Raw genomic sequence first — 40,981 nt, 5'->3', positions numbered from 1 at the left:
CATACAGCGAAAAAGAACATTCACTTTTGAAAAATTTTAGAGAGCTCCAGCCGAAAAAACAAAAAGCAATCTTGTGGTTGATTTCTGATTAAGCAAAAGCACAACAATTACCATTATTCCATTCTATACCTCCTTAAGTAAAACTCAAACCAGCACTCCACACCCTTCCAAATCACGCCATTTTATGGGATATTGATTTTTCTTGCCAATTTCCTGAAATTACTTTATGAATTAGCCTGTGTTTTTTGGTCGTCTACGCAGCGGTCAATAAGGAGTTGGATTCCTTAAAACTTAACACATAAACAATTATGGCTATCCCGGAAATTCCGGGGGCTTTTGTTATGTCCAAGTGCTTTAAGCACTAAAAACAAGAGACTGTTTAAGTTCAGTGAATCCAACCTCCCGGAATACCAATGCGAGGGCGCTCGCAACCGGAGGGGGGCTTGAAGTGCAAACCAAAAATCCAAATTTTATCGACATTCTGATAGGCAAAAGAATTCGTCAAAGAAGAATTGCCATGGGGCTTTCCCAAAAAGAATTAGGAAGCTATTTAGGTGTCAGTTTCCAACAAATCCAAAAATATGAAAAAGGCTTCAATCGTGTAAGCGCAGGGTGTTTACTCAAAATCACCCAAAAACTGGATGTTCCCATAAGCTTTTTTTATGCAGACATTGTGACAAAAGAAGATGTCTCAGTAGAAGAAAATACCTCACACTATGATCAAGAAACATACAGCGAAAAAGAACATTCACTTTTGAAAAATTTTAGAGAGCTCCAGCCGAAAAAACAAAAAGCAATCTTGTGGCTGATTTCTGATTAAGCAAAAGCGCACACAAAGCATAAATCCTCCGCATCATTTTACGGATATACGTTTTTATTTTACGGATCAACGTTTTGATGCTTCTCCACATTTACAGAAAGCAGCCAAACGAAACTTTCAAATTCCCCTCGCACCACTTTGTAAACATAGGTTTGTCAACAATACAGCTTCTTACTCTAGCCAATTCCCCTGCTGATTTCAGATCACGACACCACAAAGGATAATGTTGCATCAAACGCGACAGATACGTCCTATTTTAAAATATTCTTGCCCCTTCACCACCCTAAAGTAAGATCACGCAAAGCACCGGTCAATCCCACTTCAAAAACAACTTTCCCCACACCCTCTCTCCTCTCTCGTCAACACACCCGCCTCTTCATCCAAGCTTCCCCCCCTTCATAAAACTCTTCATCCCCACACCCCAATCTTCTCTCCACATTCCATGCCATGATAAAATCATACACCACGCATAAAGTCCCAGCTTCCTTTTTTGCACATTTCCGTTTTTACGCTTTTACATATTTACAGAAAGCAGAAAATCTGTAAAAAATGCATTACACAATAACGTTTTCAACAACTGTCATTAAAATCTCACCTCCCTTTTCATCTAACTCCCCCTATTTTCACTTAAATCATAGATATAAACCGCCCTATTATCGTATTGAGCAGCATAAAATTTTTCGACAAATTCTAGCGATCAAAAGAGTGCATAAGAAGCATTTTACGACTTTTAAAAGAATTTTTATTTACACCCAGTGCTTTTTTGTAACGTAGAAGAGCACATTTAATTAATTGACTATAAGAAAGTTTGAAATGAGAGAAGCTTTTCGTTTTTCTCGTTCAACATCCACAACGATAACTCCTTCTTATAAATCAATTTTTTTCGTAATACAAAACGTGCCAAAAGGAATATACTTATGTTGCATATTCACGCGCTTGTTTTAAAGAAAGATCTCTCAACGCTCCATCACACCCATTTTGCAAAACGCTACCCGTAAAGGAATGGTAAGCTCCCATGAAGTGTATAAAATCCATTCAGCCCCCCCCTATCTTTACGCTTATGGAAAAACAAGTTTACGCTTATAGAAGAACAAGCCGGCATCATCACAAAAACTCTGCCAGCTCCCAATGTTGCAGACAGCCTTCGGTTCAAGAGACACTTCATTAAAGGCATGCCTTTCTTGTACAGTTTTGACCCACATGGCCCACTCACTTATGATGTATAAGCCAAGTAATTTTAATTGATTTAATATGAGAGAACTGGTGATGAGAAATTTTATTATATTCAGCAACGCGCTTCACGGTAAAAAAAATGGTTATTTATTATTATAAATCAATATATTAATAAAGAAGAGAGTCATCATCAAGACGCTTACCTTTTTCTAAAAAAAGGCTTCACACTGAAAGAAAACATCTAAAACTTAGATAAAAAAAAAGGTTTGCCTCTAATAAACAAACCTCTACAGAAAATTATTCACATAACTTTCAAAATTTTAAATTAATCCCTCTAGAAGCAATAAAAACGCTTTAGAAGCACCAAAATGAATACAAAGATCAATTTAACACAATGTTAAGAAAAATCAAGAACAAAAAATTTTTATCGTTAATACACCTTTAAAAAACGAGGCTTCTTAACCTACGCGGTTCAAAAGTCCGGGGCTTCTTCTACAAACGCCTCCAAGCCAATCAATCCCTTCATCTCTCTCAAAAGACAGCATAAAAGGTTCACAGTACAAGTCTTCGCTAAAAAAATATCAATCGCCAGCGCTCATAAAAGCCAGCGTTGGTATAAAAGATCAGATTATCGAACAATCTTGCTGAAATGTCTTCCCAATAAATAAAAAAGAAGCGGATTCTTAAATATTTCCGCCTCTTTAACAATAAAAATTATGATGAGGGATTATTAAAAAATTTCAAGACTGTGAAGGGAACCAATTTGATAACAATTCATACCTTACAGGATCATCGGCACATTGCCCACCACCACATTCCAGTATGGTAGAAATCAAATTTGCCGCAATCAAAAACACAAATAAGAAACTTGCCGTTTTACTCAAGGCTGGAAAAGGAGAAAATTCTTTGAACTTGTGTGCCAATTCGCCTAAAATCATGACAAATGAGACAGCAAAGATACAAAGGACAGAAATAATGAAAGCCCAAGTATAAAAATGCAATCCAAAGAACGTTGAACCATATCCTAAATCATCGGGTGTGATATGCAAAAACACTTGCCGTGCTGCCACAGCACTGGTTACCATACAACCAAGAATAACCATACCATAATGGGTATTTTTCACCTTATGGTGAATATTGAGTAAGAACCCACAACCTGCCAGCATCAATCCAACGCGCTGCAGCAAACAAAGGGGACAAGGTAACTCAAACTTTACCAATTGATAATAAAAAGCCACCACCAAGACAATAGATAACCCAAAGAGTCCTAGCGTATTCATAAAGATGACGAAGTGAGGATTTTTTTGTTCAACATGTTCCATGGCTATTCTCTCAAAAAGATAAATTTAAAGTAGAAGTTGCGTGATGATTGAAAGTGAGAAGAATGACAACGAATAAAATTGCCCACAAAGCATAACTTATATTTTTTTTACCACACATAGTCGTTACTGCAGTACCTAAAGCGATTAAAAATGGAAGAAACATAGCTTTTAAATCTCCTTTACATCCGTTGTTTAACTCTTATTTATTTCAGCGTTCACCATATTACAAAATTGGGCAAAAAAGAGACCATGGATTTATTATTCACAATTCGTCACTCGCGATTGATATTGCCATTATATTTAAGTGAAAAAACGATATAATCGCTCAGAAGCACATCTCAACAAAAGCGTTAAAAGCACAAAAGCGTTGATTATTCGCTTCCCCTTATATCTGCCATTGTTAAAGATATATCGACAATTATAAAGATTATATCCCCTATAAAGATTATATCCCCCACTCACAAAAGAATCACTTGAACAACAAAATAAATAGGCTTTGAAATCGAGAGATATACATCTCTTTTTTTCTCAAAAGAATATCCTCATTTTGCAACACATTTTTGACATAAAAATCTCTTTTTCTCATAAGCAATGTTTCAAATTGCAACAGATTTTATATCATATGGTGATCTTGTTTATTTTAGCAAATAAAAAATAAGACATTTTTTTAAAAAAAACTTATAATCAATGGCTTTTCCCCAATACATTTTTCCCTCTTATCTTAAATAAAAGACAATACCGCAAGCTCAACAGCCTCATGGGTCCCACGCCACCCCGTGACATTGCCCTCCCCCCTCACAAGAAGTGCTTCATGCCTTCAATACTTTAGTTTTTCATCTCTCGAGATCCCCTTTAAATTTTTAGCTTTCCGCCTTATTTGAAAAATAACTGTTTCTCTGTCATCAATTGGCTTTGCAAAAAGAATATAAAACTTTAAAAAAATAATGATAAAGAATCGCATTGAACCTTTGAAAAGGATAGAGAATGATGAAAAAATCATGTGATGTGGCGATTTTAATGGGGAGCCAATCGGATTGGCAAACGATGTGCCATAGTGCAGATATTTTGACGAATCTTGGTATTTCTCATAGTTCGCATATTGTCTCAGCACACCGAACTCCTGAACGCCTTTATCAATTTGCCAAAGAAGCAAAAAAAGCAGGGTTTAAAGTTTTAATTGCCGGTGCGGGGGGGGCAGCGCATCTTCCAGGTATGTTAGCAGCCCTTACTCCTCTTCCTGTTTTTGGCGTTCCAGTGCATTCTCACTCTCTTTCTGGTCAAGATTCTTTGCTTTCAATCGTACAAATGCCAGCAGGGATACCCGTCGGCACATTAGCAATTGGCAAAGCAGGCGCAATTAATGCAGCCCTTTTAGCCGCAGCCGTTATGGCCGTTTATGACCATGATCTCGCCCAACGATTAGAAGATTGGCGTCAACAACAAACAGCCAATGTCGCCCAAACGCCTGTAACGGAGGTTTAAAATGGCACCGTTTTCCACCCCCCCCTCATCCAACGCCACCCCCTCCAACACCACTCCCTCCAACACCACCTTAGCCAACACCACCTCGTCCAACACCACTCCCTTCACCATGTTACCTCCAGGCAGCGTCATTGGTTTAATCGGGGGGGGACAATTAGCGCGGATGCTCGCCATAGCGGCCGCAGAATTAGGATTTCGAACCGTTATTTTTTGCCCTGAAGCCGATTGCCCAGCCGCTCAAACAGCAAACAACCATATTGTTTCCTCCTATGACGATATATCAGCTTTAGATCATTTTATTTCTCAGTGTGATGTTGTCAGCTATGAATTTGAAAATCTTTCGCTTCAAACGGTTCAATATGTAGAAAAGAGTAAGCCTGTTTATCCTTCTTCCAAAGCATTAGAGATCACGCAAGATCGACTTTTTGAGAAGCAATTTTTGCGTGATCAAGGGATTGGCACCGCGTTATGGCACGCTGTTGACAATTCTTCTTCTCTTCTTTCCGCTCTTGATACCTTAGGCGGACGTGGTCTTTTAAAGACGCGTCGTTTTGGTTATGACGGAAAAAACCAGATCAAGCTTGATCACCCAGATGAACAAACCCTTGACGAAGCCTTAAGGACTTTTCAGGAACAGCCTTGTATTTTGGAAGAAATAGTTCCTTTTTTATCGGAAATTTCGGTTCTTTCGGCACGTACAAAACAAGGGGAACATATTTTTTATGATTGCCCTGAAAATCAACACAAAAATGGTATTCTTCATAAATCCTTTGTTCCATCACATATTCCACCTGAGGTGCAAAAAGCAGCTCAAGAAATCAGCTTAACAGTTATGGATGCCCTCAATTATGTTGGTGTTCTTTGCATTGAATTTTTTGTCTTAACGAATGGTCATCTTTTAGTGAATGAATTAGCACCGCGTGTCCATAATTCTGGTCATTGGACACAAAAGGCATGCATAACTTCACAATTTGAACAGCATATCCGTGCTATTTGCGGACTTCCCTTAGGCAGTCCCTATCGCCATAGCGATTGCCAAATGACCAATCTTATTGGTAACAATTTTAGCACGTTAAAATATTTCCTCACACAAGAGCGCACCTCGATCCATTTATATGGCAAAAGCACTGTTCACCCCAACCGAAAAATGGGGCATATCATCCAATTACTGGGACCAGCCAACAAATCTTAAGCCCACATATATACAAATACTTTTTCACACTTTTCCCCTAAATGAACTGAAAAAACAACCTCTCCCCCCACACCGATATCCATCGGCTTCAAAAGCGCCCCTAACCTTTTAATTCGCCCCTGAAAGGGCGTGAAGCCCTCCTACAAGCTCCTTCTCTCTTAAAAACATCACCTCTTCCCCCTCCAAACCGCTTCATCCTACACGAACATCTCATCCGCCCTCAAAAACAAAGCTTCACTCCACACCAATATCCAAGCAGCACAACAAGCGCTCCCAACCCTTCAACTCCACTCCCTAGCTCTTCTCCCCTTCCTTTTCTCAAAAATATCCCCCGGCTAAAAATAATCCACCAGCCCCCAACTTCACTACCCCTCCACCTCCCACAGCATAAATATTCCCCTATAACATACGCAGCCCCTTCATTTTTCTTTTAATGCCAACCTTTAAGAAATAGACTAATTTATTGCACCCCCATAGATACCAATCCCCATGATTGCGCTTTTATTGTCTCTAGCTTCTCTTCTTATGTTCATTTTTTCACAAAAGCATCGTTTTGTTTTCCATAAAATTGCTGCAAAGAGGTAAAACGTATTACTCTCCCAAAACAACTCTCGAGAATTCGGCCCAATATCGGCCAGACAATAGCCCTCTCCAGCATAGCAACTTTCTTCTTTTTCTCCTCTCTCTTTTTCCTTCAACGGATAGAAGATTTTCTTCTTTCATTAATTCCCCCAACACATTCCTCGAAAAGGTTTCCTGAACTTCTCCCCAAAGGCTTAAGTTTCTTCTTTTCAGATCAATTTTTCTTCTCTTACAAAACCCTCCCTTTTTTAGTGCATCAATTTTTCCACCTTTTAATCCTGTTAAGACAATGAATTATAAGGCACATAATCACCGTATAATGCGCATTGATTTTATTGCATCTCGCACAATTCTTTATGAACTCCCCTTATCGTAAACGCACTTTGTTTACGCATATTCTTAACCACCCATAAGAGATTGTCTGTAACTCTCTAATCCTGCTCAGCAATGACATTCGTCACCCCCAACAGACCAGCGCTTCATGAAGTTCCCACAATTTTTCTCAATCCAAGCTTCTTTCAAGAGCACCTAATAATTTATAAATATAAATGTTTATTTTATTATCCTGATAAAGCTAAACTATACTTTTTAATAGGATCATTTTAACACTATCATTGCCTTTAAAACGCTTATTGTGGCAAAAAACACTTCATTTCTAACAATAATAAAACTTTAAATGAGGTACAGTCTGTTCTTCCCCAAAAACGTAAAGGGGGTCCATTTAGACACATGTTGTTCCTTTTTCTTTTAACTTTTCGTAAACCCATTGTTTTCGTAACGAAAATCCTGTCGATAGGCTTTTTATTAATGACAGGAATTCTTTGTCTAATATACCTCACAGGAGGAAGAGAAACACTGCCCCTATTGATCGGGATACCAATGATCATTACGTCAGCTCTCTTTGGCATTTGTAACATGTATATAAATTGGTATTATGACATACTTTTATTACGTCTATCGCCAGACAATGTGAAGCTTTCACTCTTTCAATAAACATCATCATAGACCATCCTTGGGAAGGTCAAATTTTTTCTGCAACATGGATATTAAAAAGGATTCAAACTATCCACATTCAAGAGCCAAAGTGTATTCTCAGTATACTGGCTCCCTTATTGGATAACTTGAATTCCCCATCTGCTCGACAATATCCAGCACTCCACCCACGTAGAAATAATTGGGTTGCAAAGAATCATAAACTATTGCCTTAAAAGAGAAATTTATGCATAATCTTTCACTCTAACCACACAGATTTAATCCCTCATTAAAAGTACCGAGCGCTCCGCTCCGTCCCTGATCTCCACATCAAAGATATAATTACAGGATATGATTACAGCACTAAGCTTATCCATTCCCAAACCAAATATCCTCTCACCCCTCACGTAAAATAAAAAGCCTCAAACAGAAGACACTTGTGTTGCCAATTTACGCACTTGTTTTAACACGCGCTTATTTTAAAGAAACATTTTGCCAATGCACATTGCCCCACCACTTCACAACAGCAGCCCCCGTCATAGAGCATAAAGCTCTCGATAATAGCTTAAACATTTATAGTGCACCACCCTCTTTAAACTTATGAAGCGTAAACACCAACGCCATCACACCGCTTTGTCAGCCCCCAATGTTACAACACTCTCTTGTACTTGAAAGCATTCATAAAAGACCGTTTTATTCCTTATCTTCAAGTATCTTTACCATAGATCAATCCCGCTTATGATATGCAAGCAGCGAATGCTATGCTTAAAGATACACAGATTTGCAATGAGAAAACCTTAAGACTATGCAAAACTCTTATTTTACTACGTTTTCTCTGAACAATAGAAATTTATCCTTATCAATTCATCATCTTTGTCATCATCATGCGGTTTATTTTTTAGGTTTTAAGAATAAGCCTTAAGAATATCCTCACACACGAACAAAAAACACCTCATGTTATAAATTTTACATGAGCCTTACTTAACGATGATATTTTACGAAAAAACAGGATTATTTTCTCACAAATAGGAAGCTTTTACTTTTTTCCACTCTTTGTGCTTTTTTGTGTCCTTCTTTACGAGAAATTTTTTACCTTCAAGGCCAACCCTTAACACACCCTAAGGAATTTGTAAGGGATATACCCTTGACAAGAATAAGACTTCTTGTTAAATCTCTCCTACTTTTTTGCAATTTTCACTTATCGTTGTGCTAATGAAGTGGTTAATGCGTACCTTAAGAGTGCGCTTTTCTTTTTGTGATCACAGTGAAAAAGTGTATCGTGTGATGTTATCATGCAAGTACGATATCGCAATGCAATGCTCATAGAGTAAGCAGTCTATTGGGGTTGTAATATTGTATTTTCGTGTTTTAATATTGTATTATAGTATTGTGTTACGTAAACTATTTAAACGGTGAATATGATGAAAATTAAAAATTCGCTTAAAGCACTAAAAGAGCGCCACCGTAACAATCGTTTGGTGCGTCGTAAGGGTCGTGTTTATATTCTTAATAAAACGAACCCACGTTTTAGAGCACGTCAGGGCTAATTCTTTTAGGACTAATTTCTTTAGGATCAATGTTTTTATGCCTACTTTGATTGTAGGCTTAAAAAAATTTATTGCGTTTTTTTGGTTATAAGTCCGTTGATTACAAGTCTAGTATTTGATAATATTTGGTGATTTATCTTTTGGGGGCTTGTTTTTATGGATTTTTCTATTTTTTTTAAAGCCTTTCGATTTTTTCAGCTGCGTTTTTTCTGTATTTTTCAGCGCGCGTTTTTTCTTTTTTTTGTTGGCGTTTTTTGTTTTGTTCCCTCGAGCTATGGGCAAAATCCTCCTTCTCTTCCTGAAGATCGGCCTTCTCCACAATCGCTTTTACCGTTAGATGATCTTATTCCCAATTCTCCTCCCCCTTCCTCAACGCCCTCCGATTCTGATTCCTCGGCGGTTATTCTTGAAGATCTTGACAAAGAGCAGCTTTCCCATGTTGACAGAGTTAAGCAGCGCAAAGAAGCAGAAATTTCACGTTTACTCAAAGAATTGAAATATTGTGCTGATGTTGCTAAAGCGAAAAAGATCAGTCAACAACTTCAACATTTATGGTCCCAATCGGGGAGTGAGACGATTGATCTTTTAATGTCATGGGCTGAAAATGCACTCAACAGCGATGATTATGGACTTGCGCTTGATTATATTGACAATGCTCTTGCACTTTTACCTACTCATGCTGAAGCTTGGATAAGACGCGCTTGGATTCACATTCAACTGAACGATTTCAAACTTGCCCTGCTTGATCTCAACCATGCTCTTGAACTTGAGCCGCGCAATTATAGTGCTTTTTTTGAACTTGGCGTTGTCATGGAAGCAACGGAGCGTCCAAAACTTGCTCTTAAAGCTTATGAAACAGCATTGGATTACTATCCACAAATGCGCAGGATACAAAAGCGCGTGCAAGCTCTATTAGACGAACAATCACCCCAAGCTCTTTAAAACCATTCAAGAACAAGACACTTTACGGCATCCTTTCAAACCTAGATAAGACGGCAAAAACCTGTTTCACATTCCACTCAATAAACTGCCCCTGCTTATAACCACACCATCACCCCCCCACACAATTGACAGTGCCTTTTTTTGAAACTTAGCCATTACCATGGAAGCAACAGAGCGTCCAAAACTTGGCTCTTAAGATTGATGAAACAGCATTGGATTACACTCCACAAATGCGCAGGATTCAAAAGCGCGTGCAAGCTCTATTAGACGAACAATCACCCCAAGCTCTTTAAAACCATTCAAGAACAAGACACTTTACGGCATCCTTTCAAACCTAGATAAGACGGCAAAAACCTGTTTCACATTCCACTCAATAAACTGCCCCTGCTTATAACCACACCATCACCCCCCCACACAATTGACAGTGCCTTTTTTTGAATTTGGACCTTTTTTGTATTGAAGGCATCTTCCAAACACTGCCAATATGCCCCTTACAGAATTTCTTCTCATAGCAAGCATACGGGCTTCACGCCTAAGTCCTCTTCAGCCGTTTCTTCTTTTCACACCTTCCATCATGGATAAAAAAAATTGTAAACACGATCCTCAAAAAATACTTTTTGAAAAAAGCTTAAAACATCGCTTAGCGCCTCTAATAAACTATCACCGTCTGTTTTTTATTTATGAGCTTCAACCATATAGCAGCACATACCGTATCAGCTCTCCTCCACCCCTCAAAGTTGATAAAACAGCCCTGAAATATGGCTTCACAAAGCAAAAACTTCAAAGGTGCAACACCAATTCAACCAACATCCTTGAATAAGAAATATTCCTTTCAAAACTCCTCCAAGCATTACCACGAAACATAAAAATCAAGCACTGTCGCAAAAGAGCCAATCAAGCCATTGCCAATAAACCGTTCTGCGTCACTCAATCACCCACCCCCACTCATATTTTTTGCTTTTTTACTTTGAATAAGCCATCCATCATACAGCCATTTCGAGCAACCACCGACAATATCATCAATCTCTCCTGAAATACTTTATGAAAAAGAAGAGAGCGAAGTTATTTTATCTCTAGCAGAAGCTCTGAAATTGTTTTATATTAAGGAGGGTGTTCTGCGCTTCTCGACAGGAAATAACGTATTCCTGAGACCTTAATGATCTCCAAGGGAGCTGTCCCTGATCAAGCCCGTGGGCTTTTTCATATGGCGCCCACCTATTTGTATAGGTTCCCGGGATCAGCTTTTTCCATCGGCTGTTGTGGATCACCCTTTATTTATATAAATTTTTTACATCAAATTTTTCCAGCTAAAATTGAGAGCGTCCTTTTACATAAGACCAATGACGATACTCTCTTTTCAAGAAATAAAAATTACGATAGGCTTTATTTATAAAACAGACAGCACTTACAAAATAATCCCCTCTATGAATCTGCTTCATCCCTTCGCACACAGCAACGCAAAAGCGGCTTGTTGCACCAAGATACCCCCTAAAGAGCACACACTTTTTTTCATGCTTTTTTTTTCATGAGCACAGCTCTTGTCCATACAGAGATTTACAAAACGCCAACAATGGATAAAATACCAGCATCTTATAAAACAATTGACGAGACAATGACAAATAATCCCCTCTATGAATCTGCTTCATCCCTTCGCACACAGCAACGCAAAAGCGGTTTATCGCGTCGTGATGCTCTTTTAACAGAAGAGCGTGCACTCTTTTCGCAGCGTGCTTGTTGCCACTTTATTGAATACCTTGAAAAGAAGGGAACCGATTTTTCACGCCTCATTTTAGCAGGCTATTGGCCCATTAAATCGGAAATTGACCCGCGTCCTTTACTGGATGCTGTAGCGTTACGCGGTGGGCATTTAGCCTTACCAGCAGTTCTTGATTCCACCACCATGATTTTCCGTGCATTTTCGCCCAGCACGATTTTAGAGCCCATGCGTTTTGGCACCTTTGGTCCGAGTGCAGACAATGACGTTGTTGCCCCCAATAATATTATTGTTCCGCTTTCTGCGTTTGATCGTCAATGTCACCGTCTTGGCTATGGAGGAGGATACTATGACCGTGCTGTTGCAGCTCTTGAAAAACAAGGGCATCAAATGATATTATGGGGCATAGGATTTTCATGTCAGGAGGTTTCCTCTATTCCCGCAGCAGAACACGATCTACAGGTACAAGGAATTTTTACAGAAAAAGGTTTCTTAAAATGTTAAAATGTGATTAAAGCGCCTATGCGTTTTTTATTTTTAGGTGACATTGTTGGTAGCACAGGCTGTAAAGCTGTTTTTGAATACCTTCCTCAACTGATTGAGAAATGGCAGCTTGATTTTGTTGTGGTAAATGGTGAAAATGCCTCTGGTGGTTTTGGTCTCACACAAGAAACGTATCAAGATCTTTTGATGACCGGTGTTGATGTTGTCACCACAGGTAATCATGCTTTTTCTCACAAAGAAGCATTGCAGTATGCCCATGAGAGTGATCGTTTTTTACGCCCTGCCAATTTTTCGAAAGAAACTCCTGGAAAAGGTTCTGGTGTTTTTACGGCAAAAAATGGCGCCCGTGTTCTTGTCGCCAATCTGTTGGGCAACGTTTTTATGCCGTGTAAAGTAGAAGATCCATTTGAAACAGCGGAAAATATTCTGCTTGCCTGTTCGTTGATGGAGCAAGCCGATACGATTATTTTTGACTTTCACGCAGAAACGACAAGCGAGAAGCAATGTTTTGGCCATTTTCTTGATGGTCGTGTGAGTGTTATCGTTGGCACCCATACGCATATTCCCACGGCTGACGCGCAGATCTTAGAAGGTGGGAGCGCCTATTTAACAGATGCAGGCATGTGTGGAGATTATAATTCATCTCTTGGAATGGATAAAGAAGAACCCTTACACCGTTTTCTTTATAAGACGAAGCAAGATCGTTTTGAACCGGCATGTGGTCCTGCCACCCTTTGTGGTTTAGCGGTTGAGATTTCAGATCGCACCGGTTTAGCAGAAAAGGTCTCAGCGGTACGGATTGGTCCTCATTTAAAGCCTGAAGTTCCGGATTTTTGGTAGCTTCTTTTAAGCCACCTCTTTGATAGTTTCTTTCCAAGATTTTCTTTTGAGAACTCTATTTGGCAAGACGACTTTTCCAGCCCTTCCCAAATCCCTACTAAAAACACCCCGCCCTCCAATTTACCTAATACAGCAACTCTTCTAGCACAAATAAGTCACTCTTTTAAAAAAAATAAAGGATAAAGGATAAAATTTTTCGTGATTTTTAAAACGATGAGAAGGAGGTTTTATTTGGACATTTCTGCGGGGGGGGGGAGGAGAAATGCTAACCCCCTTCTCTAGAAAAAGCTTTATATAATAATTTATTATTTAGCAAGAGCCTCTTTAATCTTTTTTTGATTCTAACGAAAATTTAATCTTAAAATTGCTTTCTGCTTTTTAGGTTTGAGCTCTCTAAAACTTTTCAAAAGAATGTGCTCTTCTTTACTTGCGATCCCTTCATCACAGCAATACAAGGCATTTTCTTTTGTTGAGAGATCGGAGTAGAAAAAAGAAATGGGAACATTGAGAATATCAGCAATTTCCTGTAAACGCCCCGCTCCTATACGATTAGAGCCTTTTTCATATTTTTGGATTTGTTGAAAAGTCACACCTAACTGGCTACCTAATTTCTTTTGCGACATTCCCAGCATTGCTCTTTTAAAGCGAATTTTTCTGCCTATCGAAATATCGTTAAAGTGTGGATTTTTAGTTTGCACGTCAAGCTCCCCTGCCGGTTGCGAGCGCCTCTTATGCGTATTCTGGGAGTCAAAAACACTGAGTTCAGTCAGCTTTTTTGCTTTTAGTGCTAGAGAGCACCTAGACATAGCAAAAACTCCCAGAATTCCGGGATACCTACAAGAGTAGGCTAATCTTATGTACTGAACTTTAGGGGTTTTGAATCCCTCTTGATCGTTGCGTAGACGACCAAAGTCACCCTTTAAGGTATAAAGGAATTGAAGAAGATTAACAATAAAATTTAAAACAGTCTTTATTTGTATTTTTATAAGAGGCAGATAACCTCTCATTTTTGATTAAATTATGTGTGAACGAAGTGAGCTCTATTTATTGAAATAGGTATAAGATCATAATCAGGAGATGCTAGACGTAGTAAAAACCTTTCATAGGCATCATTAGCAAACAAGCAAAGAAATATCATGATGATACCACCAATGACCCTTGCTGTTTGGTGTTCATAGGGTGCTGCTCCTGCCGTGTATCCGAAAAAAAGAAAAAATAGGAATAAAGCCAAGCCACCAGCAAAGAAGTTTAAGAAGGCAAAAACTGGTTTACGAATGAATAATAAAATAAGGAAGATTGCGTAAAGCAACCTTTTAAATATCACAGCCAATATTCTACGTATTGTTTTAAATATCCAAACGAATATTCTACGTGTTATGTTGAACACCCCACGCATTATAATTGATAAGATACTCTTTTTATGTCTTAATTTTTTTGGTGTTTGTATTCTTAGCAGAAAGATCGTTTATGACTCCCCCATTTTCAAGCCACTATATTATAAAATATGTATTATAAAAATGATTTATCTCTAATTATATCATCCAAAAATACAACAATACTTTATTCATTTTAACTAAAAACAAGTGCTTTATTAAGAAGAAAAGCTATTTTCATTAGCAAGAGCTGTTAAATCCTTACGTCTAAAATAGATAGAGCGTCCACAACGAACAGGTGGTTGCCCTTGCATAAGAATAATCTGTTCGTCTTTTCGCATTTCTTGTGTTATTTCATGTGGATATATTAAAGGTCTATGCTGGGTGTTTATATTTTCTGTCCCTCTTGTATGGAATCCTCCTAGAGGTTTGCTTGAATCTTTCACTTCAATGGTCATTTGACCACATGCCTTAGATATATTTTCAGCAGTTTTAATATCTTTTATTGCGGCATAGCTTACAAAAGCACAATTTTCAAACCATGTCATAACGCCTGACGAACCGAAATAGTGTTCTATTTGATCTACAGACTTGTAAAAAAGCATGAGAGATATACCATATTTGCGTCCATGATCACGTGCTTCTTCTAAAATGTTCATATATCCTAAAAGATCAGCATTATCTAAAATAAAGAGCGCTCTTTTTGCATAATTACCATTAGCGGCTTCCATAGCTCTGAGAAAAGAGCCAACAAGGACACGCCCAACACCTGGATAAGATTTTAAAATTTTTGAGGGGATATTTAGAAAAATATCAATATTTCCCTTTGTTATATCGGTAGTTTTAAAATCATGACCACTGATAAGGTTTGCATAGTTAGAGAGTGAAAGCCATTGTATATCTTTTGCAGCAGTAGAATAGACATCTGAGAAAGTTTGTTCAGCCATATTTGTAAACACCCCAAGGGTTTCACGAATAAATTGGGATGGAGAATTTGATCGTATAGATTGCAATTTTCCAATCACGGATGGTTCTGGCATTGACATGATCGTATGAAGGGTTTTTAAGTTTTTTTCCTTTAATGTGTATTCATCAGAAAAGACAATATGCGCAAGTAGTCCTGTTAACAAATTATGTGCCTGTAATACAAAAAATTGATCAGTCGAAGTTGATTTGTCGTTTTCAGAAAGAAGGAGTCTAGCAACTTCAACCAACCCCGCTTCTCTTTCATAAAGGGGTAGATTTTCATCTAACAGCCAATCTAAAGGATTAAAAGTTTCCGTTGAAGAACCATGAGGATCAAGAACGTATACTTTTCTGTTTGACAGCTGCCTTGTTTTTTTTACCATTGGAGCGACTTCAGTTGAAGGGTCAAAAACGATCAGTGGACCGGAATATTTGAGACAAGTTGGAATAACATTACTGGTTGTTTTATAACTACCAGAACCAGCAAAAAATAACATATGGGTTGAATCAAAATTGAGTTTGTATGTCAACAATGGCTGGCGACCACCTTTTCCCCATGTTGTTTTGTCTTTAGGATTAAAAGGGACATCTTTAACAATATCTTTGTCGACTCTATAGCGCTCTCCTATGACGACTTCACCATCACGAGGAAAAATCTTTTCAAGGCGTTTCATACTCATCCATTGAACACCACCAAAGATCGTATTTTTTGAAATTTTCAAAGGTGAAGCTTTAGGTAATGATAGTTTTATCGTGTAACCAAGGATAATAACGCCAATAACAACACCCCCTAAAACCATCCTATCAAAGAAAGGAAAAACATCCGCCCATGTCATATTATTTTGACCTACATAGGGACTAAGTCTGATATATTCATTTGCACTATAATAAGTTGCAAACAAACCAAAGATGATCATGGATGAAATAATGATATTTTTTCTGGTATGCCTTTTTTGTAATAAGATGAATGAAGAACATGAAAGTGCAATAAGGATTAAAATATCCAGTGGCTTTGATCTTACAAACCAATAAGCATCAGGCGTCGTTCCATTTTCTGTAATGTTATTGATGGTTATATTGACCAAAAAAGCTACAATGATTGAAAAGATGAGTGGCAATGCTAAAAATATAATCTGTTTTTTGTCTAATTTATTGACCATTTTCCCCCTGCATACCAGAAAAAGCTTCTCTTCCTATTTTTTCGAAATTTTTGAATTTTTATCAAGTTTTGAAACGTAAAGCAAACCATCTTAAGATGAAAGACTTATCTGCCTCTCTAAGACGGGCTTTTATAAAAAGCTCCCTTAAACTAATTTTTTCAAGAATTTTTCCAAAGTTTCTTTGATGCTTCACGCGCTATTTAAATTTCTTACTTAACTCTTTTACGACACTGTATATGCTTCTTAACAGAAAAAAAACCAATAACAATACGCATTAGTGTTCACTGAAAAAAAAGCGCGGTTTATCATGTTGTGCCGTAAAACATTGTTGTTTAGAGCCGTGATATAAGGCATGTAAAACTTTCCATATTAAGTGTTTTTAGAGTGTGTAATAAATGGGCATGGCTTGCCCCGTAACGCCCTTTTTAAAGTGAACCACATGAATGGGTCAGGAGTAGGTCACCCCCCCCCAACAGAATCCGGACTGTTTACAGAGCAGCCTTTAAGTCAGGAATATGCATCCTTTAGTGCGTAGAGCGGGAGGAAATCAAACACAAAATTGCTTTCTGTTTTTTAGGTTTGAGCTCTCTAAAACTTTTCAAAAGGATGTGCTCTTCTTTACTTGCGATCCCTTCATCACAGCAATACAAGGCATTTTCTTTTGTCGAGAGATCCGTATAGAAAAAAGAAATGGGAACATTAAGAATATCGGCAATTTCTTGTAAACGCCCAGCTCCTATACGATTAGAGCCTTTTTCATATTTTTGGATTTGTTGAAAAGTCACACCTAACTGGCTACCTAATTTCTTTTGCGACATCCCGATCATTGTTCTTTTAAAGCGAATTTTTCTGCCTATCGAAATATCGTTAAAGTGTGGATTTTTAGCTTTCACTTCAAGCTCCCCTGCCGGTTGCGAGCGCCCTCGCATTGGTATTCCGGGAGTCTGAAAGTACTGAGTTCAGTCAGCTTTTTTTGCTTTTAGTGCTCATCGCACCTGGACATGGCAAAAACTCCCGGAATCCCGGGATACCTACAAAAGTAGGCTAATCTTATGTACTGAACTTTAGGGCTTTCAGACCCTACTGATCGCTGCGTAGACGACCAAAGTTACTCTTTAAGGTATAAAGCAATTTCAGGAAATTAGCAATAAAATTTAAAAACAGTCTTTATTTTATGAGCTCCACCCCCGCCTCTCAAACTTTTATGCCCGCTCGTAAAAACTCCAAAACCATGAAATAAAACCCACGTTTATTGAGAGGACTAATAACCCTTTATTTTTGAGATCAAGCCTCCCAAAAGCACACCTAACAACATATCACCCCCTCCCAAAGCCATTTTTGAGAGACATCTTACAGATTTACACTGTGATACGTTGGATTTTTGCGCCACAACGAGCCGATTTTTCTTCTAATCTCTCAAATCCACGATCAAGATGATAAACACGATTGACGATTGTTTCTCCCTTTGCTACCAATGTAACAAGAGTAAGAGGGCTGCAATCACAAGAGAAACAACAAGCACGCAAATCCGTCGCCATGACAGGAGCCCCCCTTGCAAATTCTCTGTTCCATGAGATAGTTGCCCTCTCGCCCATCAAGCTTTATTTGCGCCCTCAAGCGATTGAGTTCTTGAACATGCATAAAACGATCTTCGAAAACCGTCTCTGTAATATGCGCGATTCCTTCAGCCCGTGTCATGCACCCCGCGTCATGAGCGCCATGAACAAAACTTAGACAATAATCACGAGCCTCCTCAAGAGTGAGAGAAGCAAAACTTTACACGAAAGAAAAACCATTCCGAAAAGAAAACAGCAGCCACAAAAGCCATACCCTTGAAAGATGGAGATTTGAAAGAACTATTGAGAAAATCATCAAGAATGTACGGCTCCAAAATTCCACAAGCAAGAGAGTAAACCATTAAAAATGCACCAGCCAAGCCCAGCGCCCCAAGCCCAGCCCCTCCCAACAAGCAAACATTGTGTTAAAACGCCCCCAAGCAATCGCCCCCCCTCAACCACAGCGCAAAGCATTCAGCATATCTTTGAAAGCTTTACACTGTGATGCGTTGGATTTTTGCGCCACAACGAGCTAATTTTTCTTCCAATCTCTCAAATCCACGATCAAGATGATAAACACGATTGACGATTGTTTCCCCCTTTGCTGCCAATGTAACAAGAGTAAGAGGGCTGCAATCACAAGAGAAACAACAAGCACGCAAATCCGTCGCCATGATGAGGCCCCCTTGCAAATTCTCTGTTTTATGAGATGCGTTGCTCTCTCGCCCATCAAGCTTTATTTGCGCCCTCAAGCGATTGAGTTCTTGAACATGCATAAAACGATTTTCGAAAACCGTCTCTGTAATATGCGCGCTTCCCTCAACCCCGTGTCATGAAAGCATGCCGCCCACACAACAGCCACCCCCCAAGCAACCTCTCAAAGCCATTCTTTGGAGCATATCTTTGAAAGCTTTACACTGTGATACGTTGGATTTTTGCGCCACAACGAGCCAATTTTTCTTCTAATCTCTCAAATCCACGATCAAGATGATAAACACGATTGACGATTGTTTCTCCCTTTGCTGCCAATGCTGCAATCACAAGAGAAACAGAAGCACGCAAATCCGTCGCCATGACAGGAGCCCCTTGCAAATTCTCTGTTCCATAGACAGTTGCCGTCTGCCCATCAAGCTTTATCTGTGCTCCTAAGCGATTGAGTTCTTGAACATGCATAAAACGATTTTCGAAAACCGTCTCTGTAATATGCGCGATTCCTTCAGCCCGTGTCATGAGCGCCATGAATTGCGCTTGGAGATCAGTTGGAAAAGCAGGATAAGGTCCTGTTTTAATATCAACGGGCATAATTTTGGTGTTCTTTGGATTTCGCTTAATATGAATTCCTTGAGGTTCTATTTGAATCTCGAGTCCTGTTTTTTGGAGCACCTTAAGCACTTTTGTGAGATGATTAGGATTTGCATTTTTAAGAAAGACATCTCCTCCCGTCATAGCAACAGCCATTGCATATGTTCCCGCTTCGATTCGATCAGCAATAACGCGTACTCTAGCACCGTTGAGTTTTTTAACCCCTTCAATTGTAAGCGTTGTTGTTCCTTCACCGGTTATTTGAGCCCCCATAGCATTCAGGGTTCGAATAAGGTTTGTCACTTCTGGCTCACAAGCTGCATTCTCAAGAGTGGTTGTTCCCTTTGCCATTGTCGCCGCCATCAGCAGCACATGGGTTCCACCAACAGTGACTTTAGGGAAACGATAGTGAGCACCTTTTAACCCCTTTAGCGCTTTTGCATGAACATATCCATTTTCGATCGTAATCTGTGCGCCTAAAGTTTTAAGTCCCTCAAGGATAAAATCGACAGGTCTTGTTCCAATAGCGCATCCTCCAGGAAGCGAAACATAAGCCTCTGCGCATCGTGCAAGCAGAGGTCCGATAACCCAAAAGCTTGCACGCATTTTTTTCACCAGTTCGTATGGTGCCCGTGTTGTGGCTATTTTTTGCGCCGTAAAATGAATTGTTCTTGAATTCACACATTCATCGTTAAACTCTTGTCCATCAACGGCATATCCAACACCATGATTATTGAGAATACGAATAAGCAATTCAACATCGGCCAGATGCGGAATATTTTCTAAAGTGAGCGTTTCTTCTGTCAGCAGCGCCGCAATCATAAGAGGCAATGCAGCATTTTTTGCCCCAGAAATAGGAATTGTTCCTTGAAGTTTTTTTCCCCCAACAATTTGAATAGAATCCATCGTGTTTTCCCTCTTTTCCTTTGTGCCTGCCCTTCCAAAGGATTATCCCCCTTCGGGAAGTTATGCTTTATTAATCGTTTTAGAACGCATTCTAACTATGAGAACAAATTATTGAGAAGTTTGGTTGCAAAAATTTACTAAAAAACATTTTTTTGCATTTTAGAGCTCTGGTTGTGCTCTTTTTCGGCTTTGCTCTTTTCGACGTTTCAGGTTTTGACGCAATTGTTGTGCCAATCTTTCTTGACGTCGTTTTGCTTTTTCATCTTGATGATTAATTTCATTTTGTTTTTGTTTTTGATGCATTTGTGTCATTGCGCAACCTTTTAAACAGTGTTGAGCTTCTATCCAAGCAACTCATAACCTTAAATATTTAAGCATATAAGAAACATATGTCATGACATAAGATACGTTTTCTTGCAAGAATATACAAATGTTCTCTTGCCTATTTTCTGACAATATGGCACAAGACAGCGCAAAGATTGAAAAGGGCTGCGGTAGCTCAGTGGTAGAGCACTCCCTTGGTAAGGGAGAGGTCGAGAGTTCAATCCTCTCTCGCAGCACCATTTTATTCTTCTTTTGCCTCTCTCTTCTTGCCCTTATAAGTCTTCCCTATAAGCCTAAATCTTTTCCCCAACCTTCATCGGCTTCATCAAATCCTCCATCCTTTAAACCATGCGCTTCAATAGCCTCAAAATCAGTAGCTTCAAAATCAAGAGCCTCAATGCCACGCTTAATCTCTAAAATGCCTTACGAACGGCTTTTGAAATTGACCGCCCCCAAAGAATATCCCCCCACCCCTTGCCTCCCTCCCCTTTCCTTGCCTCCCCTTTCCTTGCCTCCCCTCTCTTTCATTTCTGTAAGATTGTCCCCCTATCCTTCTCTTTACCAAGCCTCACTGTTGCAACAGCTCTTAGCACTTGAGACGGTATAGGCATTTTTATTTTTTCAATATTTTATTTCTTGAATATTTTTCCCCACAAGCTCACCCTGTTTGTAATATGCAAACAAACGATTTTACTTGATTCAATATAAGAGCGTCTGAATAAGAAGGTTTGAAATAAGAACATCTCACACTATTTCAGGCTCTCATTGAAATTCAAATTGAATCTCAATAATGAATTATTATAAACTCATTGTTTGAACATATCCCATTGATACCTTTATCCGACCCAAAACGAATAATCTTATCTTTCTAGCCTCTCTATCCACCTCAAGCAACACAAGTATTCCCTGTAAAAATTAGAATAAGCTTCATCGATCCTATTCGTCATTTACAACAAATCTAACAGAGCCATTTCCAGAACCTCCTCTCAACGCCTTTCCCATTCTCCCCACCCCTTACCAAAAGCAAAAACCAAACAGTGATAAAATCCCCCTCAATAAAGCTTTCAAGAAGCCACCCCACGCTCCCATATGGCAAAAATCCCATATACCAGACATCCCATATGGCAGAAAATTGAGAGCCTGCCTTTTCAAAGAAGATCCCTCATTACCAATTTTATACACTATGATTTTCCACGTGTTCTAAGCCTCCCTCTTTCAACACGCATCTTTTTTATACGAATACTTTGATTGATACAGATAGCGTTATTCCTCTTGCATAAGAATCCGAAGAGCAAAAAATTCTCTCCCCCTCTATTCTATTGAAATCAATCACTCCTCTTCGCTTACAGTTCACAAACAGAAAGATCCGTATGGCGAGAAACTTTCCAAGAAAAGCATATCTCTTCGTAAGAAGCCTCCCAGTAAACGAGATTATGAATCGTCTCAAGAGCTACAGCCCATGCCGCAATTTTGGCAACGGGCCCCCAATAGTACCAACTTACTTTTTCATAAAGTAAGATAGGGTGCGCAATGTTTATAATCTACAGGGTTTTATAACCTCTGGGGTTTATAATTTACGGGGCTTGACCGTTATACCCCTCACGATATTATTCACAAGCGGCAGTATGAAATTTATGAACGCCGGCATAAAATGGCTGTGAAATGAGCTTAGAGCGAGATATCTTTATTAAAACAAGTGCGTGAATGTACAACAACAACAAGTATATTTCATTTGGAGTATTTTGGATATTGCCTACTCTCCCCACCCTAGGACAACCATTTTGTCTACAGATCCCCTTATATATTCTGCATATTTTCTGCTGTCATATCTCCTCCAATAAGCTAAAACCCCACATATGCGGGGTTTTAGCCAGTACCACACCTTTATTTAGACACATTATGATCACTATAACCATTTTTATTAAATACGTTTTTACGTATATTTTCAACACAAAAATAACACATATTGATTTATTTAACAGAAATCAATTAAATATTCATGATAATCATTAAAAGTTACAATGATGAAATTACTATTCAGAACGTACGTCATAATATTTATAACGTTTTTTTCTGTATTCATATTATTGGGTTGTACTCAAGTAAGCGATCTCGCTGAATACGATAGGCTTTACCAAAAATATGTCCATGAAAATTACACTCCTTTAGCATATTCTCAGAAATTAGAAAAAGCAAAAAAAGAGGTAGAATATTTAAAAGCGTATATGGAATGGACTGTAGACATACCCCATGACAAAAGTCAATTTTGGAGGCATTTAATAACATTGCCCAGTAATCCTCCAGAATTCAATATTTTTAAACATTATCACATATTGCTTGTTTTTTGTGGACGTTTTTTTGATTTATGGCAAGGTGATAAAACGATGCCCACACTTACCTTTAACGACTTACCAACAAGACTGAAGGATTTTAAAGCTAACGGGATGAAATACAGGAAAAATTGGGATTATATAGAAAATATTTTCCTCAAAGCAAAGTTTGAAACAAACTTTGATGATCCAATGTTTGCGTACGCAGAAAAATTTTTGGATTCCCCTAATGGCATTAGTCGAAAAGAACAAACTCTCCAGACAGAGCTGCTCATAATAGGCAATGAACTCACTCGTTTTAGAAACACAGCAACAATGTGCGTTATGGCTAGAGAGGTATACCTTGCCATGATGCCCAAAGAAAATGTAAAACCGCCCGTAAGATATAGCACTTTTGAAAAATGGAAGCAGTATTTAAAAAATCTTTAAACGGATCATAAAATGCCTTTCAAAATACTTCTAAAGAACCATTAAGCCCCCCTCACAATGACTATAATCAGGCACAAAGAGGGTATAAAAAACAATGTTAATTAAACAGTCTTTATTGAGAAGCGTCTTAATTATCGCTCTTTTAACAACGCATCTTTTTTATTCTTCAAAGGGATATACTCATTCGAATGAAGTGTTCTCTTCAAAAGAAATTACAGAAAGAGAGAGTTTCTTCCGCATTTTCCTTGTTAATGGAAGTCGCTGGTGGGAAGAAAAATTCTACCAAATTCTCTGGATAGAAAAAACATTTTTTTTGGAAAACAAGCAGCAGTTATCGCAACCGCTCTATGAAAAACATGTCAATATAATAAAAAAATGGCAGAATATAATCAAAAAACGACATCATGTATTTAATACTCTGTGCACCCTTATAGAATTAGAAATAGATGCAATGCGACATGTGAATGAAGCAAAACACTCTCATAAGCATACACATCTCTCAAACCTTATGAAACACATAGAGACATATCAAGAGCGTATAGTTAAAAACAAGAAAGAACTTGAGAAACTTGATCATGAAATTGAGATCTTATACAAAGTTATCATAGAATATACAAAATTACCATAAACTTTGATCTATTCATTCCATAACTTTATGAAAAGTGCTTCTCAAAGGATATCTTTTATTTTCAAGCACTTTGAACTATCTATCGCCATCTTTAGATACAGAGTGCCAAAGTACAGTAACGTTATCATACAATTTGTTGTATTTTACCAACACAAAATAACACATATTGATTTATTCAACAGAAATGACTTATAAAAGCTCATCAGAAACAAACGACAATAAATACCTTATGTTTAAACACTTTATTTTCTTCGCTATCGTAATAAGCGCTGTTTTATTTACGCATCATACAACGAGTGGATGTACAACAGATGGTCTTTTTGTTGGAAGTACTTCTCCGATCAATTGTATTTCAAAAGAATATATAAGACAGAAAATAAAAAAGAAGCTATTAGAAAAAGAACGCGAAAGAGAATGGTTAGAGCTTGAACAATTTTCTGTTAGCGCTTGTCCAGGTGGAAAATTTCCTGTTTATTATGGCTTTTCTATTATCGATTGTGTTTCAGAGGAAGAACTAAAACAAAATCGTCTTAATCAAAATCATTTTAATAATGAAATTAATATAATGAACTTATTCCTGCAATGGTTTATCGTAGCATTCGTAATAACAACGATAATGTCTGTTCCCATAAGTTTACTTTGGCGTTTTAGATTTAAGGTTCCTGCCTGTTTATTTACAATAATGACAACCTTGGCTATTATTGCCGTCCCTTTTACATTTGATTTATCGTCTCTCTTTTAATCTATTTTTGTAAAAAATATTTCTAAGATATTAAAAACACCCTGCATTTTTAAGCGTTTTGAACTGTATCTCCTCTCATCTAGATACAGTATAATCACTATAGCCATTTTCATTAAACATGTTTTTGCACATATTTCTAACATAAAAATAACACATGTCGATACATTCAAAAGAGATCAATTAAACGATCTTATAAAATAAGAGCAATACACAAAGTGGCTGTATTTAATGATAGTAAATGAAGACGATTATTATGGAATTCTTGGTGTAAGCTACGAATGCAACGCTAAACAGATAAAATCTGCTTTTCGTAAATTAGCTCTGCAATACCACCCTGATCATAATTCTAGTACCGAAGCAGAACAAAAATTCAGAAAAATTTGTGAAGCCTATGAAGTTCTTAAAGATCCTCAAAAGAGAGCTGCTTACAATCAGTTCTATCATAAAACTTTTAAAGATAATGACAAGGCTTCTGAAATTAGTAGAAAGCAAGAGAACAGACGACAAGATAATACCGAGCATGTAATTGGTAGTATCATGAATGTAATTTTCATTATTTGTGGAATAATACCTATATTTCGTTTTTTACGTGGAATATACCACTAGGAATAATAAGTATAGGGTTATTAATTTTCATCAGTATAAAAGGATATTTGGTAAATATTGGTGCATTTATCTTCGGGATCATACTAATATCATTTATCAAAGTTATATGGAGAAGTATCTATTGATCAGTGCTTTTGAAGAGCTTTAAGATCAGTCCCGCAGTGAATTCACAAGGTGTGGTAATTTTTGATTTTCTATAACAAGGTAGTGTAGAAAAACATAAAGATTATAATGTCTCTATCCGTTCTTTTCTTATTCTCCCGTTTCCTCCACCCCTCTATTTTTTTCCACAACCTGCCCCCCAATCTTTTCCCCAACAAGCCCACTTGACTCCACACAGACTTTTTCTCATGCCCCTACATCCTTTTCCATGTCGGCTAAAAAAAATCCCCCAAGCCCCCGCAAAGCTCTCTCCCCCCAAGAACGAAAGCATAACGTACACCATTGTCACAGCAATGAAAAAGCAATTGGCCCATCATTGCCACTCCCCCACAGTACTCACCACAAAAGCACCCAAAATCACACCACCATATCTCTAAACAACTTGGCCTTACTCCCCATTCTCGTTTTCCCCTCCAACAATACCGCGCCGCCTTGCATGCGCTCCAAGCACCCTTTCTTCCCACATTTTCCCACCATGCCTTTCACATTCATGACCAAGCTCTTTGCGCTCCCTGCACTCTTTGCGCTCTTTGCTTGCACCCTCCTCCAACACAAAAACCAGCTCTTTTCCTCCTTGAACGTGCCTTTTTATAGGTTGGAACCTGTCTGCACTGCTGCTTCCCTTCCCCCTAAACCTCATTTTTGTTCTCTAGCATGCTTTCGTGTCACTCCAAGTCACAGGATAACGACCTGCCCCCTTCATCCCCACTATTTCCTCCTCATCCCGCTCCAACATTTCTCTTCCCAAAGCCGCGTATCTCCCCCTTTTCCATATCGGCTAAGAAAATCCCCCAAGCCCCCGCAAAGCTCTCTCCCCCCAAGAACGAAAGCATAACGTACACCATTGTCACCACAATGAAAAAGCAACTCAGCCCTTTCATTGCGGCTCCCCCCCCCCAACACTCACCACAAAAGCACCCAAAATCACAGCCTCCATACCTCTGAACACTTAGCCTTACTCCCCATTCTCGTTTTCCCCTCCAGCATACCGCGCCGCCTTGCATGCGCTCCAAGCACCCTTTCTTTCCCCATTTTCCCACCATGCTTTCACATTCATGACCAAGCTCTTTGTGCTCCCTGCACTCTTTGCGCTCTTTGCTTGCACCCTCCTCCAACATATGCTTTGCTCTTTTCCCCCTCTGCTCTTTCCTTTTTATAGAACTTTGCCTCTCCTCAACGCTACACAAGATCCCTTTCTTGCCCGCCTCATTCTTGTTTTGCCCTCCAGCATACGTCTTGCATGCGCTCCAAACTCCCCGCTTTCTCCCTCCTTCAAAGCAATTTCTGTTCTTATATGAAAACCTGTCTCAACCGATTTAATTTGCTGTACCATCTTCTCCAAAGCCTCATTAAAACGGCTAATTTCATTTTCAAGCTTGCAAATATACGCTTCATCACGATAAGCCCGTTTAATCAAAGGGGGCATATCCGGCCAATAGAGCATTAAATCCACCCATTCGCGTTGAGAAATCCATAATCCCCCTTGACATTGTGCTTTATGTTCTGCTGGAAAGCCCTTTTGCATGAAATGAGGAATTAAAATTTCAGGTTTTTTTGTTTTAATTTCTAATAAGCCATTTTTTCCAACAAAAGCATCGGGGGAAAATCCTTGTTCGCGATCATCTGCCAAAACAAAGCCAATACATTCAGGTTCTGTATGTGTCAGTTTCCCATAAAGCTGTCGCGCGCTTGGTTCTAATTCAGTCCCACGTCGCATAGAAAGTGTTGCCCCTTCATCAACGGTTTTTCCGGTAATTCTTTCTCCCGCCAATTTCATCATCACACTCTGATAGCGTGACGTTTTTTGCCCTTGTTTTGTTCGTGCCATAACCATCTCAAACAACGAAGCCGTAATCAAACCATTACGCGCTTGCTGCCATTCTTCTGTTCCTTGAATACAATCGATAATGATTGGCATAGTATTTCTCCCCTTCATCTTTAAGGTGTTTTTTTTTGCAACATATTCTCTTTGAAACATTCATATCTTTTAAGATGCATTCCCCACTAAGAATGACAGCATCCTTAAATATTGTGCTGCTGAAATCACAAAAGCTGTTGGAAACGCCCCCCTCAACATCCCCCTCCCCACAAGTTTCTCATCCCCTCCTTTTCCATATCGGTTAAGCCCCCAAGCGGCGCCCTCCCTAGACGAAAGCATAACGCGTGATATTTTCTCCCCGATAAAAAAACCTCTCGCCCATCATTGCCCCCTAAGGCTCAATACAAAAACGGTCAGAACCGCGCTCCCATAGCGCCTTCCTCTTCTTCCCTCTCAAACACCTTCCCTCATTTCCCAACATGCTTTCACATTCATATCCAAGCTCTTTGCACTCCCTGCGCTCAAAGCCCTCTGCTTTCTCCCCTCCTCCAACACTCTACTCCTTCCCCCTACACGGAACTTTTTTTAAAGATTGACATCTCCTCAACGCTTGTACGGCTGCCCCCCTTTTCCACACCTCATATCTCCCCTCCAGCATATGCCTTGCATACGCTTCAAGCTCTCCTCTCCCCCACTCGTCCTCCCTCTTAACCAGCCAACCACCAACATTTTCCCCAACAAGCTTCCCCCCAACATCCCTCCTCCCCAGAAGTTTCTCATCCCCTCCTTTTCCATATCAGCTAAGCCCCCCCAAGTCGTCTCCCCCAAGAACGAAAGCATAACGCACACCATTGTCACCACAATGAAAAAACACTTGGGCCCATCATTGCGGCGCTCTCCCAGCACTCAACACAAAAGCACCCCAAAGCCCCCCACGTGTCCCAATATGTCTAAACAAGCTTTAACGACCTCCCCCGTCAAACACCTCCTTCCATTTTCCAGCATGCTTTACGTATCATTCCAAGCTCCCTACTTGCGTGCCGCAAAAACACAAAAACCGGCTCTTTTCCCCCTTGAACGTGCCTTTTTATAGGTTGGAACCTGTCTGTACTGCTGCTTATCTTCCCCCTAAGCCTTCATTTTTGTTCTCCAGCATGCTTTCCGTGTCACTCCAAGTCACTGGATGACGACCTGCCCCCCCATTGTCTTATCCCCCAATGAACCAGCCGGCAACTTCCCCCCACACAAGCGTCCGCAATTCCCCATATATAGGGCTCTTTTCTTCATGCCCTCCTTTCCATATCGGCTAAGAAAATCCCCGCAAAGCTCTCCACCCCCAAGTCGTCCCCCCCCAAGAACGAAAGCATAATGTGCACCATTGTCACCGCAATGAAAAAGCACTTGGGCCCATCATTGCGGCTTCTTTTTTCAACCCTGCTACTGCACGACGGAAAAATCATGGCGGCAATATTCTTCCTCCAATTTTTTTGCCATAGACTGAGCCACCTCTTGCGATATAAAAAGTATAGCGTTGTGTTTTTGTGGTTCGAGTCTGATTAAATTCCGCATATTTCCAGCATAATAAAGTGGAATCCCTTGATACGAAGTCTTGAGATAACTTGGCATGTTTACCACCAATAATCTGTCAAGACATCACATGGGCGTAAACGATGCTGTTTTTCATAAGAGCCATAGAGATTATCTTCATAATCGCAAGCCGCTCTTTCATTTAAACAAGCATGATAAGCTTCACTATTCAAAATGAAGGGCTGCAATTGTGTATTTTCTTCATTTATTTCATGATTTTCGACATAAAAATCCGCCATTTGTTCGGTAACATCTTCAGCATGAGAAGTTGTCAGATCGAGTCGTAAAACTCTATAAACAGTTTCACATTCTTCAATCAGTTCGAGCACTTCTTCGATTTCGTCGATTGGTCCTTCATAAGTACAAGGATTTTCCTCTTCGCATAAAACGACAATGATTTCATCCTCTTTAACGAATGAAATATTTTTCATGATTTCCCCCTTTAGATAGTTGATAAAGCATAGCCTTGTCTTGACAAGACTAAATATAGCGTTAGTCTTATATCCTCTATAGGAGAGATGTCAACCATTTTATCCTTCATAAAAGATATATTTTAAATATCTACGGGGTTCAAATGACATATGTAAAGAAAAATCTATTATTCTTTGTTCCTCTCATGCCCCTTTGTTGTTCTCTATTTGTTCTTACAAAATTGCAATTATAAACACACAGGAGAGATAAAATGAGTGACATAATATTAATAAAACACTGGAGTCGCCTTGACTCAAAAGCACAGAAGGAAGTTATTTTGAAGCTTCGTCAATTGGTCGCCGCAAAAGAGTCAAAATCGCCTGTCTCTCTTGCGGAGAGAGTTTCGAAATAAGCTCTATAAATTCTTTATCTTCAGGGCTAGCCCCTTTCCCGTAAAGAATATAATTCATACTGATATTAATTTCGTGACAAATTCGCGAGAGAGATTCGATTGTTGGTTCTTTTCCTTCAGAAAGAATAGAATGAAGGTACCCCGCGCCTTTACCGGCAGCGAGGGAGATAGATCTTTTTGACCGCCCACTTTTTTCCAAAGCGATTCTTAATCTTTGACGCCAACCATCGATATTCATAATTTCACCATATAGCGCGTCTTTTTAAAAAAACACGTCCTTTTTATAAAACGGGCTTGCATTATCCTCTAAAAAGGATAAAATTAAGGAAACAAATTTTACTTTTTAGGGGGAAATTTTTTTTTATTTTTAGATCATAAAAACACTTTAACCACCCTACCGGATATAAAAGACCACCTCCAAAGCTTCTGCCCAAAAGCAAGTACGTTGAGAATGTGTGGTATTCTTTATTTTTTCCATCACCGCAATCTTAAATCGTAAGTTTGCATGCTCTTCAAGCACAGCCAATCATTTATAAGCATCGTAAAGAAGCCTCTAGTCATCATCGAACAGAGCCAAAAGCAACACAAGTTAAATCCTTATTTGAGCTTTTATCATCAATAAAAATGTATAAAAAAGAAGAAAGTAGATTGCAGTATGAAACACGCTAATCAACAAGAAACTCCTCATTATGAATCGTCTAGGCTTCCATATGTTTGTTGGTATCAAAATGACTTTCTAGGAGGTGTACGTGGGATGCGCGCACACGAAATTGGAATCTATACGATTCTTCTCAATGAAATGTATGCCCGTGGCCGACCTTTAGAAATATCGAAAGAACGTTTAGCGCGTCTTTGTGGTTGTGACAAGCGAACTTTTGTTAATGTTTTAGAGATGCTCATCCAAGAGGGTAAGATTTTAAATTTAGCCAATGGATTATGGAACAAGCGTTGCGAAAATGTTTTTCAAGAGCGTGAAAAATTGCTTGAACAAAAATCCTTTGCGGGTCGTTCTTCGGCAAAAAAACGCAAGAAAATCAATGCAGAGATGCAACAACTGCTTAACGAAAGTCCAAAAGATGTTGCACAAAACTCAAAAGCTCAAAAGGCAGAAGAAAAGGAAACACCTTACGGTGTTTTAGAAAAGAAAATTTTGTTTGATGAGACAGAACCTTGTTTTTCCTGCGAAGAGAACTTTGAACAAAGCGATCATCCATCCCCCTCACCGGCTCTTGATTCACCTCTCCCTTTGCCTGCCCAAGCAGAAGCGGAGCAAAAAAACGCCTCCCCTTTAAAAGCTCCCCAAGACGAGTTCACTCCCGCCCCTATCGCGCAAATTGTCACGGGGGAAAAAACAAAATCCGCCACCACTCTTCCCCCCAGCAATCTTCCTGCCTCCATCCCGCTTTGCACCAACAAAAAAACCACAACCTCAGTTACCAAAGGGCATCGTCTTCCTGAGCATTGGCAAGCAGACATCAAGGCGGCAGTTTCAGAAGGCTTGAGTGAAAGCCAAGCCCATTGGCAAGAAAAGAAGTTTCGCGACTATTGGCAAGCCAAAGGCGGCAAAGAAGCTCTCAAAGTAGACTGGCAAGCCACATGGCGCAACTGGTTTCGCCGTGAGATCGAACGGCAAGAACAGCAAAAACAGGGAGGCTCCTCATCTTTTACCTCTGAGAACAACGACACGCTTTACCGCAGTTTGATCAACTATAACGACAATTTTTGACATCACACAAACAACGTATTTTTCAAGCAAGCGCGGGGACAAAAATGCTTCAACACCACAACAGCATCGGACAAAACAACACAGAACAAAACAAAAGGCGGCAAAACAACAATGAAATAAGCTCTTCACACAGCAAAACGCGTCAACATCGACCATTTTTCTCTCATCACAAAAGCGTTTTCCCCACGCAAAAGACCCTCACAGGCACCCCAACATACACACCCCAACATGCACCCCAATACACCAGGACTCCAGCATGCACCACCCCCTCAGGCATATCCACCCCGCCCTTCTTTCACCCCCTTCCTCCTTTCCACCTTCCTCCTTTTCCCAAGGCGCCACTTCCCATGCTCTTGGCAAGCAGACATCAACAGAGCAGCTTCAAAAACCTTCAATGAAAAGCAAACTCTTTGGCAACAAACCACCCCTCCACACAGGCACCCCAACTCATGCCCCAACAAGGTATCCCCCAACAGGACCCCAGCATGCACCACACTCTCAGACATCCACCCCACCTTCTTGCATCCTTCCTCCTTTCCACCTTCCTCCTTTTTCTCAAGGCGCCACTTCCCATGCTCTTGGCAAGCAGACATCAACAGAGCAGCTTCAAAAAACTTCAATGAAAAGCAAACTCTTTGGCACTCCCCCTCCCACACAGGCATCCCAACTCATGCCCCACCCCCCCCAACAGGACACTCCAACATGCACCACACTCTCACAGACATATCCACCCCACCTTCTTGCATCATCCACCCTACCTGCTTCCAACGCGCCCCTCTCAAAGGGCTCCACCTTCCTAAACCCTTGGCAAACAGATACCAACACAGCCATTTCAAAAACTTTCAGGATAGAGCAAGTCCCGCGCAAAAAAGGACCGTATAGCATAAGACCTTTCACCATGTGATCGAACAACGAGAACAGCAAAAACAGAATCCTCACTTCTCACATCTTGAGAAAAACGACAATAATATCACGAATGACCATGAGCACAATTTTTGAAATCAAACAAAAACTTATCTCACAAGCCGATAAAATAGCAGAAATGCTTCTTCCCCAAGGGCACAAACGAGGCAACAATTGGATTGTAGGCAACACACGTGGTGAAGCTGGTCAAAGTTTATCGATTTGCTTGAGTGGTAGTAAAGCAGGACTTTGGTATGATTTTGCAGAAAGCACAGGAGGAGATCTTTTAGACCTTTGGTGTGAAGTCAAAGGCATTAGCCTCTCTCAAGCCTTAGAAGAAGCACGCGCGGCTCTCAATCTGACACGCCCCAAACCCTTTATGGCACCCCATCGTTCCTATCGCCGTCCACCGGTCCCTACAGGGCGCCCCCCGCAAAATCTTGTAAAAACCTATCTCCACAAAGAACGCCACATTCCTCTAGAGATTATAAAGCGTTACCGCATAGGAGAAAATGGCGAAAAAATCATTTTCCCCTTTTATAAACCCGACGGCACCCTTGCTTTAGTCAAAGAACGGCTTGCACAAACGGGAGCAAAAACAAAACCAACAGCCTCCCAATGTGAACCGATTTTATTTGGTTGGCAAGCCCTTTACCCCACAAACCACCCCTCCACGCACACATCCCAGCAGGCACCCCAAAACACACCCCAGCAGGTACCCTCAACCAACCCCACCTCCACACAGGCACCCCAAAACACCGCCACAATCAACCCCGCCTCCACAAAGGCATCCCTGCACACATCCCAACAGGTAACCCAACACGCACCTCAGCAGGTACCCCAAAACACCGCCCAGCAGGTACCCTCAACCAACCCCACCTCCACACAGGCATTCCAAAACACCGCCTCAACTAACCTCACCTCCACGCAGGCATCCCCGCACACATCCCAGCAGGTAACCCAACACACACCTCAGCAGGCACCCCAAAACACCGCCACAACCAACCCCACCTCTACACAGGCATCCCAAAACACCACCTCAATCAACCACGCCTCCACGCAGGCATCCCAAAACACCACCTCAATCAACCCCACCTCCACAAAGGCATCCCAAAACACCGCCTCAACCAACCACCCCTCCACAAAGGCATCCCAAAACACCGCCTCAACCAACCACGCCTCCACACAGGCGCCCCAAAACACCGCCTCAACCAACCCCACCTCCACACACACACACCAACAGGCACCCACACACACCCCCCAACAGGCGCCATTTCCCATTCTTTCTTCAACAAACCGTACCATTGTTATCACTGAAGGAGAAATTGATGCGCTATCCTTAGCCGCCTATGGATATCCGGCGGTTTCTGTTCCCTTTGGAGGAGGCAGTGGAGGAAAACACAACTGGATTGAAAATGAATTTGATCATTTAGAATCTTTTGAAACGATTTTTTTAGCCACCGATATGGATCCGCCCGGAGAAGAAGCAGCCCGTGAGATTGCCAGCAGGCTTGGACGCCACCGTTGCTACCGTGTCCGTTTACCCCTTAAAGATGCCAATGACTGTTTAACCGCAGGGATCGATAAAGCCACCATAAAAGCCGCCTTTTCCTCAGCACAAAGCTTTGCACCAGAAGGTTTACGGCGCGCCTCAGACTATAAAGATCAAGTGATTGGGCTTTTTTGGCCAGAGCCTGAAAAACATCTTGGTTATACGGTTCCCTATCCTAAACTGAAGGACAAATTGCATTTCCGCCCAGCAGAATTAACGCTCTGGAGCGGTGCGAGTGGTGCAGGTAAAAGCCAATTATTATCAGACTGTATTCCCCATTGGATTGCACAAAAGAGTCGCCTTTGCTTAGCGTCTCTAGAAATGAAAGGAGAACAATCGCTTCGCCGTTTAACCAAACAAACGGGCGGCTTAGAACAGCCTACAAAAGAGACGATTGAACGGATTCTTCATTTTTTAGACGAAGGGCTTATTCTTTATGAACATGTTGGCAAATCAAGCGTTGACACCTTGCTTGAAGTCTTTGACTATTGTCGTGCGCGCTATGGCTGCGATCAATTTATCATCGACAGTTTGATGCGGCTTGGCATTGCCTCTGATGATTATGCAAGACAAGAACAAGCCGTTTATAAAATGGTTGATTGGGCTGTTTTAAACAGTGTGCACATCCACCTTGTCGCCCATGCCCGCAAAGGCGGTCTGGATAAAGATATCCCCAGCACAGAAGACATTAAAGGCGCCTCAGAAATTGGTGCCAATGCCTTTAACATCATCACCATTTGGCGCAATCGGTCGTTGGAAGATAAAATCTTTGCCGCCTCTCTCGCACAAGAAAAAGCAGATTTAGCCAAACGCCCAGGTGTCATTATGAATATTGCCAAACAACGTTCTGGTGATTTTGAAGGCAAAATAGGGCTTTGGTTTGATCCCCAAACCTACCGCTATCGCTGTTCTTTTGAACAATCATTCCCTCGACGTTATCTGTAATGCCCCATAAACCCCACTCTCTTTAAAAACGCCTCCGCTTTCAAACGCGCACGCCTTGCTCCCACAGAAACAACAGGAAGGATCAATCCACAAATGATGAAAAACACCCAATCCTTCGCGAACCAAAGCCAGCCCAACCCTAGATTCTCTGCTCCCAGACGGAAACAAAAAAAGATCGCTCCAACAACGGCGCAAAACACCCCCCCCTTCAATAACCACAAACAACGCGTCACCACCCCATCTCGCCGCCCCCTCATATGCAAAATCAAGAACCACTCCAACAGTGCAGCAAACACGATCCCCATCAAGGACAGGAGTCCCCATGGTATGTCCATACTCTCCATCCCCAAAAGAGCTAAAAAAAGGACGACTCCTAAAACGCCGTAAAACAGCACTTCCTTCAAAAAGAGGGAAACACCAAAAATACAATAAAACGCCGCCCGCCACCACGGAATATCGAAGCGCTTGGAAAGCCTATAAGTACCAATAACGACAACAATAAAAAGGTAGGAAAACACCAACAACAGCAAAAAAAACAAATCGTTCGACATCACATACCCCTCACAGCAAGCCCATTAAAGATCACACCCATAAGACAAAAAAACACACCCTACTTTAAGAACCAAGCCCATAGAACACGCGCACGCCTTATACCCTGATAAATCAAAGGAGAAAAAAATCCAACAATAAAGGGCAACACCCTCTCATCCGAGAACCAAAGCCAGCTCAACCCTAGATTCTCTGCTCCCAGACGGGTAAAACAAAGAATTGGTGCCAAAATGCAGAAAAACAGCACAAAATTCAAAGCACGCAACGACCTCTGTAACACCGTATCACCTTGCTCGCGTATAAAGAACCCCAAGAGCACTTTCAACAATACAGACAAGAGCAAAACCTTTAAGAATACCGCCCTTATGCTATCCATATCTCTGACACCCACAGCAGCAAACCACAGGATAAAGCCCATCATGCAACAAAACATAACTGCTTTTAAGAACACTTGCCAAGCAACAGGCATACTCTTGACGCCCAGATGCACCAAACCAAGGACAGTTGCAAAAATGCAAGAAAATACCGCCCCCTTCAAGAGCAGCTCCCCGTCAACAGCGCGCCTGCCCACGCCCACATAAATAAAACCAAGGTAGGTGGCAAGGGCGCCATAAAGCACCACCCATCTCCAAAACATCCACCCTGTAACAGAGCGACGCTTTGCTCCCTTATAAATAAAAATCAAGGCAACAGCAAAAAAGCAGAAAAACCAAGGCAACAGCAAAAACATCACATTGTTCGACATCAAATACCCCTCACAGAAAGAACATCAAAGATCACGCCGGTGGAAAAGAAAAATGCTCATTTTTTTAAGCCCCCCAACAGTACACGCACACACCATACCCCTCTCCAGAGCAAAAAAGGAACAAGTCCAATAGTGCCCAGCCCCCCATCGTTCAAGAACCAATGCGTGCTCCAGCCCATATGCTTGGCGCCCACATGCGCCAATCCAACAACAGCTCCAACAACGCCACTAAACGCCAGCCCCTTCAAAAACATGTCCCATGCAACCACCATACACCCCGCACCCTCATAAGCAAAACCAAGGAACAACCAAAAATGCAGCAAAAGATCAATCCTTTGCAAAGAATGAAAGCCTAAACCCAAGACGCTTTGCCCCTAGACAAATAAGCCCAAGGATAAGACCAAAGACAACGCCAAAAAGAATGTAAAAAACCCACTTGTTTGAAAACCACACCTGAGCCAAACCAAAATGCTCAGCTTTCGCATAAACAAACTTAGAGGTCACGCCAACAAAGAATGCAAGCACCCCACCCTTAAAAAAGTCCTTCCTTGTAAACCCGAAAAACCTTATTCCCACATAAATAGAAACAAAGGCGAGAGCCAAAGGGCAGAAAAACCCCAACCACTGCCAAAACATCACATCGTTCGACATCAAATACCCCTCACAGAAAGAACATCAAAGATCACGCCCATGGGAAAGAAAAATGCTCATTTTTTTAAGCCCCCCAACAGTACACGCACACACCGTACCCCCTCCAGAGCAAAAAAAGGAACAAGTCCAATAGTGCCCGCAAACACCCCATTGTTCGAGATCACAAACCAGCGAACCCCCATATGCTTTACTCCCACATGCGCCAACCCAACAACAGCTCCAACAACGCCACCCAACACCAGAAACTTCAATAAAAATACCCCACGCGATATCCATTTACCCCGCACCCTCATAAGCAAAACCAAGGACAGCGCCAGCAATGCAACAAACACCGCTCCTATTACTAAAAATTCCCACGATATATCAAAATGCTTCGCTCCCTTATAAGCAAAGCCAAGAACCACTACAGCAATGGTGCAAAACACCACAGCCTTGAAAAACACGCCCCACGATACAGTTCTACTGTTTGCTCCCACAACAATAAAACAAAAGACAGCTCCAGCAATGCAAGAAAGCTCCACCCCCTGCCAAAACACCTCCCACGTAATAGCCGGTCGCCCCGCATCTTCATAAGCAAAACCAAGAACCAAGCCAATAACGCAGAAAAACGCCAGCCCCTTCAAAAACATGTCCCGCTCAACCACCATACGCCCCGCTCCTTCATAAGCAAAAATCAGAGACCATGCCAAAAATGCAGCAAAAGATCAATCCTTTTCAAAGAATGAAATCCTAAACCCAAGACGCCTTACCCCTCTATAAATAAGAGCAAGGACAAAGCCCAAAAGGACATAAAACACCCACTTGTTTGAGAACCACACCTGAGCCAAACCAAAATGCTCGGCTTGCACATAAACAAAATCAGAGACAGCAGCCAAAATGAAGCTCAACAATACCATCTTGAGGAACAAACCCTTCGTTACACCACGCCGCTGCATTACTTCATAACCCAACATAAGGAAAATACCGGGAATGCCATAAAACGCCACAGCTCGTAAAAATACGCCCCACGTCATCCCAAGAGCCTTCATTTCCACATAAACAGCCACAGAGACATAGGCTACAATACAGCTAAACACCAATCCCTTCAGAGACAAAAGCCCGCGCAACATCATGCCACTCCCCCATCAAGTCATTCAAGGAAAATCCACCATGCGACAAAACACCCCTCTTTTCAAGAGCCAAATCCATGGGGCTCCCACACACAAGCGCAACAGTCCAAGTCACCCCCAAGAGCGCATACCCCCACGGCACACTCCAACACATGTCTTCCTCTCACCCCCCTCTTTTGCCTAGATCAAGCAACATTTTTTAAAAAACGAGAAGCAAAATTAAAATTTTTAAGGAGATGCTATGACCCATAAGCAGAAAAAAAATACGCAAACCTGCCCGCTTGATCATCAAAATCAAGAAAAGCACATTGGTCATTTAAAGACGCAAGAAATCCCTGTAGAAACGCGTAATCCTTATTTTAAACCCAATCATCCAGAAAGTTCCAGCAACCCGCGCACTATCAATGCCATTGCCAATGCACAAAGCCATCCCATTGCCCTTTTATATGCGAAAGGACATCTCAGCAAAGCCCAATATAAAGCGGCAGAACGTTTTTATTTTTACTGGCGTCAAAGCCAAGCCGATCTTCACATGAGCCTTGACTACACCCGTGAAAAGGTTTCCTGTAGCCAAGGGTACACACACCCCATTGAACGTCAAATAGAAGCCTCCAATCATTTAAGAACAATCAAAGTTCAACTGGGTATTCTTGGTTATTCACTGCTTGAACGCGTTATCGGCTATGGACAAGCGATCAAAGAATTAAGTTCTTCAAAACGCAAACAAAACTCCCTTGCCGATCATTTACGAGATTGTTTAGACTTGCTCGCATTTCATTGGGGATATGCAAACCATAAACATTTTGAATAATCCCCCTCCTCGCCATTTTAAGCCGCCTCCCATGTTGCCCCGCCCCCTCTAAAGAAACCTCCCCCACACGGGCTCAAGCATCCAGCAGCTCTCGCCCCTATTTTCATTACCTTGCCCACACCCAAAAGGACAATACTTCACCCCCCTCACACATACTTAAGATACACCCCACACTCTTAAAAACAAAAAGCCTTCCCCCATATCAGTCCTATAATCATGAGGGGCTCTTAATTCGTTTTTGATTGAAGAATATTATCAAGATGCTTGCATGTATCATAATATTTTTAAATATAGTTTAATTAATATCGAGTCTTAAAACAAATATTCAATTGAAAAAAGTATTACGTTTTAATGCAAAATGACAAAATTTTTTGTAAAAAGTATTTTTTATATTGCTATTTTTTCAATTCTCTGCTAACCATAATATGGTAGGTTCTTTAAGTATGATTTTTTTGTATTTAGTACGGCCTTTTAAATTTATTCTTTTTTGACACGTCCTGCGAGTCAATGTTAAAATTCTCCTGCTTTTTGGTCCTCTGATTGCGACGGAGGACTTTTTTTTATAACTGTACTTTTTTATAACTGTATTGTCTTAAATCACTTCCTTATGAGCTTTGTGATAATTCCTCCATAAGGTTTACCCGCAAAATAGATCATTCTTTTGTCAAATTGACTTGCGTTCCATTCTTAAAGAACACAGATTCTTAACTCAATCTGATTTACAAACAGCTTGGATACACTTCCCTCTTGGTTTGCCATTCCCTCTTGGCTTCTATTCAGGTTTTTCCGCTAAACTCAAGGCGCAACAGAATCTTGCTCTGTCTTAAAGATTCACCACGCCCTTAAAAAAACACTTAAAACATATCCAAGGAAGCTTGCTTCATATCACCAAACCTCAAATGACCGTGTTTTACGGCATAACAGAATGACTTAACTATTGGATAACTTTCTTTATCGCCCCCCAACAGGTTGATGTATCACGACAACATATTGATTTATAATCATCATATCCCGTTATCCATATTAAAACCCGTTATCCATATAAAATTAAGAGACGCAGATATCATAGGGATTCTCTCATTTTAAATTTATTTCATGTTGCATCAATCAACACCTTGTCTTTTCCACATTACAAACATGAGAGACATATGAAATAACGCACTTCAAAGATTTCAAAGATAAAGAATCAAAATGCCTCTTATGAACACGCTCAAGAGCCAAAGGCTGTCATCATATGAGGCGCGAATAGTATGATAATGTGCTGGCTTTTCCTTATGAGAATTTAAAGAAAGGCTTATCCACTTCACAAGAGATTTCTCCATTATCAGATTTACCAATATCCCCAATCACCAATATAATTGTGATAATAAGATCACATAATGTTTTTAAACAAGTAGGTAAATGTGCAACACAAATATATTCTATTTAGAACATTCTGTTTTATGTGAGTCGCGTAAACTCCCATTAAAAAACAAAATCCCCCATTAAAAACAAAATCCCTATGAGAAAAAATCTAAAGCGTGAGAATAAAAACATGAGACAAGTGTGATTCCATTCAGATATTGCTCTTTAACCGTTAAACCGAATAAAAAATAGATTCGGAAAGTATGTTAATCTTCCTAACTTAAGAGATAAACTAAGAATATAGACAACATCTCTCCTAACATTCCCCTTTTTCTAGCATCGCGTAAGAATCAAAAGTTATACAACTTATTTTGTCATATTATAAAGCACTGTTTTTTAAGGCGGTATTGAAGCAGTTAAAACAATTGAAGTGTTTAGCCAACGCCATCGCCCTTAGCAAAGCTAAAAAAACAAACTGTTGAAAAGCCGTGCATATCTTGTGTAAACACAAAAAAAACAAGAAAAAGGCACAAAAATATCTCAATTTTTATAAAAATACATCAGCGTCTTTTACGATTGTATTGACGAACAACCCTTATCACATAATCATCTTAAATATTGAGAATAAAGAATGAATAGCCCTCGCAAATACAGCAACCTATCAATAAAAATATAAAAACAAATCTTTTGGTTATCTCTGTTTCTTATGGAATATGCCTTTCCCTATGAATGTACTTTGGCCTCCAAAGAGTACATTCAATCCATGAAAAGGATGCACTCCAGCCCTTAAAGAGTGCATCCTTCCCCTCAACGGATACCGCCAAACCCTCATAAAGGCAGTAT

General features: G+C 40.4%; 40 protein-coding genes, 1 tRNA gene, 1 other RNA gene and 4 pseudogenes. 19 read left to right on the top strand and 27 right to left on the bottom strand.

Annotated elements, in window-relative coordinates; translation table 11 throughout:
- Both ACFINS_RS02435 and ACFINS_RS02430 read left to right on the top strand, forming a co-directional pair.
- Nucleotides 1-92: pseudogene (locus ACFINS_RS02435) on the top strand (transcriptional regulator); the annotation flags it as partial.
- 356 nt (nt 93-448) lie between these two features.
- Complete coding sequence (locus ACFINS_RS02430) at nt 449-820, top strand: helix-turn-helix domain-containing protein (protein ID WP_375671966.1); 372 nt, start codon at nt 449-451, stop codon at nt 818-820.
- 1,913 nt (nt 821-2,733) lie between these two features.
- Here the strand turns inward: ACFINS_RS02430 and ACFINS_RS02425 are convergent.
- A complete protein-coding gene (locus ACFINS_RS02425; protein WP_375610657.1) occupies nt 2,734-3,315 on the bottom strand; it encodes a disulfide bond formation protein B in 582 nt (193 codons plus the stop codon).
- Nucleotides 3,316-3,325: 10 nt separating this feature from the next.
- On the bottom strand, nt 3,326-3,478 hold the full coding sequence (locus ACFINS_RS02420; protein WP_273790835.1) for a DUF5993 family protein: 153 nt from the start codon (nt 3,476-3,478) through the stop codon (nt 3,326-3,328).
- An 821-nt stretch (nt 3,479-4,299) separates the two neighbouring features.
- Here ACFINS_RS02420 and purE point away from each other — a divergent pair.
- Together purE and ACFINS_RS02410 are read left to right on the top strand one after the other, a co-directional pair.
- Complete coding sequence (purE, locus tag ACFINS_RS02415; RefSeq protein WP_375705856.1) at nt 4,300-4,797, top strand: 5-(carboxyamino)imidazole ribonucleotide mutase; 498 nt, start codon at nt 4,300-4,302, stop codon at nt 4,795-4,797.
- A gap of 1 nt (nt 4,798) precedes the next feature.
- Complete coding sequence (locus ACFINS_RS02410; protein ID WP_375705855.1) at nt 4,799-5,989, top strand: 5-(carboxyamino)imidazole ribonucleotide synthase; 1,191 nt, start codon at nt 4,799-4,801, stop codon at nt 5,987-5,989.
- 455 nt (nt 5,990-6,444) lie between these two features.
- Here the strand turns inward: ACFINS_RS02410 and ACFINS_RS02405 are convergent, their stop codons facing one another.
- Nucleotides 6,445-6,687: a hypothetical protein gene (locus ACFINS_RS02405; RefSeq protein WP_375705854.1), complete on the bottom strand. Its 243-nt coding sequence runs from the start codon at nt 6,685-6,687 to the stop codon at nt 6,445-6,447.
- A gap of 2,277 nt (nt 6,688-8,964) precedes the next feature.
- On the opposite strand from ACFINS_RS02405, the gene ykgO reads away from it, so the two are divergent.
- The 5 genes from ykgO (at nt 8,965) to ACFINS_RS02380 (ending at nt 13,090) form a co-directional block, all read left to right on the top strand.
- On the top strand, nt 8,965-9,090 hold the full coding sequence (ykgO, locus tag ACFINS_RS02400) for a type B 50S ribosomal protein L36 (RefSeq protein WP_004863016.1): 126 nt from the start codon (nt 8,965-8,967) through the stop codon (nt 9,088-9,090).
- A 156-nt stretch (nt 9,091-9,246) separates the two neighbouring features.
- Nucleotides 9,247-10,032 carry a tetratricopeptide repeat protein gene (locus ACFINS_RS02395; RefSeq protein ID WP_375640865.1) on the top strand — a complete coding sequence of 262 codons (786 nt, stop codon included), beginning with the start codon at nt 9,247-9,249 and terminating at the stop codon, nt 10,030-10,032.
- Nucleotides 10,033-11,141: 1,109 nt separating this feature from the next.
- A non-coding RNA gene (gene ssrS, locus ACFINS_RS02390) (6S RNA) lies at nt 11,142-11,302 on the top strand.
- 342 nt (nt 11,303-11,644) lie between these two features.
- Complete coding sequence (locus tag ACFINS_RS02385; protein ID WP_375705878.1) at nt 11,645-12,250, top strand: 5-formyltetrahydrofolate cyclo-ligase; 606 nt, start codon at nt 11,645-11,647, stop codon at nt 12,248-12,250.
- Between the two features lie 18 nt (nt 12,251-12,268).
- On the top strand, nt 12,269-13,090 hold the full coding sequence (locus ACFINS_RS02380; RefSeq protein ID WP_375611657.1) for a TIGR00282 family metallophosphoesterase: 822 nt from the start codon (nt 12,269-12,271) through the stop codon (nt 13,088-13,090).
- A gap of 341 nt (nt 13,091-13,431) precedes the next feature.
- On the opposite strand, the gene ACFINS_RS02375 is transcribed toward ACFINS_RS02380, so the two are convergent.
- The 8 genes and pseudogenes from ACFINS_RS02375 to ACFINS_RS02340 all read right to left on the bottom strand — a co-directional run bounded on the left by ACFINS_RS02375 (nt 13,432) and on the right by ACFINS_RS02340 (nt 20,665).
- Nucleotides 13,432-13,896: a helix-turn-helix domain-containing protein gene (locus ACFINS_RS02375; protein WP_375705853.1), complete on the bottom strand. Its 465-nt coding sequence runs from the start codon at nt 13,894-13,896 to the stop codon at nt 13,432-13,434.
- A 212-nt stretch (nt 13,897-14,108) separates the two neighbouring features.
- Nucleotides 14,109-14,420 carry a hypothetical protein gene (locus tag ACFINS_RS02370; RefSeq protein ID WP_375705852.1) on the bottom strand — a complete coding sequence of 104 codons (312 nt, stop codon included), beginning with the start codon at nt 14,418-14,420 and terminating at the stop codon, nt 14,109-14,111.
- 261 nt (nt 14,421-14,681) lie between these two features.
- Nucleotides 14,682-16,589: a Ti-type conjugative transfer system protein TraG gene (gene traG, locus ACFINS_RS02365; protein WP_375705851.1), complete on the bottom strand. Its 1,908-nt coding sequence runs from the start codon at nt 16,587-16,589 to the stop codon at nt 14,682-14,684.
- 524 nt (nt 16,590-17,113) lie between these two features.
- A complete protein-coding gene (locus ACFINS_RS02360) occupies nt 17,114-17,518 on the bottom strand; it encodes a helix-turn-helix domain-containing protein (RefSeq protein WP_375705850.1) in 405 nt (134 codons plus the stop codon).
- Nucleotides 17,519-17,947: 429 nt separating this feature from the next.
- Nucleotides 17,948-18,287 (bottom strand): annotated as a pseudogene (locus tag ACFINS_RS02355) (UDP-N-acetylglucosamine 1-carboxyvinyltransferase); the annotation flags it as partial.
- A gap of 352 nt (nt 18,288-18,639) precedes the next feature.
- Nucleotides 18,640-18,966, bottom strand: a pseudogene (locus tag ACFINS_RS02350) (UDP-N-acetylglucosamine 1-carboxyvinyltransferase); the annotation flags it as partial.
- Nucleotides 18,967-19,057: 91 nt separating this feature from the next.
- The gene (murA, locus tag ACFINS_RS02345) at nt 19,058-20,353 is read right to left on the bottom strand and encodes a UDP-N-acetylglucosamine 1-carboxyvinyltransferase (protein ID WP_375611654.1); all 1,296 of its coding nucleotides are present in this window, start codon (nt 20,351-20,353) and stop codon (nt 19,058-19,060) included.
- Between the two features lie 159 nt (nt 20,354-20,512).
- Nucleotides 20,513-20,665, bottom strand: coding sequence for a hypothetical protein (locus ACFINS_RS02340; RefSeq protein WP_375607050.1), 153 nt, complete (start codon nt 20,663-20,665; stop codon nt 20,513-20,515).
- A gap of 176 nt (nt 20,666-20,841) precedes the next feature.
- Between ACFINS_RS02340 and ACFINS_RS02335 the strand changes: the two genes are divergently transcribed.
- The 6 genes and pseudogenes from ACFINS_RS02335 to ACFINS_RS02310 form a co-directional block, all read left to right on the top strand.
- A tRNA-Thr gene (locus ACFINS_RS02335) sits at nt 20,842-20,916 on the top strand.
- A gap of 158 nt (nt 20,917-21,074) precedes the next feature.
- Entirely contained in the window at nt 21,075-21,284 is a 210-nt protein-coding gene (locus ACFINS_RS02330; RefSeq protein ID WP_375705849.1) for a hypothetical protein, read from the top strand.
- A gap of 1,414 nt (nt 21,285-22,698) precedes the next feature.
- Nucleotides 22,699-23,436, top strand: a complete 738-nt coding sequence (locus tag ACFINS_RS02325; RefSeq protein ID WP_375611651.1) for a hypothetical protein — start codon at nt 22,699-22,701, stop codon at nt 23,434-23,436.
- 94 nt (nt 23,437-23,530) lie between these two features.
- On the top strand, nt 23,531-24,064 hold the full coding sequence (locus ACFINS_RS02320; RefSeq protein ID WP_375651120.1) for a hypothetical protein: 534 nt from the start codon (nt 23,531-23,533) through the stop codon (nt 24,062-24,064).
- Nucleotides 24,065-24,293: 229 nt separating this feature from the next.
- Nucleotides 24,294-24,806, top strand: a complete 513-nt coding sequence (locus tag ACFINS_RS02315) for a hypothetical protein (protein ID WP_375705848.1) — start codon at nt 24,294-24,296, stop codon at nt 24,804-24,806.
- A gap of 228 nt (nt 24,807-25,034) precedes the next feature.
- A pseudogene (locus tag ACFINS_RS02310) lies at nt 25,035-25,274 on the top strand (DnaJ domain-containing protein); the annotation flags it as partial.
- 688 nt (nt 25,275-25,962) lie between these two features.
- Here the strand turns inward: ACFINS_RS02310 and ACFINS_RS02305 are convergent.
- The 5 genes from ACFINS_RS02305 to ACFINS_RS02285 form a co-directional block, all read right to left on the bottom strand.
- Complete coding sequence (locus ACFINS_RS02305) at nt 25,963-26,214, bottom strand: hypothetical protein (protein WP_375705847.1); 252 nt, start codon at nt 26,212-26,214, stop codon at nt 25,963-25,965.
- A 79-nt stretch (nt 26,215-26,293) separates the two neighbouring features.
- Nucleotides 26,294-26,692: a hypothetical protein gene (locus ACFINS_RS02300; protein ID WP_375705846.1), complete on the bottom strand. Its 399-nt coding sequence runs from the start codon at nt 26,690-26,692 to the stop codon at nt 26,294-26,296.
- Between the two features lie 35 nt (nt 26,693-26,727).
- Nucleotides 26,728-27,492 carry a lambda exonuclease family protein gene (locus ACFINS_RS02295; protein ID WP_375705845.1) on the bottom strand — a complete coding sequence of 255 codons (765 nt, stop codon included), beginning with the start codon at nt 27,490-27,492 and terminating at the stop codon, nt 26,728-26,730.
- A gap of 69 nt (nt 27,493-27,561) precedes the next feature.
- Nucleotides 27,562-27,732 carry a hypothetical protein gene (locus tag ACFINS_RS02290; protein WP_375638470.1) on the bottom strand — a complete coding sequence of 57 codons (171 nt, stop codon included), beginning with the start codon at nt 27,730-27,732 and terminating at the stop codon, nt 27,562-27,564.
- Between the two features lie 264 nt (nt 27,733-27,996).
- Nucleotides 27,997-28,233 (bottom strand): hypothetical protein, encoded by a 237-nt coding sequence (locus ACFINS_RS02285; protein WP_375705844.1) that lies wholly within the window; start codon nt 28,231-28,233, stop codon nt 27,997-27,999.
- 106 nt (nt 28,234-28,339) lie between these two features.
- Here ACFINS_RS02285 and ACFINS_RS02280 point away from each other — a divergent pair, with 106 nt between their 5' ends.
- Entirely contained in the window at nt 28,340-28,486 is a 147-nt protein-coding gene (locus ACFINS_RS02280; RefSeq protein WP_375705843.1) for a hypothetical protein, read from the top strand.
- A 344-nt stretch (nt 28,487-28,830) separates the two neighbouring features.
- Here ACFINS_RS02280 and ACFINS_RS02275 read toward each other — a convergent pair whose 3' ends face one another.
- The 3 genes from ACFINS_RS02275 to ACFINS_RS02265 form a co-directional block, all read right to left on the bottom strand.
- The gene (locus ACFINS_RS02275; RefSeq protein WP_273790850.1) at nt 28,831-29,019 is read right to left on the bottom strand and encodes a hypothetical protein; all 189 of its coding nucleotides are present in this window, start codon (nt 29,017-29,019) and stop codon (nt 28,831-28,833) included.
- 2 nt (nt 29,020-29,021) lie between these two features.
- Complete coding sequence (locus tag ACFINS_RS02270) at nt 29,022-29,411, bottom strand: hypothetical protein (RefSeq protein ID WP_375651140.1); 390 nt, start codon at nt 29,409-29,411, stop codon at nt 29,022-29,024.
- Between the two features lie 312 nt (nt 29,412-29,723).
- Entirely contained in the window at nt 29,724-30,041 is a 318-nt protein-coding gene (locus ACFINS_RS02265) for an XRE family transcriptional regulator (protein WP_273790852.1), read from the bottom strand.
- Between the two features lie 417 nt (nt 30,042-30,458).
- On the opposite strand from ACFINS_RS02265, the gene ACFINS_RS02260 reads away from it, so the two are divergent.
- Nucleotides 30,459-31,529 carry a YdaU family protein gene (locus ACFINS_RS02260; protein ID WP_375705842.1) on the top strand — a complete coding sequence of 357 codons (1,071 nt, stop codon included), beginning with the start codon at nt 30,459-30,461 and terminating at the stop codon, nt 31,527-31,529.
- A 269-nt stretch (nt 31,530-31,798) separates the two neighbouring features.
- Here the strand turns inward: ACFINS_RS02260 and ACFINS_RS02255 are convergent, their stop codons facing one another.
- Nucleotides 31,799-32,149: a hypothetical protein gene (locus ACFINS_RS02255; protein ID WP_375705841.1), complete on the bottom strand. Its 351-nt coding sequence runs from the start codon at nt 32,147-32,149 to the stop codon at nt 31,799-31,801.
- Nucleotides 32,150-32,511: 362 nt separating this feature from the next.
- On the opposite strand from ACFINS_RS02255, the gene ACFINS_RS02250 reads away from it, so the two are divergent.
- Nucleotides 32,512-34,929, top strand: coding sequence for a toprim domain-containing protein (locus tag ACFINS_RS02250; RefSeq protein WP_375705840.1), 2,418 nt, complete (start codon nt 32,512-32,514; stop codon nt 34,927-34,929).
- Here ACFINS_RS02250 and ACFINS_RS02245 read toward each other — a convergent pair.
- Genes ACFINS_RS02245 through ACFINS_RS02215 form a run of 7 tightly spaced genes read right to left on the bottom strand, consistent with a single transcriptional unit; the run spans nt 34,920 to nt 38,137 of the window.
- Entirely contained in the window at nt 34,920-35,480 is a 561-nt protein-coding gene (locus ACFINS_RS02245; protein WP_375705839.1) for a hypothetical protein, read from the bottom strand. The two genes, ACFINS_RS02250 and ACFINS_RS02245, sit on opposite strands and share 10 nt — an antisense overlap.
- A 59-nt stretch (nt 35,481-35,539) precedes the next feature.
- The gene (locus ACFINS_RS02240) at nt 35,540-36,223 is read right to left on the bottom strand and encodes a hypothetical protein (RefSeq protein ID WP_375705838.1); all 684 of its coding nucleotides are present in this window, start codon (nt 36,221-36,223) and stop codon (nt 35,540-35,542) included.
- Between the two features lie 56 nt (nt 36,224-36,279).
- Nucleotides 36,280-36,546, bottom strand: coding sequence for a hypothetical protein (locus ACFINS_RS02235; RefSeq protein WP_375705837.1), 267 nt, complete (start codon nt 36,544-36,546; stop codon nt 36,280-36,282).
- A gap of 4 nt (nt 36,547-36,550) precedes the next feature.
- Nucleotides 36,551-36,874, bottom strand: a complete 324-nt coding sequence (locus ACFINS_RS02230) for a hypothetical protein (protein ID WP_375682133.1) — start codon at nt 36,872-36,874, stop codon at nt 36,551-36,553.
- A gap of 56 nt (nt 36,875-36,930) precedes the next feature.
- The gene (locus tag ACFINS_RS02225) at nt 36,931-37,563 is read right to left on the bottom strand and encodes a hypothetical protein (RefSeq protein WP_375705836.1); all 633 of its coding nucleotides are present in this window, start codon (nt 37,561-37,563) and stop codon (nt 36,931-36,933) included.
- Between the two features lie 15 nt (nt 37,564-37,578).
- Nucleotides 37,579-37,986 carry a hypothetical protein gene (locus ACFINS_RS02220; protein WP_375611636.1) on the bottom strand — a complete coding sequence of 136 codons (408 nt, stop codon included), beginning with the start codon at nt 37,984-37,986 and terminating at the stop codon, nt 37,579-37,581.
- Nucleotides 37,943-38,137: a hypothetical protein gene (locus ACFINS_RS02215; protein WP_375705835.1), complete on the bottom strand. Its 195-nt coding sequence runs from the start codon at nt 38,135-38,137 to the stop codon at nt 37,943-37,945. The genes ACFINS_RS02220 and ACFINS_RS02215 overlap by 44 nt, the downstream gene beginning before the upstream one ends.
- An 87-nt stretch (nt 38,138-38,224) precedes the next feature.
- On the opposite strand from ACFINS_RS02215, the gene ACFINS_RS02210 reads away from it, so the two are divergent.
- Nucleotides 38,225-38,794 (top strand): hypothetical protein, encoded by a 570-nt coding sequence (locus tag ACFINS_RS02210; RefSeq protein WP_375705834.1) that lies wholly within the window; start codon nt 38,225-38,227, stop codon nt 38,792-38,794.
- Nucleotides 38,795-40,981 lie beyond the last annotated feature (2,187 nt).

This window comes from Bartonella sp. AA2SXKL (assembly GCF_042197205.1).
Taxonomy (GTDB): Bacteria; Pseudomonadota; Alphaproteobacteria; order Rhizobiales; family Rhizobiaceae; genus Bartonella.
Note: the sequence above shows the minus strand (reverse complement) of the source record. Positions and strands in the feature narration are given on the sequence as shown.

Bases quoted from the DNA above. Each gene is read 5' to 3' on its own strand.
- ACFINS_RS02425 (WP_375610657.1), bottom strand. From the start codon at position 3,315: ATGGAACATGTTGAACAAAAAAATCCTCACTTCGTCATCTTTATGAAT.
- ACFINS_RS02420 (WP_273790835.1), bottom strand. From the start codon at position 3,478: ATGTTTCTTCCATTTTTAATCGCTTTAGGTACTGCAGTAACGACTATG.
- purE (WP_375705856.1), top strand. From the start codon at position 4,300: ATGATGAAAAAATCATGTGATGTGGCGATTTTAATGGGGAGCCAATCG.
- ACFINS_RS02410 (WP_375705855.1), top strand. From the start codon at position 4,799: ATGGCACCGTTTTCCACCCCCCCCTCATCCAACGCCACCCCCTCCAAC.
- ykgO (WP_004863016.1), top strand. From the start codon at position 8,965: ATGAAAATTAAAAATTCGCTTAAAGCACTAAAAGAGCGCCACCGTAAC.
- ACFINS_RS02395 (WP_375640865.1), top strand. From the start codon at position 9,247: ATGGATTTTTCTATTTTTTTTAAAGCCTTTCGATTTTTTCAGCTGCGT.
- ACFINS_RS02385 (WP_375705878.1), top strand. From the start codon at position 11,645: ATGACAAATAATCCCCTCTATGAATCTGCTTCATCCCTTCGCACACAG.
- ACFINS_RS02380 (WP_375611657.1), top strand. From the start codon at position 12,269: ATGCGTTTTTTATTTTTAGGTGACATTGTTGGTAGCACAGGCTGTAAA.
- ACFINS_RS02375 (WP_375705853.1), bottom strand. From the start codon at position 13,896: ATGTCTAGGTGCTCTCTAGCACTAAAAGCAAAAAAGCTGACTGAACTC.
- traG (WP_375705851.1), bottom strand. From the start codon at position 16,589: ATGGTCAATAAATTAGACAAAAAACAGATTATATTTTTAGCATTGCCA.
- ACFINS_RS02360 (WP_375705850.1), bottom strand. From the start codon at position 17,518: ATGCGAGGGCGCTCGCAACCGGCAGGGGAGCTTGAAGTGAAAGCTAAA.
- murA (WP_375611654.1), bottom strand. From the start codon at position 20,353: ATGGATTCTATTCAAATTGTTGGGGGAAAAAAACTTCAAGGAACAATT.
- ACFINS_RS02340 (WP_375607050.1), bottom strand. From the start codon at position 20,665: ATGACACAAATGCATCAAAAACAAAAACAAAATGAAATTAATCATCAA.
- ACFINS_RS02330 (WP_375705849.1), top strand. From the start codon at position 21,075: ATGCCACGCTTAATCTCTAAAATGCCTTACGAACGGCTTTTGAAATTG.
- ACFINS_RS02325 (WP_375611651.1), top strand. From the start codon at position 22,699: ATGATGAAATTACTATTCAGAACGTACGTCATAATATTTATAACGTTT.
- ACFINS_RS02320 (WP_375651120.1), top strand. From the start codon at position 23,531: ATGTTAATTAAACAGTCTTTATTGAGAAGCGTCTTAATTATCGCTCTT.
- ACFINS_RS02315 (WP_375705848.1), top strand. From the start codon at position 24,294: ATGTTTAAACACTTTATTTTCTTCGCTATCGTAATAAGCGCTGTTTTA.
- ACFINS_RS02305 (WP_375705847.1), bottom strand. From the start codon at position 26,214: ATGAGGTTTAGGGGGAAGGGAAGCAGCAGTGCAGACAGGTTCCAACCT.
- ACFINS_RS02300 (WP_375705846.1), bottom strand. From the start codon at position 26,692: ATGTTGGAGGAGGGTGCAAGCAAAGAGCGCAAAGAGTGCAGGGAGCAC.
- ACFINS_RS02295 (WP_375705845.1), bottom strand. From the start codon at position 27,492: ATGCCAATCATTATCGATTGTATTCAAGGAACAGAAGAATGGCAGCAA.
- ACFINS_RS02290 (WP_375638470.1), bottom strand. From the start codon at position 27,732: ATGCTTTCGTCTAGGGAGGGCGCCGCTTGGGGGCTTAACCGATATGGA.
- ACFINS_RS02285 (WP_375705844.1), bottom strand. From the start codon at position 28,233: ATGCTTTCGTTCTTGGGGGAGACGACTTGGGGGGGCTTAGCTGATATG.
- ACFINS_RS02280 (WP_375705843.1), top strand. From the start codon at position 28,340: ATGTCTAAACAAGCTTTAACGACCTCCCCCGTCAAACACCTCCTTCCA.
- ACFINS_RS02275 (WP_273790850.1), bottom strand. From the start codon at position 29,019: ATGCCAAGTTATCTCAAGACTTCGTATCAAGGGATTCCACTTTATTAT.
- ACFINS_RS02270 (WP_375651140.1), bottom strand. From the start codon at position 29,411: ATGAAAAATATTTCATTCGTTAAAGAGGATGAAATCATTGTCGTTTTA.
- ACFINS_RS02265 (WP_273790852.1), bottom strand. From the start codon at position 30,041: ATGAATATCGATGGTTGGCGTCAAAGATTAAGAATCGCTTTGGAAAAA.
- ACFINS_RS02260 (WP_375705842.1), top strand. From the start codon at position 30,459: ATGAAACACGCTAATCAACAAGAAACTCCTCATTATGAATCGTCTAGG.
- ACFINS_RS02250 (WP_375705840.1), top strand. From the start codon at position 32,512: ATGAGCACAATTTTTGAAATCAAACAAAAACTTATCTCACAAGCCGAT.
- ACFINS_RS02245 (WP_375705839.1), bottom strand. From the start codon at position 35,480: ATGTCGAACGATTTGTTTTTTTTGCTGTTGTTGGTGTTTTCCTACCTT.
- ACFINS_RS02240 (WP_375705838.1), bottom strand. From the start codon at position 36,223: ATGTCGAACAATGTGATGTTTTTGCTGTTGCCTTGGTTTTTCTGCTTT.
- ACFINS_RS02230 (WP_375682133.1), bottom strand. From the start codon at position 36,874: ATGTCGAACGATGTGATGTTTTGGCAGTGGTTGGGGTTTTTCTGCCCT.
- ACFINS_RS02220 (WP_375611636.1), bottom strand. From the start codon at position 37,986: ATGATGTTGCGCGGGCTTTTGTCTCTGAAGGGATTGGTGTTTAGCTGT.
- ACFINS_RS02215 (WP_375705835.1), bottom strand. From the start codon at position 38,137: ATGTGTTGGAGTGTGCCGTGGGGGTATGCGCTCTTGGGGGTGACTTGG.
- ACFINS_RS02210 (WP_375705834.1), top strand. From the start codon at position 38,225: ATGACCCATAAGCAGAAAAAAAATACGCAAACCTGCCCGCTTGATCAT.